General features: G+C 76.7%; 50 protein-coding genes (1 of these 50 cut by a window edge). 26 read left to right on the forward strand and 24 right to left on the reverse strand.

Annotated elements, in window-relative coordinates:
• Positions 1-152 precede the first annotated feature (152 nt).
• Entirely contained in the window at positions 153-1,751 is a 1,599-nt protein-coding gene (locus ACUN9U_RS14275) for a diguanylate cyclase domain-containing protein (RefSeq protein ID WP_445485670.1), read from the forward strand.
• A 22-nt stretch (positions 1,752-1,773) separates the two neighbouring features.
• On the opposite strand, the gene ACUN9U_RS14280 is transcribed toward ACUN9U_RS14275, so the two are convergent.
• Positions 1,774-2,811, reverse strand: coding sequence for an LLM class flavin-dependent oxidoreductase (locus ACUN9U_RS14280; RefSeq protein WP_445485671.1), 1,038 nt, complete (start codon positions 2,809-2,811; stop codon positions 1,774-1,776).
• Between the two features lie 112 nt (positions 2,812-2,923).
• Here ACUN9U_RS14280 and ACUN9U_RS14285 point away from each other — a divergent pair, with 112 nt between their 5' ends.
• Entirely contained in the window at positions 2,924-3,391 is a 468-nt protein-coding gene (locus ACUN9U_RS14285) for a hypothetical protein (protein WP_445485672.1), read from the forward strand.
• Here ACUN9U_RS14285 and ACUN9U_RS14290 read toward each other — a convergent pair.
• Both ACUN9U_RS14290 and ACUN9U_RS14295 read right to left on the reverse strand, forming a co-directional pair.
• A complete protein-coding gene (locus ACUN9U_RS14290; RefSeq protein ID WP_445485743.1) occupies positions 3,342-4,973 on the reverse strand; it encodes a dolichyl-phosphate-mannose--protein mannosyltransferase in 1,632 nt (543 codons plus the stop codon). The two genes, ACUN9U_RS14285 and ACUN9U_RS14290, sit on opposite strands and share 50 nt — an antisense overlap.
• Before the next feature lie 66 nt (positions 4,974-5,039).
• Positions 5,040-6,191, reverse strand: coding sequence for a pyridoxal phosphate-dependent aminotransferase (locus ACUN9U_RS14295; protein ID WP_445485744.1), 1,152 nt, complete (start codon positions 6,189-6,191; stop codon positions 5,040-5,042).
• A gap of 168 nt (positions 6,192-6,359) precedes the next feature.
• Between ACUN9U_RS14295 and rsmI the strand changes: the two genes are divergently transcribed.
• Positions 6,360-7,217 (forward strand): 16S rRNA (cytidine(1402)-2'-O)-methyltransferase, encoded by an 858-nt coding sequence (gene rsmI, locus ACUN9U_RS14300; protein ID WP_445485673.1) that lies wholly within the window; start codon positions 6,360-6,362, stop codon positions 7,215-7,217.
• A 7-nt stretch (positions 7,218-7,224) separates the two neighbouring features.
• Here the strand turns inward: rsmI and ACUN9U_RS14305 are convergent, their stop codons facing one another.
• From ACUN9U_RS14305 to ACUN9U_RS14330, 6 genes are all read right to left on the reverse strand, one after another.
• A complete protein-coding gene (locus tag ACUN9U_RS14305; RefSeq protein WP_445485674.1) occupies positions 7,225-8,352 on the reverse strand; it encodes a hypothetical protein in 1,128 nt (375 codons plus the stop codon).
• On the reverse strand, positions 8,349-9,515 hold the full coding sequence (locus tag ACUN9U_RS14310; RefSeq protein WP_445485675.1) for an ATP-binding protein: 1,167 nt from the start codon (positions 9,513-9,515) through the stop codon (positions 8,349-8,351). The genes ACUN9U_RS14305 and ACUN9U_RS14310 overlap by 4 nt, the downstream gene beginning before the upstream one ends.
• Positions 9,516-9,539: 24 nt before the next feature.
• The gene (locus ACUN9U_RS14315; RefSeq protein ID WP_445485676.1) at positions 9,540-10,220 is read right to left on the reverse strand and encodes a response regulator; all 681 of its coding nucleotides are present in this window, start codon (positions 10,218-10,220) and stop codon (positions 9,540-9,542) included.
• A gap of 43 nt (positions 10,221-10,263) precedes the next feature.
• A complete protein-coding gene (locus ACUN9U_RS14320; protein WP_445485677.1) occupies positions 10,264-11,424 on the reverse strand; it encodes an acyltransferase family protein in 1,161 nt (386 codons plus the stop codon).
• 83 nt (positions 11,425-11,507) lie between these two features.
• Positions 11,508-11,960, reverse strand: a complete 453-nt coding sequence (locus tag ACUN9U_RS14325; RefSeq protein ID WP_445485679.1) for a MerR family transcriptional regulator — start codon at positions 11,958-11,960, stop codon at positions 11,508-11,510.
• An 83-nt stretch (positions 11,961-12,043) separates the two neighbouring features.
• The gene (locus ACUN9U_RS14330; protein WP_445485680.1) at positions 12,044-12,838 is read right to left on the reverse strand and encodes a DUF732 domain-containing protein; all 795 of its coding nucleotides are present in this window, start codon (positions 12,836-12,838) and stop codon (positions 12,044-12,046) included.
• Positions 12,839-13,095: 257 nt separating this feature from the next.
• Here ACUN9U_RS14330 and ACUN9U_RS14335 point away from each other — a divergent pair, with 257 nt between their 5' ends.
• The gene (locus tag ACUN9U_RS14335) at positions 13,096-13,743 is read left to right on the forward strand and encodes a GtrA family protein (RefSeq protein WP_445485681.1); all 648 of its coding nucleotides are present in this window, start codon (positions 13,096-13,098) and stop codon (positions 13,741-13,743) included.
• A gap of 46 nt (positions 13,744-13,789) precedes the next feature.
• On the opposite strand, the gene ACUN9U_RS14340 is transcribed toward ACUN9U_RS14335, so the two are convergent.
• Positions 13,790-14,560 carry a response regulator transcription factor gene (locus tag ACUN9U_RS14340; RefSeq protein ID WP_445485682.1) on the reverse strand — a complete coding sequence of 257 codons (771 nt, stop codon included), beginning with the start codon at positions 14,558-14,560 and terminating at the stop codon, positions 13,790-13,792.
• Between the two features lie 211 nt (positions 14,561-14,771).
• Here ACUN9U_RS14340 and ACUN9U_RS14345 point away from each other — a divergent pair, with 211 nt between their 5' ends.
• A complete protein-coding gene (locus tag ACUN9U_RS14345) occupies positions 14,772-16,511 on the forward strand; it encodes a hypothetical protein (protein ID WP_445485683.1) in 1,740 nt (579 codons plus the stop codon).
• Between the two features lie 23 nt (positions 16,512-16,534).
• Here the strand turns inward: ACUN9U_RS14345 and ACUN9U_RS14350 are convergent, their stop codons facing one another.
• Complete coding sequence (locus ACUN9U_RS14350; protein WP_445485684.1) at positions 16,535-16,756, reverse strand: hypothetical protein; 222 nt, start codon at positions 16,754-16,756, stop codon at positions 16,535-16,537.
• 14 nt (positions 16,757-16,770) lie between these two features.
• Here ACUN9U_RS14350 and ACUN9U_RS14355 point away from each other — a divergent pair, with 14 nt between their 5' ends.
• The 7 genes from ACUN9U_RS14355 (at position 16,771) to ACUN9U_RS14385 (ending at position 24,041) form a co-directional block, all read left to right on the forward strand.
• Entirely contained in the window at positions 16,771-17,406 is a 636-nt protein-coding gene (locus ACUN9U_RS14355) for a hypothetical protein (RefSeq protein ID WP_445485685.1), read from the forward strand.
• 37 nt (positions 17,407-17,443) lie between these two features.
• Positions 17,444-17,809: a hypothetical protein gene (locus ACUN9U_RS14360; RefSeq protein WP_445485686.1), complete on the forward strand. Its 366-nt coding sequence runs from the start codon at positions 17,444-17,446 to the stop codon at positions 17,807-17,809.
• Positions 17,806-19,389, forward strand: a complete 1,584-nt coding sequence (locus ACUN9U_RS14365; protein ID WP_445485687.1) for a hypothetical protein — start codon at positions 17,806-17,808, stop codon at positions 19,387-19,389. Before ACUN9U_RS14360 ends, ACUN9U_RS14365 begins: the two co-directional genes overlap by 4 nt.
• Positions 19,373-20,929, forward strand: coding sequence for a hypothetical protein (locus tag ACUN9U_RS14370; RefSeq protein ID WP_445485688.1), 1,557 nt, complete (start codon positions 19,373-19,375; stop codon positions 20,927-20,929). Before ACUN9U_RS14365 ends, ACUN9U_RS14370 begins: the two co-directional genes overlap by 17 nt.
• Before the next feature lie 70 nt (positions 20,930-20,999).
• Entirely contained in the window at positions 21,000-22,625 is a 1,626-nt protein-coding gene (locus ACUN9U_RS14375; protein ID WP_445485689.1) for a hypothetical protein, read from the forward strand.
• A 24-nt stretch (positions 22,626-22,649) separates the two neighbouring features.
• Positions 22,650-23,714: a lytic transglycosylase domain-containing protein gene (locus ACUN9U_RS14380; RefSeq protein WP_445485690.1), complete on the forward strand. Its 1,065-nt coding sequence runs from the start codon at positions 22,650-22,652 to the stop codon at positions 23,712-23,714.
• Between the two features lie 30 nt (positions 23,715-23,744).
• Entirely contained in the window at positions 23,745-24,041 is a 297-nt protein-coding gene (locus ACUN9U_RS14385) for a hypothetical protein (protein ID WP_445485691.1), read from the forward strand.
• Positions 24,042-24,070: 29 nt separating this feature from the next.
• Here the strand turns inward: ACUN9U_RS14385 and ACUN9U_RS14390 are convergent, their stop codons facing one another.
• Genes ACUN9U_RS14390 through ACUN9U_RS14400 form a run of 3 tightly spaced genes read right to left on the reverse strand, consistent with a single transcriptional unit; the run spans position 24,071 to position 27,248 of the window.
• On the reverse strand, positions 24,071-24,919 hold the full coding sequence (locus ACUN9U_RS14390; protein WP_445485692.1) for a glycosyltransferase: 849 nt from the start codon (positions 24,917-24,919) through the stop codon (positions 24,071-24,073).
• Positions 24,916-25,896, reverse strand: a complete 981-nt coding sequence (locus ACUN9U_RS14395; RefSeq protein ID WP_445485693.1) for a glycosyltransferase family 4 protein — start codon at positions 25,894-25,896, stop codon at positions 24,916-24,918. Before ACUN9U_RS14395 ends, ACUN9U_RS14390 begins: the two co-directional genes overlap by 4 nt.
• Positions 25,893-27,248: a hypothetical protein gene (locus ACUN9U_RS14400; protein ID WP_445485694.1), complete on the reverse strand. Its 1,356-nt coding sequence runs from the start codon at positions 27,246-27,248 to the stop codon at positions 25,893-25,895. The genes ACUN9U_RS14395 and ACUN9U_RS14400 overlap by 4 nt, the downstream gene beginning before the upstream one ends.
• A gap of 108 nt (positions 27,249-27,356) precedes the next feature.
• On the opposite strand from ACUN9U_RS14400, the gene ACUN9U_RS14405 reads away from it, so the two are divergent.
• The 3 genes from ACUN9U_RS14405 (at position 27,357) to ACUN9U_RS14415 (ending at position 31,334) form a co-directional block, all read left to right on the forward strand.
• A complete protein-coding gene (locus ACUN9U_RS14405; protein ID WP_445485695.1) occupies positions 27,357-28,715 on the forward strand; it encodes a hypothetical protein in 1,359 nt (452 codons plus the stop codon).
• Positions 28,712-29,608, forward strand: a complete 897-nt coding sequence (locus ACUN9U_RS14410; RefSeq protein WP_445485696.1) for a glycosyltransferase family 2 protein — start codon at positions 28,712-28,714, stop codon at positions 29,606-29,608. Before ACUN9U_RS14405 ends, ACUN9U_RS14410 begins: the two co-directional genes overlap by 4 nt.
• Positions 29,609-29,750: 142 nt before the next feature.
• A complete protein-coding gene (locus ACUN9U_RS14415; RefSeq protein ID WP_445485697.1) occupies positions 29,751-31,334 on the forward strand; it encodes a right-handed parallel beta-helix repeat-containing protein in 1,584 nt (527 codons plus the stop codon).
• Between the two features lie 21 nt (positions 31,335-31,355).
• Here the strand turns inward: ACUN9U_RS14415 and ACUN9U_RS14420 are convergent, their stop codons facing one another.
• Together ACUN9U_RS14420 and ACUN9U_RS14425 are read right to left on the reverse strand one after the other, a co-directional pair.
• On the reverse strand, positions 31,356-32,711 hold the full coding sequence (locus ACUN9U_RS14420) for a Wzz/FepE/Etk N-terminal domain-containing protein (RefSeq protein WP_445485698.1): 1,356 nt from the start codon (positions 32,709-32,711) through the stop codon (positions 31,356-31,358).
• A 124-nt stretch (positions 32,712-32,835) separates the two neighbouring features.
• Positions 32,836-34,023 (reverse strand): glycosyltransferase, encoded by a 1,188-nt coding sequence (locus tag ACUN9U_RS14425; protein ID WP_445485699.1) that lies wholly within the window; start codon positions 34,021-34,023, stop codon positions 32,836-32,838.
• A 358-nt stretch (positions 34,024-34,381) separates the two neighbouring features.
• Here ACUN9U_RS14425 and ACUN9U_RS14430 point away from each other — a divergent pair, with 358 nt between their 5' ends.
• Positions 34,382-35,575 carry an aminotransferase class I/II-fold pyridoxal phosphate-dependent enzyme gene (locus ACUN9U_RS14430; RefSeq protein WP_445485701.1) on the forward strand — a complete coding sequence of 398 codons (1,194 nt, stop codon included), beginning with the start codon at positions 34,382-34,384 and terminating at the stop codon, positions 35,573-35,575.
• A gap of 305 nt (positions 35,576-35,880) precedes the next feature.
• Positions 35,881-37,122, forward strand: coding sequence for a type IV secretory system conjugative DNA transfer family protein (locus ACUN9U_RS14435; RefSeq protein WP_445485702.1), 1,242 nt, complete (start codon positions 35,881-35,883; stop codon positions 37,120-37,122).
• Positions 37,123-37,258: 136 nt separating this feature from the next.
• On the opposite strand, the gene ACUN9U_RS14440 is transcribed toward ACUN9U_RS14435, so the two are convergent.
• The 3 genes from ACUN9U_RS14440 to ACUN9U_RS14450 form a co-directional block, all read right to left on the reverse strand.
• A complete protein-coding gene (locus tag ACUN9U_RS14440) occupies positions 37,259-39,175 on the reverse strand; it encodes a glycosyltransferase family 2 protein (protein ID WP_445485703.1) in 1,917 nt (638 codons plus the stop codon).
• A 260-nt stretch (positions 39,176-39,435) separates the two neighbouring features.
• Positions 39,436-40,359 (reverse strand): glycoside hydrolase family 16 protein, encoded by a 924-nt coding sequence (locus ACUN9U_RS14445; protein ID WP_445485704.1) that lies wholly within the window; start codon positions 40,357-40,359, stop codon positions 39,436-39,438.
• Between the two features lie 31 nt (positions 40,360-40,390).
• Positions 40,391-42,028, reverse strand: a complete 1,638-nt coding sequence (locus tag ACUN9U_RS14450) for a glycosyltransferase family 39 protein (RefSeq protein ID WP_445485705.1) — start codon at positions 42,026-42,028, stop codon at positions 40,391-40,393.
• Between the two features lie 324 nt (positions 42,029-42,352).
• On the opposite strand from ACUN9U_RS14450, the gene ACUN9U_RS14455 reads away from it, so the two are divergent.
• The 6 genes from ACUN9U_RS14455 to ACUN9U_RS14480 all read left to right on the forward strand — a co-directional run bounded on the left by ACUN9U_RS14455 (position 42,353) and on the right by ACUN9U_RS14480 (position 49,899).
• A complete protein-coding gene (locus tag ACUN9U_RS14455; RefSeq protein WP_445485706.1) occupies positions 42,353-42,814 on the forward strand; it encodes a GtrA family protein in 462 nt (153 codons plus the stop codon).
• 202 nt (positions 42,815-43,016) lie between these two features.
• Entirely contained in the window at positions 43,017-43,814 is a 798-nt protein-coding gene (locus ACUN9U_RS14460; protein ID WP_445485707.1) for a glycosyltransferase, read from the forward strand.
• Entirely contained in the window at positions 43,811-45,241 is a 1,431-nt protein-coding gene (locus ACUN9U_RS14465; RefSeq protein ID WP_445485708.1) for a glycosyltransferase family 4 protein, read from the forward strand. Before ACUN9U_RS14460 ends, ACUN9U_RS14465 begins: the two co-directional genes overlap by 4 nt.
• Complete coding sequence (locus tag ACUN9U_RS14470) at positions 45,231-46,586, forward strand: glycosyl hydrolase family 8 (RefSeq protein ID WP_445485709.1); 1,356 nt, start codon at positions 45,231-45,233, stop codon at positions 46,584-46,586. Before ACUN9U_RS14465 ends, ACUN9U_RS14470 begins: the two co-directional genes overlap by 11 nt.
• Complete coding sequence (locus ACUN9U_RS14475; RefSeq protein WP_445485710.1) at positions 46,583-48,259, forward strand: glycosyltransferase; 1,677 nt, start codon at positions 46,583-46,585, stop codon at positions 48,257-48,259. Before ACUN9U_RS14470 ends, ACUN9U_RS14475 begins: the two co-directional genes overlap by 4 nt.
• On the forward strand, positions 48,256-49,899 hold the full coding sequence (locus tag ACUN9U_RS14480) for a glycosyltransferase family 39 protein (protein ID WP_445485711.1): 1,644 nt from the start codon (positions 48,256-48,258) through the stop codon (positions 49,897-49,899). The genes ACUN9U_RS14475 and ACUN9U_RS14480 overlap by 4 nt, the downstream gene beginning before the upstream one ends.
• Positions 49,900-50,051: 152 nt before the next feature.
• On the opposite strand, the gene ACUN9U_RS14485 is transcribed toward ACUN9U_RS14480, so the two are convergent.
• The 5 genes from ACUN9U_RS14485 to ACUN9U_RS14505 form a co-directional block, all read right to left on the reverse strand.
• A complete protein-coding gene (locus tag ACUN9U_RS14485) occupies positions 50,052-50,732 on the reverse strand; it encodes a DUF4214 domain-containing protein (RefSeq protein ID WP_445485712.1) in 681 nt (226 codons plus the stop codon).
• A 407-nt stretch (positions 50,733-51,139) separates the two neighbouring features.
• Complete coding sequence (locus ACUN9U_RS14490; protein WP_445485713.1) at positions 51,140-52,612, reverse strand: hypothetical protein; 1,473 nt, start codon at positions 52,610-52,612, stop codon at positions 51,140-51,142.
• A 290-nt stretch (positions 52,613-52,902) separates the two neighbouring features.
• On the reverse strand, positions 52,903-54,246 hold the full coding sequence (locus tag ACUN9U_RS14495; RefSeq protein ID WP_445485714.1) for a UDP-glucose dehydrogenase family protein: 1,344 nt from the start codon (positions 54,244-54,246) through the stop codon (positions 52,903-52,905).
• A 149-nt stretch (positions 54,247-54,395) separates the two neighbouring features.
• Positions 54,396-54,812 carry a DUF805 domain-containing protein gene (locus tag ACUN9U_RS14500; protein WP_445485715.1) on the reverse strand — a complete coding sequence of 139 codons (417 nt, stop codon included), beginning with the start codon at positions 54,810-54,812 and terminating at the stop codon, positions 54,396-54,398.
• An 85-nt stretch (positions 54,813-54,897) separates the two neighbouring features.
• Positions 54,898-55,617 (reverse strand): neutral zinc metallopeptidase, encoded by a 720-nt coding sequence (locus ACUN9U_RS14505; protein ID WP_445485716.1) that lies wholly within the window; start codon positions 55,615-55,617, stop codon positions 54,898-54,900.
• Between the two features lie 259 nt (positions 55,618-55,876).
• Between ACUN9U_RS14505 and ACUN9U_RS14510 the strand changes: the two genes are divergently transcribed.
• The 3 genes from ACUN9U_RS14510 to ACUN9U_RS14520 form a co-directional block, all read left to right on the forward strand.
• Positions 55,877-56,089, forward strand: coding sequence for a hypothetical protein (locus tag ACUN9U_RS14510; RefSeq protein WP_445485717.1), 213 nt, complete (start codon positions 55,877-55,879; stop codon positions 56,087-56,089).
• A gap of 86 nt (positions 56,090-56,175) precedes the next feature.
• A complete protein-coding gene (locus tag ACUN9U_RS14515; RefSeq protein WP_445485718.1) occupies positions 56,176-56,691 on the forward strand; it encodes a DUF427 domain-containing protein in 516 nt (171 codons plus the stop codon).
• Between the two features lie 175 nt (positions 56,692-56,866).
• A protein-coding gene (locus ACUN9U_RS14520; RefSeq protein WP_445485719.1) for a LacI family DNA-binding transcriptional regulator crosses the window boundary here: on the forward strand, positions 56,867-57,010 show its start. It continues 921 nt past the right edge of the window; only the first 144 of its 1,065 coding nucleotides appear in the window; the start codon lies at positions 56,867-56,869; its stop codon lies beyond the right edge, outside the window.

Genomic DNA, 57,010 nt, shown 5'->3' on the forward strand with positions numbered 1-57,010 from the left:
GTTAGGGGTTCGCGGCCCCGCCGCTCCACCAGGCGGTGTGGGCCGGCCCCCGGGGGGGGCCGGCCCTCTCGCGCGCCAGGCGCCTGCTGCGCCGGAGGGGTGACGGGCGCTCTGCGCGCTCCACACCGCCGGTGGGGCGTCGATGGAGGGGGGTGACCTCTCGCGCCGCGCACCGGGGACGCCGCTCCGGTGACCGCTGGCGCCGCCGCCCGTGGCTGCTCGCGGCCCTGCCGGTGCTGCTGGTCGCCCTGGCCGAGCCCCTCCAGCGGGCCCTGGACCTGCCCGTCGCCTCGACCACCGCCGCCGTCGGCGTCACCGAGGCGGGCGTCGCCGCGGGGGCCGCCGCTGCCAGCGCGCTGCGCGCGCTGCACGAGCTCCGTCGGAGCCGCTCGGCCCGGGCGACCGCCCGCAGGGCGTCGCGCGGGACCTCCCGCGCGGCCGGGTGGTGGCTGCTCGCCGGCGCCACCGGCTCCTGGGCCGCCGGCCAGGTCGTCTGGGTCTGGTACGAGTCGGTGCTGGGCGTCGAGGTGCCCTCGCCGTCGCTGGCCGACATCGGCTTCCTCGGCTTCGGCGCCCTCGCGCCGCTGGCCGTCGTGGCCCTGAGCCGGGGCGCAGTGCGCGCCAGCTCCCGCGCGCGCAGCGTCCTGGACGGCCTGATCATCGCCGGCGCGCTGTTCCTGCTGAGCTGGACGCTGGTGATGGGCGTCGTGGTCCACCAGCAGGCGCCGTCCACCTTGGCCCTGGTGGTCACCGCCGCCTACCCCGTCTCCGACGCCGTCGTGCTCACCGCCGCCATCTCGGTGCTCTCGCGCACCCGCGGCCACCGCGCGCTGGTCGGCATCACCGCGGGTGCCGCGCTGATGGCCGTCAGCGACTCCCTGTTCGTCTACCTCAGCGCGGCCGGGCAGTTCTCCACCGGAGGCCTGCTCGACGTCCTGTGGACCGCCGCCTTCGCGGTGATGGCCGCCTCCACCACGCTGCCGGCCCGCGACGCCGGCGCCGAGCGCCGCTCCCTGAGCGCGCTGCCGCTGCAGGCGCTGCCCTACTTGCCGTTCGCGACGGCGACCGCCGTGGTGGTCGTCGAGGCCGCGCGCCGGCCGCTGGCGGGCACCACCCTGGCCGTCCTCGTCGTCCTCATGACCATGGTCTTCGTGCGCCAGGCCCTCGTGGTCCTCGACAACGCCCAGCTCACCCGCGAGCTGCAGGAGCGCTCGCAGGCGCTGGCCCGGACGGCCTACACCGACCCGCTCACCGGGGTGGCCAACCGCGCCGCCTTCACCGCAGCGCTGGAGGAGGCCGTCGAGCAGCGCGAGCCGCTGGTCGCGGCCTTCTGCGACCTGGACTCCTTCAAGGCCGTCAACGACGCCTGCGGCCACGCCACGGGGGACGCGCTGCTCGTCGCCGTCGCCGGACGGCTGCGCGACGTGGTGCGCGAGGGCGACGTGGTGGCCCGCCTGGGCGGCGACGAGTTCGCGGTCCTCGTGCGCGACGACGGCGACGCCCGCGGCGAGCGGGCCGCCGCGGCGCTGCGCGAGCGGCTGGCGACGGCGCTGTCGGTGCCGTTCTCCCTCGAGCCCGCGCTGGCCCGCACGGCGGACGACCCGCGGGCGCAGGAGGTGCTGGAGGCGGTCTCGGTGAGCCTGGGCGTGGTCTCCACCGCCGAGCTGGGCCAGCCGACCGCCGAGGAGCTGCTCCACGAGGCCGACCAGCGCATGTACTCCACCAAGCGCTCCCGCCAGACCACCCGCTGACGCGCTGCGGCCGCCGGCCGGGTCAGGCGGCCGCGGCGTGCGCGCGCACGGCGGGCGCCACCTCGGTGCCCAGCAGCTCGATGGCCCGCAGCACCTCCCGGTGCGGCATGGTGCCGGGGGAGACGTGCAGCATGAACCTGTCGATGCCGAGCACCTCGACGTTGAACAGGATCTTCTCGGTCACCTCCGCCGGGCTGCCCACGAACAGCGCGCCGCGCTTGGTGCGGCCGGCCTCGAAGTGGCGGCGGTCCAGCGGGGGCCACCCCCGCTCGCGCCCCAGCTGGTCCATGACCACCTTGTACGGGCCGTAGAAGGTCTCCACGGCGGCCTGCGAGGTCGGCGCGAGGAAGCCGTGGCTGTGCGAGGCCACGGGCAGGGCCATCGGGTCGTGCCCGCCCTGCACCGCGGCGCGGTGGAAGAGGTCGACCAGCGGCGCGAAGCGCTCCGGCTGCCCACCGATGATCGCCAGCGCCAGCGGCAGGCCGCGCACGCCCGCGCGCACCACCGACTCGGGGTTGCCGCCCACGCCCACCCACACCGGCAGCGGCCGCTGCAGGGCCCGCGGCTGCACGACCACGCCCTCCAGCGCGGCGCGGTGCTCGCCGCTCCAGGTCACCGGGCCCTCCTCGCGCAGCGCGAGGAGCAGGTCGAGCTTCTCGGTGAACAGCTCGTCGTAGTCCGCGAGGTCGTAGCCGAACAGGGGGAAGGACTCGATGAAGGACCCGCGCCCCGCCAGCACCTCCGCGCGACCGGAGGAGAGCAGGTCGAGGGTGGCGTACTGCTGGTAGACGCGCACCGGGTCCTCGCTGGACAGCACCGTCACGGCGCTGGTCAGCCGGATCCGCTCGGTGCGGGCCGCGGCCGCCGCCAGCACCACCGCGGGGGCCGAGGACGCGTAGTCGGGCCGGTGGTGCTCCCCGAGGCCGTACACGTCCAGGCCGACCTGGTCGGCCAGCACCACCTCCTCCACCACCTCCAGCAGGCGCTGGTGCGCGCTGGGCGCGGTGCCGGTGGCCGGGTCGGGGGTGGTCTCCGCGAACGAGCTGATGCCGATCTCCACCTGCACGACGCTAGGTCATGCGAGGTCTGCCGGGGCGTACCGGCCAGAACCGCCCCGGCGCCGGCGCGGCGCTCGGCTGAAGCCGCGGCGTCCCCGAGCCGATGCACCGGGGGTGAGCGAGGAGCAGACCGCGACGGCCACCGCCACCGCGGCGCCGGCGCGGCAGCCGGCTCCCCAGCCGGCCCGGCAGGCGGCGGCGCCGCTGACCGCGGCGCCGGACGCCTTCACCTTCACCGCGCCCCCCGCGCCCGGCTCGGTGCGCCCCGGCGCAGCCCGCCCCGCGGGTCCGGCGACCGCGCCGCGGGCGCTGGTGTGGACGGCCACCGCCCTCGCCGTCGTCGTCCTGAGCGCCTTCCTCGTGCTGGTGGTCTCCGGGCGCGTGGTGACCGAGGGCCCGGTGGTCCTCGTGCTGACCGCCACCCACGGCGTGCACGCGGGTGACCTGGCGGCCCTGGCGGCGTGGGGCCTGGCGGTGTCCGCGCTGCTGGCCTCGGCGCTCACGGGCCAGCGCCCCCGGGGGCGCGGACCGCTCAGATCCAGGAGGCGAACCACATCCGCGCGCGCCAGGCGTCGTAGGTGATCAGCTCCGCGGTCCACACCGGCCAGAAGTAGGCCGCGGCCACCAGCGCGAGCACCACCACGCCGCCGCTGACCACCACGCCGGCCAGGCGCCTGCCCGTCAGCGGCCCGCGGCCCGCGGGTGCCGCCGGGCCGACCAGCAGCCCGAAGCAGTAGGCGAGCCCCATCACCACGAACGGCGCGAAGACCACGGCGTAGAACTGGAAGATCGTCCGGTCGCCCACGGTGAACCACGGCAGCCAGCCGGCCGCGACGCCGGCCAGCAGGGCGCCGGCGCGCCAGTCGCGGCGCAGCGCCCAGGAGAAGAGCAGCACGAGCAGCGCCAGGCAGCCGGCCCACCAGACGACCGGGTTGCCCAGGGAGGTGATCGCCTCGGTGCACGACTCCGCACCGCACCCGGTCAGGCCCTGCGCCTGCCCCTGGTAGTAGAACGACGTCGGCCTGCCCTGCACCATCCACGCCCACGGCGAGGACTCGTAGGCGTGCGGGGAGTCCAGGCCGGTGTGGAACTGCCACATGTCCTGGTGGTACTTCCACAGCGAGCGCAGCGCGGGCGGCAGCCACAGCACCCCCTGCCCGGGGTCCTCGGCCGCCCAGCTGCGCAGGTGGCCGGTGGAGGAGGCGAACCAGCCCGCCCACGTCGCGGTGTAGACCACGACGAGCGCGGGCAGCGCGACGGCGGCGGCGGGCGCGCCGTCGCGCAGCAGCCCGGTCCACCACGCCGGCAGGCCCGCGCGGCGGCGCGCGGCGACGTCCCACAGCACGCTCATCAGCAGGAACGCGGCGGTGAAGTACAGGCCCGACCACTTCACCCCGCACGCCAGCGCGAGGGCCACCACCGCCGCCAGCCGCCACGGACGCCACCACAGCCGGGGCCAGCGCGCCGCCGCGCCGCCGGTGACCACGGCCAGCGCCAGGCGCCGGCGCATCCAGTCCCTGTCGAGCAGGAGCAGGGCGAAGGCCACCAGCACCCAGAAGGTCAGGAAGACGTCGAGGATGCCGGTGCGGCTCATCACCAGCGAGAGCCCGTCGACGGCGAGCAGCAGCCCGGCGGCCGTGCCCAGCAGCGTGGAGCCGAGCAGGCGGCGCGCCACCCGCGCGACGAGCAGCACGCACAGGGTGCCCACCAGGGCGGCCGAGAAGCGCCACCCGAAGGAGCTCTGCACGCCGAACAGCTGCTCGCCCACCGCGATCATCCACTTGCCGACCGGCGGGTGGACCACGTAGTCGCCCGTGCCGGTGTAGCTGTCGACGTCGCCGGCGACGAAGGCGACGTCGGTGCCCTCCTCCCAGCGCATCTCGATGCCGGTGGCCAGCATCGTCCAGGCGTTGCGCACGTAGTACGTCTCGTCGAAGACGAGGGCGTGCGGGCGGGCGAGGTCCCAGAAGCGCAGCAGCGCGGCCAGGGCGGTGACGAGCAGCGGGCCCGCCCAGCCCCAGGCCCGCTCGCGGGCGGTGGTCGCCAGCGGCGGGCCGACCAGGCGCTCGACCTCGGCGGCCAGGGCGGCGTCGTCAGGGCGGGACGGCCCGGCGGGCCGCAGCCGCTGGGCGCGCCGCTCGGCGGTGGCGGTCACGGGCACCATCCTCACCCGAGGCCGGCGGGGCGCGGGCCACGACGCCGCGACCTGGTGCGGCGCGGCCCGCGGCGGTCAGGCGCCGGCGGCCAGGCGGGGACCGGCGTCGGCCAGGCGCTCGACGGCGGTGTGCAGCACGTCGTCGCGCTTGCAGAAGGCGAAGCGGAGCAGCGAGGGCGCGGCGTCGGGGTCGTCGCAGAACACCTGCACGGGGATCGCGGCCACGCCGACCTCGGCGGGCATCCGCCACGCCAGCGACGAGGCGTCGGACAGCCCGAGCGGGCGCACGTCGGCGGTGACGAAGTACGTGCCCTCGCAGCGGTTCACCGCGAAGCCCGCCGCCGCGAGGCCCTCCGAGAGCAGGTCGCGCTTGGCCTCCAGCTGCGCGGCGAAGCCGGTGAAGACCTCCTCCGGCAGCTGCAGCGCCGCGGCGACGGCCGGCTGGAAGGGGGCGCCGGAGACGTAGGTGAGGAACTGCTTGACGGCCCGCACCGCCGCCACCAGCTCGGCGGGCCCGTGCACCCAGCCGACCTTCCAGCCCGTCACCGAGAAGGTCTTGCCCGCCGAGGAGACCACCAGCGTCCGCTCGGCCATCCCCGGCAGCGACGCGATGCTCACGTGCTGCGCGCCGGAGAAGACCAGGTGCTCGTAGACCTCGTCGGAGACGACGACGGCGTCGTGCTCCACCGCCAGGCGCGCCACCAGCTCCAGCTCGGCGCGCCCCAGCACCCGGCCGGTGGGGTTGTGCGGGGAGTTCAGGAGCACCAGCCGGGTGCGGTCGGTGAAGGCCGCGCGCAGCGCCGCCTCGTCGAGGGCGAAGTCGGGAGCGCGCAGCGGCACCGTGCGCCGGGCGGCCCCCGACAGGGCGACGGTGGCGGCGTAGGAGTCGAAGTACGGCTCGAGCACCACCACCTCGTCACCCGGGCCCGTGAGGGCCAGCACCGCCGCGGCGATCGCCTCGGTGGCCCCGGTGGTGACCAGGACGTCCTCGGGGGAGACCCGCAGCCCCCAGAACCGCTCCTGGTGCTCGGCGACCGCCTCGCGCAGCTCGGGGACGCCGGGGCCGGGCGGGTACTGGTTGCGCCCGCCGCGCAGCGCCGCCGCGGCGTCCTCCAGCAGCGACGCCGGGCCGTCGGTGTCGGGGAAGCCCTGACCGAGGTTGACGGCGCCGGTGCGCAGCGCCAGGGCGCTCATCTCGGCGAAGACGGTGGTGGTGAAGGGGCGCATGCGCTCCACCAGCCGCGCCGAGGGCGCTGCGGGTGCTCCCGTGCCTGGCGTCACCGTCGCGAGTCTGCCAGCGCTCCCGCCGGGGCCGCTCGCCGCGCGGGGAGGCGGCGCCCGGTACGCGCCCCGGGCGGTGCGCGCCGCCGGCCGGCGGGGCACCACGATGGGGGTGTGAGCGCTCCGGAGCCCGTGCGCGGGCGCGTGGTCCTGGCGGGCACGCCCATCGGCAACGCCGAGGACGCCCCGCCCCGCCTGGTGGCCGCGCTGGCCGGCGCCGACGTCATCGCCGCGGAGGACACCCGGCGCCTGCGCCGGCTCTGCTCGGCCCTCGGCGTGGAGCCGCGCGGGCGGGTGGTGAGCTCCCACGAGCACAACGAGGACGCCCGGGGGGAGGACCTCGTGGCCGAGGCCGCGGCGGGGTCGACCGTGCTGGTGGTCACCGACGCGGGCATGCCCACCGTCTCCGACCCCGGCTACCGGGTGGTCGTGGCCGCGGCCGCCGCGGGCGTGCCCGTGACCACCGTGCCCGGTCCCTCGGCCGTGCTGGCGGCGCTGGCGGTCTCCGGGCTGGCCACCGACAGGTTCTGCTTCGAGGGGTTCCTGCCGCGCAAGGCGGGGGAGCGCGGCGCGGCGCTGGCCGAGCTGGCCCGCGAGCGCCGCACGATGGTCTTCTTCGAGGCCCCGCACCGCCTGGCCGCGTCGCTGGAGGCGATGGCGCAGGCCTTCGGCGCCGACCGCCGCGCGGCGGTGTGCCGCGAGCTCACCAAGACCCACGAGGAGGTCCGCCGCGGCCCGCTGGCGGAGCTGGCCGCCTGGGCGGGGGGCCTGGCCAGGATCGGGGAGGTGACGCTGGTGGTCTCCGGCGCCCCCGCCGCCGCTACCGACCCCGGGGCCGCGCTGGCGGAGGTGCTCTCCCGCGTGGAGGCGGGGGAGCGGCTCAAGGACGCCGCCGCGGGGGTCGCCGAGGCCACCGGGGCCTCCAAGCGCGAGCTGTACCAGGCGGCGCTGGCCGCGCGCCCGCCGCGCTGAGCCCGGGTCAGCGGTCCACCTCGACGACCACGGCGTCCTCGTCGGCGCTCACGTCCACGCTGACCCCCGCTGCCTCACCCATCCGCTCGGCGTGGGAGGCGACGGCCGCGTGCACCGCGCGCATCGAGGCCGGCGAGCCCACGTGCACCAGGGTCAGCACCGGGCCCTGCGGGGGGCGGCGGGCGGTGACCTCCCCGTCGGAGCAGGCGTGCAGGGCCGCGGCCACCAGCGCCCGCAGCGGCGGCAGCACCTGCAGGTCGGCGCCGACCGGGGCGTGGTCGACGACGTCGACGGCCACCCCGCGCGCCCGCGCGGTCGCGGCGCCCAGGCGCACGGCCGGGTCGAGCAGGTCGCGCCCGCGCAGCTCCGCGCGCAGGTCCCGCTCCACCGCGGTGAGCTCGGCGCGCACGTGCTCCTCGAGGGGGGCCCGCGCGGCGGCCACCGCCTGCAGCAGCGGCACGGCGGCCACCTCCAGCAGCGCCCGGCGCCGCTCGTGGGCCTCCGAGCGCTCCCGGCTGCGCCGGCGCCGCTCGCGGGCCAGGGCGTAGGCGCTGCGGCTGCGCAGCAGGTCCACCTGCGTGGTGGCGCGCAGGCGGGCGGTCACGACCCCCCAGGTGCACCACACCAGCACCGGCCCGAGGAGCAGGGCGCTCTCCGGCGCCCACAGCGGCTGCCCGCTGGCGGTCCAGCGCAGCCAGAGCAGCTCGGTCACGAGCGCCGCGGCGCTGGCGGCGGCCCAGCCGGGCCGTCCGCGCACCAGCAGCACAGCCAGGGCAGGGGTCAGCAGGCCCGGAGCGCGCGGGAAGGCGCTGAGCTGGGCCGCGGGGGCCTGGGCCAGCGCGTCGAGCAGCACCGCGGTGGGCAGCAGGACGGCGGCGGCGGCCGCGGGCGGCGCCGGCAGCGGGCCGGACCGCCGGCGGCCGGGCAGCACGACCAGGGCGGCCAGCGCCAGCGCCGCCCCGACCGTGGAGGCCAGCGCGGCCCCGGGGTGGGCGGCGGCGGGCAGCGCCGCCAGGCACAGCAGCGCCTGCACGCCCACCCACAGCGCACCGGCCACCACGAGGGGCTCGCGGCCCACCTCCAGCCCCTCACCGCCAGGAGGGAGCTCGCGCCGCAGCGCCTGGGCGCTGGTCACCGCGGCCACCGCAGCTCCACGGACGTGCCCCGCCGCGGGCCGCTGGTCACCACGGCCTCCCCGCCCACGCTGCGCAGCCGCCCGACCACCGACACGCGGATGCCCAGGCGGCCGGCCGGCAGCCGGTCCGGGTCGAAGCCCGTGCCGTCGTCGCTGACCACCACGTGCGCCCCGCCGGCGTCCAGGTGGCCGCGCACCCGGGCCCTCACGCCGGGAGGGTTGTGGTGGGCGGTGTTGCGCATCAGCTCGGCGGTGGCGTCGGCCAGGGCCTCCACCACCCGCCCGGGCAGCGCGCCGGAGCCGCTGGTGAGCTCGACCTCCACGTCACCGTGGGCGCCGCGGGCGGCCGCGCCCACCTGGGCCGCGGCGAGGGCGGCGACCACGGTCAGGGTGGCGGGCGGCGCCGCGATGCTGGCCAGCGCCGCCGTGGCCGCGGCGGCGGCCCCGCTGACCTCCTCCGGGGTGCGCGCGGCGGCGCCGGCGCGCAGCGCCGAGAGGACGTCGTCGTGCACCGCTGCCTCCCAGCGCCCCCGCTCGGCCTCGGCCAGCGCCATCGCCTCCGCCTCGGCGTCGGCGCGCAGCACGGCGCCACGGGCGCTGCCCAGGCGGCCGGAGACGCGCTCCAGGCCGCGCGCCAGGTACTGGACGGCCGAGGCGACCAGGGCGAGCACCACGGCGTAGAGCACCCGGCCGCCGGTCCCCGGGGGCAGCGCCGGCGGCAGCGGGCCCGCCGCGGCCACCACCGCGCTGACCGCGGCCGTGGCGGCCAGGGCCCAGCCCTGCGGCACCCGGCGCAGCAGGACGGCCGCCGTCTGCACGGCGGCGACGGCGAGGTAGGTGGGCCAGGTGCTGTGACCGCCCGGGAGCAGCTGGCGGGCCACCCCCAGCTGCACGAGCACGGCCTGGCTGAGCAGGGCCGCCAGGCCGAGCAGCACCATCGCGGCGGCGGCCGGGTCCGGCCGGCGTCCCACGACCACGGCCACCAGGGCGGCGGCGTAGGCGCCGGCGAAGCCCACGAGCAGAGGCGCCGCCCACCACGCCGGGCCGGCGGGGCCGTCCACGGCCGCGGCCCCGGCTGCAGCGGCCAGCGGCGTGGCGCTGGTGAGGACCACCACGCCCCCCACGAGCCGCCACGCGGTGGTGCGCGCGGCGGCCGGGCTCACCGGCGGGCTCCCCGGCCCGGGCGCTCAGCGGGCCTGCGCCGCACCGCTCGGGGCGTCGTCGTCGAGCAGGCCCATGGTCTCGGCCACGTTGCGCAGCTCCAGCTTGCTCGAGGCGCGCACGTCGACGGCGGCGAGCTTGCTGCGGATGCGCTTGAGGTACTCCTTCACCGTGCCCTCGCCGATGCCCAAGCGACGCGCCACGGACTTGGCGGGCAGGTCGGCCGCGTACAGCCGCAGCACCTGCCGCTCCTGAGGGGAGAGCAGGTCGTCGAGGTGGGGGGCGGTCTCCAGGGCGCGGGCCATGCGCACCGAGACCACGGCGTCGCCGCGGTGCGCGGCGCGCACCGCCTCGACGAGCACCGGCAGCGGCTCGTCCTTCAGGACGACCCCCAGCGCGCCGCGCGCCACGGCCGAGTAGACCTGCGCGGGCTTGGCGCCGTCGGTGTAGACCACCACCTGCGCGCCGGCGTCCAGCAGCCGGCCGGTGTTGGTACCGGGGGTCGAGGCGTCTCCCAGCCGCAGGTCGAGCAGGACGACGTCGAGGTCGTCGCGCTCGGCGAGCAGCTCCTCCACCGTCGGCGCGCACGCGACCAGGCGCACCTCGGGGGCCGCCTCCTCCAGCACCGTCTTCAGCCCCGCGAGCACCACCGGGTGGTCGTCCACCGCTCCTACCAGCACCACTGCGATCTCCTCCACAGCTGCCACCCCGTCCTCCGGGCGGCCCGGCGTCCGTGCCGGGCCGGAAGGACTATCGCCCCCGATCATCGCAGCCCGTCCACCGGGGTGCGGCGCGCTCGGCCCCGCTGGGCGCCACCGCGTCCCCCCTGGGGGAGGGGCGCGCGTCCTTCAGGCGCAGCGCGGGGGCCTCCACCAGGTGCCAGGAGGCCAGGGCCGCCAGCGCCGTGGCGGCCAGCACCACCGCGAGGACGACAGGGAAGGGCGCCCCCGCCAGGGGGGTGCTGAGCACGAGCAGCGCCACCGGCCAGTGCCAGACGTAGGTCCCGTAGGACAGGTCGCGCCGCAGGCGCGGGCGCCAGGGCAGCCGGGCGGCCACCGCGAGCAGCAGCAGCGCGAGGCCGGGAGCGCCCACGGCCCGGTAGTCCTCCAGCAGCAGGAGCCCGCCGAGCAGGGTGACCCCGGCCACCACCAGGGCGGCCGGGGTCACCGGCACCCGCTCCGCCAGGAGCTGGGCGGCAGCGCCGAGCGCGAACAGCAGCAGGAGGCGGGGCAGGTTCTCCCCCGGGAGCAGGGCGGCGCCGGTGGCCTCCTGCGCCGCGGTGAGCAGCTGGAGCACCGCGACGGCGGCCACCACGAGCACCGGGCGCGAGCGCAGCAGCCCGACCGCGCCCAGCCCGGCGACCGCCGCATAGCACAGCGCCTCGTAGAACAGCGTCCACAGCGAGCCGTTGAGCACCCGGTCCGGCGCCGAGGCCGGCAGCCCGGTGACCTCGAACTGCGCCATGAACAGCCCGGCGTTGTGCAGCACGTAGGTGGCGGCGCTGTCGGGGCCCTGCAGGACGTCGCGCGCGCTCCCGCCGCCGAGCACCGCGACCAGCGGGGCGACCACGAGGGCCGTCAGGAGCAGGCAGGCCCAGAAGCCAGGCAGGATGCGCAGCGCGCGGTGCCAGGCGAAGCGGGGGAGCGAGCCCAGGCGCAGCCAGCTGGCGGTGATGAGGAAGCCGGAGAGCACGAAGAAGCCGTCCACGGCGAGCGCGCTGACGTCCGTCCGGCCGATGCGCGGCTGCCAGCCGAGCGCCAGCTCCATCGCGTGGGTGACGGCGACCGTGCCGGCGAGGACCAGGCGGACCACGTCGAAGGCGTTGCGGCGGGGGTCGTAGGCCTCGGCCAGCACCCGGGGCCCTCGGCGGGCCGACCGGGCGTGCGGGCGCGGGGGCGCGAGGAGGGCCACCCCTCCACCGTCCGCCAACCTTCCCTTTACGTCAAGGTGAGCTTCTACCCTGACGTGAGGGGAAGGTCACACCGGGGTCCACCTCAGGGCAGCAGCGGGCGCAGGGAGGCCAGCAGGTCGTCGGCACCCGCCAGCTGCTCGACCAGCTTGTCGCGGCGGCGCCGCACGTCGGCCTCCAGCGCCACCAGCCGCTGCAGCCGCTCGGGCTGCTCCGGGTCGTCGGCGGCCGAGGGGGCGGACGCGGCGTCGAGCAGCGCCAGCACCTCCCGCATCTCGTCGAGGGTGAAGCCCAGCGGCTTGAGCCGCCGGATGGTCAGCATCTTGGCCAGCGCGTCCTCGCCGTACAGGCGGTAGTTGCCGGGGGAGCGGCGCGCCGGCAGGAGGCCCTCGTCGTCGTAGTAGCGCACCGTGCGGTGGCTCAGGGCCACCCGCTCGGCCATCTCGCCCACGGTCATGAGGCCCGGCGGCGACCCGCCCGCGGGGACCCCGCCGGAAGGGCCGCCGGAAGGGCCGTGGGCGTCGGTGCGCGTGGTCACGGGTGCCTCCTGCCGGGTGCGCTGGTCGGTCGACCATCCTGCCACCGGGGCGCTCGCGGCCCGGCCGGCGGCCCCGCCAGCGGTCAGGCGCGGGCTGTGGCGTCCAGCGCCGCGGTGGTGGTCGTGGCGGGGCCGTCGGGCGCGTCGCCGGCCGCGGGGTCCCACGCCTGGAACTCCTCCGCGTGCTGCTGGCACAGGGTGGCGGTGGCCGACCACTCGACGTCGTAGGCGGTGTCGAGGTCCAGTGACTGCTCGGCCCAGCGCTCCACGAGCGCGGAGTCGGCCTCGGCCGGGGTCGACCCGGCGTCCAGGTCGTCGCAGAAGCCGTGGGCCATCTCCAGGAGCGTCGCGTCGTCGTAGGAGAGGTAGGTGTCCTCGTACAGGTCGTCGATGTAGGCCTGCTCCTGCTCGGTGACGGAGCCGACCGTGTCGTCGTGGCCGCGGCTGCCCGCGGCCCCACCGGCCACCGCGGCGATCCCCGTCACCGCGCCGACCGACAGCGCGACGGTCCCCACGAGCAGCACGACGCCGGACAGCGCCGTCCCCACCACCGCGTGCGCCAGCCCCGCGCCGCCGCGGCGGCGGGCGCGCACCAGCCCGAGCACGCCCAGCACCAGCCCCAGCACCGCGCAGGGCACGGCCACCACCCACGACCACACGGCCACCGGGTTGCTGCGGGGCTCGGCCAGCCAGGGGGCCACGGGCGGCGGGGCCGACGGGGCCGGCGGGGCCGGCGGGGCCGGCGGGGCCGGCTGCCCCCACGTCTGCGGCGGGGCGGGCTGCTGGTGCGGGACGGCCCAGCCGTGCGCGGGCTCCGGCTCGGGCGCGCGCCACGGCCCGGCGCCGCCCGGCGCCGCCTGCCGGTCCACCTCGTCCACGTCGTCCTCCCCGCTGCGCGCGGGGGAGCGGCGCGACCAGCGCAGCGACGGTAGGTGCGGCGGCTGCCGACCGGTACCCGGTGCGCCCGTGCGCCACCCGGGCGGGCGCACGCCGCAGCCCGACCACCCCCTCCGCCGCCCCGGCGGCACCGCCCCGACGCGCGCCCCCCCCCGCCGAGGGACGGCGGACTGCGCCGAACCGCCTGCGCGCCGGGGTCCCGCACCCCACACTCGAGCCATCCGGCTCCGGGAGGACCATGGACGTGCAGCGCGCCGGCGCGCTGGGACCGCGCGCAGCGCTCAGGGCGCTCGCGGCCACCAGCCGGGACCCCCGCGCGCGCTTCCTCGTGGTCGGGGCCTGCTCCACGCTGCTCCACCTGGCGGTCATGACCTCCCTGCTGCCGCTGGTGGTGGCCGAGGCCGCCAACGCGACGGCGTTCGTGGTGGCCACGCAGGCCAACTTCGCGGCCAGCTACTGCTGGACGTGGGCCTCGCGCCGCAGCGGCCGCGACGGCGCGGCGCACCTGCTGCGCCGCCTGGCCCTGTTCAACGCCGCCGCGGTGCTCGGCTTCGCGGTGAACTCGGCGTGCTTCACCGCGGCGCACCGCCTGCTCGAGGCACCCGCCGTGCTGAGCGCGCTCGTGGCCACTGCCGTCAGCGCCGTCGTCTCCTTCGCGGTGACCTCCCGCCTGGTCTTCGCCCAGCGCACGCCCCGCCGCGCACCCGGCCGGGCGTCCGCGCCGGTCCCCCTCCCGCGCGCGGCACAGCCGGCCGGCGCGCTGCGCGCGGCGCCGTCGCCCCTGCCTGACTTCTCGGTGCTCACGCCGCCCGCGGGCACAGCGCCCGTGCCGGCGCCCGTGCCGGCGCCCCTGCCGGCGCCCCTGCCGGTGGCCGCGGCGTCCTGAGCCGCCGGGCGCCGGCGAGCGCACGGCGGCCGCGGTCGCTCGGGCCTCAGCGGGGCGTGCGCGCGGCGTCCTCGGGCAGGAGGAGGACGTCGGCGGCCGGCGCGGGGCCGCAGCGCTGGACGGGGCTGAGCAGGCCCAGCTCCTCGGCCAGCACCCGCAGGTCCACCTTGGTGGCCACGGCGACCCCCCGCGCCGCCAGCTTGGCGCGCAGCCGCTTGAGGTACTCCTTGGCGGTGCCGGCGGTGATGCCCATGCGGCGGGCCACCGTCTTCACGGGCAGGTCGGCCCCGTACAGGCGCAGCACCTCCTGCTCCTGGCGCGAGAGCAGGGCGCGCACCTCGCGCACGCGCGCCCCCGCCGCGAGCACGGCCGGCGTCGTGCACGTCTGCCCGGAGGTCACCGCGCGCACCGCGCGGCGCAGCTCGACCAGCGGCTCCCACGCGCCGACAGCCCCGGCCGCACCGCGCGCCAGGGCCTCCTCAGCCAGGCCGACGCAGCCCGGGCCGACCAGGAGCACCACGTCGTGCTCGCCGGCGAGCCGGGCGAGCTCCTCGGCCGTGGGCGCGCAGCCGGCGCAGCTGAGGTCGGCGAGCACCGCGCCGCGCACGGCCGCGGCGCCCAGCCGGACGACCTGGTGGGTGCCGGCCAGGGCGCCGCACAGGCCCAGCAGGCCCAGCGGGTGGCCGCCGACCACCGCCAGCTGCTGCAGCGCCACGGGCGCCACCGCCCGCCCGGGGCCGGGCCCGGGTCCGGCCTGGCGCACCAGCAGGCGGCGCTCCACCTGCGCCGTGCCCCTGCCACCCCTGTCCTCGTGCACGTGGTCCCCCCTGCTCCTGCGGCCACCGACCTGGCCGCCCCGAGGGTGCGGGAGCGTCGCGGGCCCCGGCCAGGCCCGGGCGGCACTTCCCCGAGCGTTCGAGGAGGTCGGAGCGCCCCCCTGAGCGGCGCAGACGGGCGGTCTGCGCCACGGTGATCCCCCCGGCCGGTCGAGGGCAGCGCCGGGGCGGGGACTGACCGCGGGAGGTGCGGTGTCGGCGCAGGGCGGTGACCGGTCGCAGTCCCTCGCGGGCGTCCTGGCGCGCCTCGCCGACCCGGCGACCTCCACCCGCCGCACCGAGCAGGCCCGTCGCCGCCTCGCCGAGGACCCCGTCACGCTGGCGCTGCTGGAGGCCGGCGTGCTCGTCCTGCAGCGGGAGCTGGGCACCCTCGTGCCCTCGGAGGGCAGCGAGGACGACGACCGGCGCTCGCTGCGCTTCTTCGAGCTGCTCTCCGCCAGCCGCGTCTGCGCGGCCGCCACCGCCGTCGGTCCGCTGCGCGTGACCCCCAGCCACCTGCGCGACCGCTGGGCGCGCCAGCGCGACTACGGCGAGGACCTCCTGGCCTTCCTGCTGTGGCGCCGGCAGTGGGACGACGTCATGCAGCAGCGGCTGGAGCGCCTCGCGCCGCCGGCGTCGCCGGAGCAGGTGCCGGTCGTGGCGCGGGCGCTGGCCGAGGCGCACCTCGTGACGGGCGCCCTGCCGGTGAGCTCGCGCCTGCAGCTGGTGGCCTCGGCCCTCGCCGCGGAGCACCCGGGGCTGCGGCGCGCCCGGGAGGCGAACCACCGGCAGGCGGCCCGTCGCTGGTCGCAGGTCTGGGCGCGCTGCGCCGAGGGCGTGGGGTGCCGCCCGCGCGAGGGCGCTGACCTGCAGGAGGTGGCCTCCGCGCTCGCCGCGCTCACCGAGGGTGCCGACCTGCGGCTGCTCGCCACCGACGGCTCACCGGTCCGCGTGGAGGAGTCGGTGCGCCTGCTCACGGCCGCCCAGCTGGCGCTGGTGCGCCGCTCCTTCGAGCCCGTCCCCCGGGCCGGGGGCGGGCCCTCCGCGCGGGTGCCGCCGGCGGGGACCGGGCCGCTGTGGCCGCGGCCCGGTGAGGTGGACCCCACCGACGTCGCCGACGTCCTGGTGCACCTCACCGACCCCGTCGCCGGCGCCCGTCGCACCTCGGCCGCCCGCCACCGCCTCGCGCACGACGAGATCACCGCCCAGCTGCTGCAGGGCGGCACGGGCGTGCTGGGCCAGGAGCTGGGCGTGGTCGCCGTCGGGCCGGGGAGCCGGGTCGGCCAGGCGGCGACGGCCTCGCCCCCGCGCTTCTTCGGGCTGCTCTCGGCCGCCGCGGTGGAGGCCGCGGGGCGGTCGCTGCCCGCCGGCGCGCCCCGGCCGACGGCCGCGCAGCTGCGCGACCGCTGGCGCACCCAGGACGACTACGTCGAGGACCTGCTCGCCTACGCGGCGCACCGCGTGCGCCGCGTGCGGCAGGGCGTGCTGCAGCGGATCCGCGACGACGCGCTGGCGGCAGCCGCCGCCAGCGGCGCGGGAGGTGGCGCGAGCAGCGGCGCCGGGGGAGTGCCCGCGCCCCTGGAGGCGGCCCTGGCCGCCGCCGCCGCGCGGGTGCTGGCCGAGGTCGACGCCGAGGGCCACGACAGGCTGCGCCTGCTCCTCACCGCCCTCGCCGCCGCGCGCCCGGCGGTCGCGCAGCGCCTGTCGGCCCTGCGCGAGCAGGAGGAGGCGGCGGTCACGGCGCTGGTGGCGGAGCTGCTGGCCGGCACCGGCGCCGTCCTGCGGGACGACGTCACCACCGCCGACCTGGCCCGCGCCCTGGTGGCGCTGCGCGACGGGCTGGTGGTGCGCGCCCTGGCCACCGGTCACCTGGGCGAGCGGGAGGGCGGCAGCGCCCCCTCCCTCGCGCGGATCGCCGTCGAGGTGGTGGCGGGCTGCCTCACCGGCCCCTGACCGACCGGCCGCGGCGCGGCGCGTCAGCGCTCGTGCTCGGCCTCCAGCGCCGCGTGGCGCTCCCGCAGGCGCTCGCGCACCTGCTCGGGGGTCAGCTGCTGGCGCTGGCGGGCGTCGCGCGCGACCACCGCGCCGGTGGCGACCACGCCCGCCAGCCCGGCCACGCCCAGCAGCTTGAACAGCGCCGCGCGCCGGGAGGCGCGGCCGGCTCGTCGTGCTGCTCGCTGCTGGGGGCGGGGTGCCACGGCAGGATCCTGCCGTGGCACGGGTGAGCGGCGCAGGCGGCAGCGGGATCGGCCTGCAGGAGGCCGTCGAGCTGACGCGCACCGGCGACCTGTGGCTGTTCCGCGGGCGCAGCCCCGCCGACCAGGCCATCCGCGCGCTGACCAACGCCCCGGTCAACCACGTCGGCATGGCCGTGGTCCTCGACGACCTCCCCCCGCTCATGTGGCACGCCGAGCTGGGCCGCGGCCTGGTGGACGTGTGGACCGGCACCCAGCACCGCGGCGTGCAGCTGCACGACCTGCGCCAGGCCGTGGACCAGTGGCGCGGGCGCTACGGCCAGCGCGCCTGGCTGCGCCAGCTGGAGGTGCCCGGCGGACTGGGGCGGCCCGCAGAGGACGCGCTGCTGACCGAGGTCGCCCGCAAGGACGGCACCCCCTTCCCGGCGACGGCGGTGCTGGCGAGCCGGTGGCTGCGCGGGCGCGCGCGGGTGCGGGCGAGCGCGGCCACGGCGTACTGCGCGGAGGTCGTCGCGAGCGCCTACCAGGCGATGGGCCTGCTGCCGGCGCGCCGCCCGGTGAACTCCTACGACCCGGGCACCTTCTGGAGCGGTGACCGGCTCGAGCTGCTCCGCGGGGCGCGCCTGGGGGCGGAGGTCGCTGTCGGCGAGTAGCAGCGTGCGGGGTCGCGTGGTGGTACAAATGTGACTCATGGGACTGCTGGGTTGGGTGATGACGGCGTCGGCGCCGTCGCCCTCGCCGAGCCCCGGTGACGACAGCGACTACGGCGGCACCCGGGAGTTCCTCCAGCGGATGCTCTCGGAGGCCTCCCCGACACCGGGGCCGTTCAGCGGCTTCGCCGGGCCCGCGGGCCGGCTGCTCGGCGTCGTCCTCTTCCTCGTCCTCGTCGCCGCCGTGCTCGGGCTCGCGGTCTCCCTGGTCGCCGCCGTCGCGAGCCTGCGCAGGGGCGGGCGGGCCACCGGGCACCTGCTGTCCGCCGTCGGCTGCGCGCTCGTGATCCTCATCGTCGGGGCCTTCTCGACCTTCACCCTCGGCTGGTTCGACCTGCTCTCATGAGCCCGGCCGCCGCGAGCACCACCGGCCCCGTGGCCGGCGGCGCCCCCGAGGGCACCGGCGGCGGCTCGGGCCCGCGCACCCCCGCGGGCGCCGCTGCCTCGCTGCTGGTCGCCGTCCTGCTCGTGGTGGTCCCCACCGGAGCGGCCCTCGCCTCCGCGGCGCTGCCCCTGCCGAGCCCCTCCGCGGGCGCCACGACCACGCCGCCCCCGGCGCCGGGCGACTCCATCCCCGTCCCCCCGGCGTCTCCGTCCGCTCCCGCCGGCCCGGCGGCCCCCGCCGACCCGGCGGCCCCCGGCCCCCCGGCCGCGGGGGCCGGCCCCGCTGACGGTGGCGTCGGCACGGCGACCGCGCTGGCGGCCTGCCCGCGCGGCCTGCTCGGGTGGCTCACCTCGCCGTACGCGGCCGACGACTGCCTGGCCGCCACCCTGGCGGAGTCGGTCGGCTGGCTGTTCTCCTACACCGTCACCGCGGTCACCACCTACGTCGCCTTCAACCCCCTGCGGGGCAGCTACTGGCAGGTCTACCTGTGGCACTGGGCGCTGCTCAGCGCCGTCGCCCTGGTGGTCGCGGTGGTGCGCTGGCTCGTGAGCATGGTGCTGGAGGGCGCCGTGGAGGGGGTGCGCTCGGCGGGCCGCTCCTTCGCGCTGCTCGCCGTCGGGCTGCCCGCCGCCTTCTCCGTGCCCTTCTTCGTGCTCCTGGTCGACGCCGGCGTGCTGGCCGTCACCGGCGCCTTCGCCGGCGTCTTCGCGCTGCGCGTCACTGAGCTGACCACCCAGCTCTCGGCCGGCCTGCTCCTGGGCGACTCCCCGGGCGCGCTGCTCGCCGCGGTGCTGCTGTCGGCCTTCCTCTTCCCGCTCCTGCTCGTGGTGCTGTTCGCCTTCGTGCTGCGCCAGATCGCCGTCTACGCCATCCCCGTCTTCGGCCAGTTCGGGCTGCTGCCCGCCATCGCCGGCGACGGCGGCCAGGCCCTGCGCTCCTACGTGCGGGTCATGGCCGGCACGCTGCTGTTCCCGCTGCAGGTGGTCGACCTGCTCGTCATCGGCGTGTCCTTCCTCGACTTCTCCACGCTCGGCGAGGGCTTCGTGACGCTGCTCTACCTCATCGGGGTGGTGCTGTTCGCGCTCATCGGCGGCTCGCTGCTGTCCCTGCTGTTCGGCACCGCTGCCGGCAGCGCCGCCTACGCCGGGGCCCGCGCCCGGGGCCGCCGGGGCCGCTGGCGCGCGTGGCGCCCCCTGCGCGCCGAGCGGCGCGAGCGGCCCTCGCGCCTGGAGGGCACCCGCCTGGGCGCGCTCGCCGGCGCCCGCTGGGACCAGCGCCGCGAGGACCGCGAGCGCCAGCGCGAGCAGGCCGCCGCCCGCCGCTCGCGCGCCAACCCCCTGTACTGGGTGGGCCGCGCCCCCAGCGCCGGCTCCGGCGCTCCCACCGGCCCGGGCCCGCGGGACGGCGGCGGCCGACCCTCGGCCGCCCGCACCCACGGCGACCGCGCCCGCGAGCGCCGCGGGCGCCGCGTGGCCGGCTCGGGCGCCGCCACCCCCGCCAGCCCGGTGACCAGGAGGAGGACCCGTGGCCCAGGCGCCTGACCACGTCATCGGCGAGCGCTCGGTGACCTACGCCGCCTTCGCGCGCGGCAGGACCGCCGCCGAGGCGCTGCTGCCGTGGTTCTTCGCCGGCGTGGGGGTGCTCAGCGTGCCGGTGGGCGTGCTCGCGCGCAGCCCCGGGCTCATGCTCACCGGCCTGGTGGTCGCGGTGCTCGGCGCGGCGCTGTTCGCGGGCCCGTTCGGGGTGCGCCCGCTGTCGGCGCGCCTGCTCGACGTGCTGCGCTGGCGCGCCCTGGCCCGCACCGGGGAGCTGCGCTACGCCTCGGCCAGCGGCTTCGCGGGGCTGGAGGCCGGCCGGCACGCCCCGGGCCGCCTGCCCGCCGCCTTCGGCACCATCACCTGGCGCGACGTGCCCTTCGACGACGACGACGGCGACGTGTGCGTCTTCTTCCAGCCCTCCGCCGCCTCCGGCGCCTCGGCGCTGTCCGGGGCGGCCGGCGGGCACTACGGCGTGTGCGTGCAGGTCGACGCCGCCTGGGGCGGCCTGCCCGACGTGCTGCGCCACCACCGCCTGCGCGGTGAGCTGGGGCGGGCGCTGGGGCAGCTGTCGGACTCCTTCGACAGGGTCGCCATGTACTCGGTGTGCTCCTACAGCGACGACGCCGCCCCGGGTGCCGCCGGTGCCGCCGGCGGCCCGGCCGCCGGCGCGCCGCGGTCCTTCCGCGAGGCGCTGGCCGCCGCCCGCGAGGACGCCGCGGCCCACCCCCGCTACGACCACTTCCTCACCCTGTGGGCCACCACCGGCCCGCAGCTGCGCGCCGCCGCCCGCGCCGGCCGCGCGCGCGGGGAGAGCGACCCGCACCTGGCCGCCGCCCGCGTCGTGGCCGAGCGGCTGCGCGCCGCGGTGCCGCTGCTGGAGGCCGCCGAGGTCACCGTGCGCCGCCCCCTGGACGCCCAGCTGCTGGCGGGGGTGAACCGCGGGCTGCTCGACAGGTCGGTCTCCCTGTGGGACCCCTCGCCCACCGACCCCTCCCGGATGGTGCCCTCCCTGGACGTGCGCCCCACCCACGTGGGGGTGCTGGGGCGCCACGGGGACGGCTTCGTGCGCGGCTACGAGGTCACCGGCTTCAGCGACGAGGCCAGGAGCGCCGTCGACCTCGTCCCGCTGCACACCCTGGGCGCCGCCGTGCGCGGACGGACGCTGGAGCACGTCGTCGCCGTCGTCGTCGACCTGCGCGACAGGGTCTCCACCCTGGCCGAGGCCCACCGCCACGACCAGGGCGAGGAGCTGCGCCGCCAGGTCCGCGAGTCCACCTCCCACCTGCGCGCCACCCTGGAGCGCCCCGCCGACGAGCGCCGCCACAACGTCTCGGCCGCCGGCGGCGGGTGGCACGGCGGGTACGGCGCGGCGTTCTTCGTCCTCAACGCCGCCACCCTGGAGGACCTCGACGACGACGGCGACGCCCTGGTCGCGGCCGCGCGCGCCTGCGGCGTGCACGTGGCGCCCGTCGCGCCGCTGCGCCAGGACCAGGCACTCGTGGCCGGCACGCTGCTCGGGCGGGGGCTGGCCCGTGTCCTCTGAGGCGCCCGCCCGCACCCCCGGGGCCGCGGCAGGCCGCGGCGCCGCACCTCGGCCGATCGGCCCTGTGGCGGTGACCGCCTCGTCACCCGCGAGGGGCCGGTCCTGCGAGCACGGCCCGGACCGGGTCTGGGAGGAGGTCCTGCACGGGCCCGGCGGCGCGCCGGGGCAGCGGCGCCCGGTGCTGCCCCGCCACGCGCGGCGCCGCCCGTCCCCGGGGTCCTCGGCGCTGGGGGCCGTCGCCCGGGGCCTGGACGCGACCTGGGGCGCCCTGGCCGGCGCGCTCGCCGCGGCGGCCTACCGGCTGCGCGAGCCCGGTGACGGCACCCCGCCGCGCCCGCCGCTGCCCGCGGGCGCCTCGCTGCGGCCCACGCTGGAGGAGGACCGCCGCGCCCGCCGCCTCAGCACGGCCGCGGGCCTGGGCGACTACGCCGCCCCACCGATCCGCAGCGACCTGTACGGCCTGCAGCCGCTGTTCCCCTACGCCCACGCTCGGGCGTGGGACTCCCCGAGCGGGGTGCTGGTCGGCCAGGACGTCCACACCGGCGAGCCGGTCCGCCACAGCGGGCGCGCGTGGTTCGAGCAGGGCACCTCGGGCTCGGCCACCCTGGTGCTGGGCTCGAAGTACGCCGGCAAGAGCGCGCTGCTCAAGAGCTACCTCGTGCGCGCCGTGGCCGAGCAGGGGTTCCGCGCGTGGGTCTACGACACCCGGGCGGTCAACCACGTCGAGGGCGGCCGGGAGGTCTCCGAGGGGGAGTTCTGCGCCCTGGGGCGCGAGGCCGGCGGGGCCGTGCACCGCTTCACCGCCGGCGGCCCGCTGCGCCTGAACCTCCTCGACGCCAGGCTGACCGGTGGTGACGCGTCCGGGCGCGAGGGGCTGGTGCGCTCGGTGCTGCAGTTCCTCGCCGGGCGCGCCCTGACCCCCGCCGAGGGCTTCGCCCTGCGCGTGCAGCTGGAGCGGGTGCTGGCCTCTCCGTCCCTCGGCGGGCGGGCGGCGACGGTGGTCGACCTGCGCGAGGCGCTGCTGGCGGCGCCGGCGGACCCCGACGAGCCCGTCCCCGGCTCTTCCTGCACCGAGGAGGAGCTGCACGCCTGGGGCCGCGACCTGGGCCTGCTGCTGGACAGGCTCGTCTTCGGCGACCTCGCCGGCTTCGTCGACGGGCCCACCTCCCCCGAGCTCGACCTCGCCGCCGACGTCGTCGTCTGGGACCTGTCCGGCGTGCAGGCCACCCACCCCGACGTCGTCCCCGTCCTCATGGCCGCCTCCGCGGCCCTGGTGCTCACCACGTGGACGGCGCCCGGGCGCGGCTGGGGGGTGGTGGTGGTCGACGAGCTGTGGAACGCCGTGCGCGTCCCCGAGCTCGGCGCGGTGGTGCAGGAGGTGGTCAAGAAGGCCCGCACGCTGGGCGTGGAGGTGCTCGCCGCCACCCAGCACCTCACCGACGTGCTCGCCGCCGCCGAGGCCGGGCGGGCCTTCGTGCACGACGCCGACGTCGTCGTCTCCTTCCGCCAGGAGCCCGTCAACGCGCGCGCGTTCGGGGAGGAGCTGGGGTTCTCGCCGGTGGAGGTGGCGGCCCTCGGCGCGCTCGGCGCCCACCAGGCGCTGTGGAAGGTGCCCGGACAGCCCGCCCGCGCGGTGCAGCACGTGCTGCACGGCTGCGAGCGGCGCCTGACCGACACCGCCCAGCGGCTGCGCTGATGGCCGACCGGTCAGCGGGCTGAGGTGGTCAGCCGCCGGGCGCTGTGGTGGTTCACCGGCGCCGTGGCCGCCGTGCTGGGCGCCGTCGTCGTCGTGGCGGTGGTGCTCGTGGCGGCGGTCGTGGTCGTCGCGGTGACCGCCGGGCGCGAGGGCGGGCGCCTGCAGGCTCCGGCGTCGTCCTCGGTGGCGGTCGCCGACGGGGCCGTGCCCGCCCGCTACCGCCAGGCCTTCGACTACGCCCTCACGCGGTGCCCGCAGCTGCCCGCGCCGGTGCTCGCGGCGCAGATCACCCAGGAGTCGGGCTGGCGCCCCGACGCGGTCAGCCCCGCCGGCGCCCGGGGCCTGGGCCAGTTCATGCCCGCCACCTGGGCCGAGCACGGGGTGGACGCCGACGGCGGCGGCGCGGTCATCACCGACCCCGCCGACTCCCTGGCCTCCGCGGCCGCCTACGACTGCTGGCTGCTGGACCAGGTCAGCGGTCGCGGGTACGACGGCGACCCGGTCTCCCTCATGCTCGCCGCGTACAACGCCGGGCCCGGGGCGGTCGCGCGCCACCGCGGGGTGCCGCCGCCGTCCTTCGCCCGCGGGGAGACCCACGGGTACGTGCGCGCGATCACCGCGATGGCCGCGCGCTACACCGTGCCGGCCGCACCGGGCCTGGTGGTGGCGGGCTCGGTGCCCGACCGGCCGCTGCCGGCGTGGCCGCTGGGCGCCGACGGCCTGGCGCCCAACGCGGAGTTCGGCCGCCGCTGGGTGGACGCCACCTTCGGCACCCGCACCCCGGTCTCCGCGTGCGCGGCCACCACCGGGCACGTGGAGGGCAGCTACCACCACACCGGCCACGCCTGCGACGTCACCATCGGGGAGCTGGGGCGCGTGCCCGACGCCGCCGAGGTCCAGCTGGGGTGGGCCGTGGCCCAGGCGCTGGTGGACAACCACGAGGGGCTGGGGGTCGAGGAGGTCATCTGGCAGCGGCAGGTCTGGACGGCGGCGCGGCCGACCTGGCGGCCCTACACCCACCCCGACGGGTCCTCGGTGACGCTGGACCACCTCGACCACGTGCACGTCTCCTTCGACCGCGACCGCTGAGCAGGTGGGCGCAGTGGGCACCATGCGCTGGTGCCTGAGTCACGCCTGTCGCTGCTGGTGGCCCTCGTCGTGGTGGTCGCCCTGGCGGTGCTGACCGCCCAGTGCGCCGTGCTGCTGCTCCAGCAGCAGGCCCTGCCGCACGCCGCCTGGCGGGTCGGGCTGGGCGCGCTGGCCCTCACGGGCGTGTGGTGGCTCCTCAACGGTCCGCTCGAGGGACCGACGCTGGTGCGGGTGAGCTGGTCGCACGGCCTGACCGCCGCTGACGTGCTGGGCCTGCCGGCGCTGGTGCTCGGCGCCGCGGTCCTGGCCCAGTCGGTCCGGGCCTGAGCGCGCCGGTCCGCCCGGCGGGCGGGCCGTCAGGCGGGCGGCGGCAGGCGCGAGGGGTCACCGCGCCGGTGGGCCCGGCCCTGCAGGGCGCCGCTGACGAAGCCGTGGACCTCCACCAGCCGCGGCACGTGCACGAGGTACAGCGGCAGCGCCCAGCGCCGGTGGGCAGGCACCTCCGACAGCACCCGGGACAGGTAGGGGAGGCGCTCGGCCGGCTCCAGCCCGAGCGCCCCGGCCGCCCAGCCCTCGCGCAGCGCGCGGCGGTGGAGGGCGGTCAGCCCCTGCGCGCGCCGGTGCCCGTTGGGCACGTGCAGGCGGGGGTCGATGACGACGGCGTGGCCCGCGGCGGTGACCCGCCCCACCCAGTCGAGCTCCTCGGAGGCGGGCAGCTCCTCGGTGAAGGGGAACTGCCGCCACACGGCCGTGCGCACCGCCGAGGAGTGGTTGGAGAAGCCGTAGCCGGGCGCCAGGACCAGCCGCTCCTGCCGGTGGGGCCCGGTCAGCAGCTCCCCGGTGGGGGCTCGCAGCCCGCCGCCGAGGCCGGCGACGGTCGGGTCGCCGAAGAGCTCCTCGACCACCTCGACGTGCCGGGGGTCGCGCAGCCAGCAGTGGGAGCTGAGGATGGCCGCGTAGGGCGTGCGCACCTGCTCCATGCCGCGGTTGATGGCCCGCCCGTAGTTGAAGGGCAGCGGTCCGCGGTCGACCACGAGGGCCCCGTGGGCCCGCGCGATCGCCACGGTCGCGTCGGTGGAGCGGTTGTCGACCACCACCACCCGGGCCGGGCGGGTCTGCTCCTGCACCGAGCGCAGGCAGCGCTCGAGGGTCGCCTCGGCGTTGCGGGCCCTCACCACGAAGGTCACCAGCGGCTCGGCGCTCACGGGGCCACCTCGCGCAGCACGCCCTCGACCCGGCGGGCGACCTCGTCCCAGCTGAAGGTGGCGGCGCGCTCGCGCAGCGCCGTGGAGGAGACCTCCCCGGCCTGCGCCCGCAGCACCGCGTCGCACCAGCCCGCCACGCCGTCCTCCTCGGCGACGCGCAGGCCCAGCGGGCCCACGACCTCCCCGACGGCCTCGCAGCGGTACGCCGTCGGGGTGCCCTGGGCCATCGCCTCCAGGGCCGGCAGCCCGAAGCCCTCGTGCTCGGAGGGGAACAGCAGGCAGGTGGCGCCTGCGTACAGGGCCGCCACCTCGGCCTCGGCCAGCCCCGAGCGCCACTGCACCGAGGGCGGTGCGGCGGCGAGCAGCTCCGCGTCCAGCGCGCGGCGGTCCACGCCCACCACGACCAGGTCGTGCGTCGCGGCCAGCTCCCGGGCCACCGCCAGGGCGGTGTCGAGCCGCTTGTAGGGCTTGGCGTTGCCCACGAAGAGCAGGTGGGGGCGCTCACCGGCGCGCGCGGGGGCCGGCGCGGGCGCGGCCAGGCCGGGGGAGAGCCCGTTGCCCACCACCACCACCTCCTCCTCGGGCAGGCGCAGCCTCTCGAGCAGGCGCCGGCGGGAGTGCTCCGAGACCGTCAGCACCCGGCCCGCCCGGCGCACCGCCGGGAACACCAGGGCCTCGTAGTACGCCCGGCGGGCCGGGCTCGCCTGCCGGGGGTCCTCCAGGTGGATGAGGTCGTGCACGGTCAGCACCTGCGGGCAGGGCGTGCGCAGCGCGGCGTAGGGCCCGGGGCTGAACAGCAGCCCCGGGCGGCGCCGGGCCGCCTGCCAGGACAGCCACGCCGGGTCCAGCGGGGACAGCGGTGCCACCCGGGTGCTCGTGAGCACCTCCACGGGGCCGGTCAGGCGGCTGACCACCTCCCGGGAGAAGCGCGCGATGCCGTGGTGCCCGGTCGCGCGGCCGTCGACGAGCCAGCTCACCTGGCCTCCTCCCTCGGTGGTCCCTCGGCCAGGCGGTCGCCCAGGCCGTCGTCGTCGGCGTCGTCCACGAGCTCGCCGCCGGGGGTCTGCGCGCTGCCGAGCGCGACGCCGGCCCGGTGGCGCCGGGCGACCGCGGCGCTGAGCCAGAGCGCCCACAGCAGCGCCGCCACGAGCATCCCGACGCCCACGCCCAGCGGGCCGGCCACCACGGCGCCCACCAGCGGGGCGCCGAGGGTGAACGGGGCCGTGACGGCCGAGGCCAGCAGCACGGTGCGGGCGGCCAGCGCGGCGCGCAGCAGCGTGACCACCGCGATGCCCCAGCCGATGAGCGCCACCTGCGCCGACAGCACCACGGTCACCGGGCGCGCCTCCTCGGCCGCCTCCCCGAAGGCCCACTGCAGCAGCGCCGAGGGCGCCAGCGCGTAGGCGAGGCCGACCACCACGCCCAGGCCCACCAGCACCAGCGCCTGGCGCCGCCCCGCGCGCCAGTAGCGGCGCCGGTCACCGGCGCCGGCAGCGGCCGCTGCCGCGGGCAGGGCGAGCAGCGTGGACGCGGCGATGACGGTGTTGACCGGGCTCAGCATGGTCTGGGCGGTGCGCACGACGCCGGCGGCGGTGGTGCCGGCGAGCAGGGTCACCCCGAGCGGGAGCAGCTGCTGCACCCCCGAGCCGAGCAGGGAGTCGGCCAGCCCCGGCAGCCCCAGGCCCTTCAGCGAGCGCCAGCCCGGCGCCACGGCCCGGGGCCGCACGAGCAGCCCCCGCAGGGCGCGGGCACCGGTGAGCACGGCCACCGCGGCCCCGGCGATCCACGCCAGGAGGTACCCCTCGGCGTCGCCGCTGGTGACCACCAGCGCGGCGAACAGCACGGCCTGAGACCCCGTCCACACCGCGTCGACGGCGAGCGCGCCCTGCGGCCTGCCGTCGGCGAAGCGGGCGTAGCGCAGCCCGTCGGCCAGCACCAGCACGGGCATGCCCGCCGCGTAGGTGAGCAGCGTGAGCCGGTACTCCGCCGGGAGCAGGAGCGCGGTCAGGGCCATCACGACGCCGAGGGCGACCGAGGCGGCCAGCGCGGTGGTGACGGCGGACCGCTGCACCTGCAGGCGCCGCGCGGGCTCGCGGGAGCACACCACGAGCGCCGGCTCGAAGAGCAGCGCGCGCAGGCTGCTCGTCAGCAGCACGTAGGCCCCGAAGCCGACGGCGAAGACGCCGACCAGGGCCAGGTCGCCGGTGCGGGCCACGAAGAGCTGCAGCGCGAAGTTGGAGACGCTGCTGATGGCCTGGTCCAGCGCCGTCGCCGCGCGCGGCGACGGCGCGGTCCGCAGACGGCGCAGCGCAACCCCCCAGGCGCTCACGCCGATGGCCTCCACTGGTCCCCGCGGCGGCTGCCGCGAACGGGTGGTCGTCCCAGAACGCCCTGCTCACAGGCCTGTCGGCGGTTCCGGGCCGTCGTACTATGGCACGTGATCTCTGCCGGACCGGAGCTGCGTCACCCGGTCGACGGGCCCGGCGGGCAGCACCCGGCGCAGCCGGTGACGCGCAGCGACCGGCTCGCGACGCGGGCCGTGGTGGTGGTGCTCCTCATCGGCTTCTACTACCTCTCCTACCGCTACCCCCTGCAGATCAACTCCTCCGACACCAGCCCGGTGTACTCCGACACCCCCGCGGTGCTGCAGGTCGGCAAGTACCTCCTGCTCGCCGCCGCGGCGGCCGTGGTGGTGCTGCTCGCCTGGCCGGCCGCCCGCTCCCGGCCCGCCTCGGGGCGCGGTGCGTCACCGGTGGTGTGCCTGCTGCTGGTGCTCCTGTGCGCCTTCGCCCTGGGCAAGGGCGTGCTGGTGGGCGACCAGGACCTGCAGACCGTGGGGCTGGTGCTGGCCGTCGGCGCGGTGCTGGCCCCGCTGGCGCTCCGCTGGAGCCTCGACGTCGAGGCCGTCACCCGCGTCGTCGTCGTCTTCGCCGTGGTCGTGGTGGTGGTCGAGGCGGTCCAGGTGCTGCTGTTCGCCACCACCGGCCGCCTGCCGGCGCTGGCGTACGCCAACAGCATCTCGGTGCGCTTCGGCTCCCTGCTGGACGACCCCAACGGCCTGGCGCTGCTGGTCGCCCTGCTGCTGCCGGTGGTGTGGGTGCGCTGGCGCGGCAGGCCCGCCGCGCGGGCGCTGGTCGGCGGCGGCCTGGTGGCCAGCCTGCTGCTCACCCAGTCCCTCACCGGTGTGGCCACCGTCGCCGGCACCCTCGTGCTCGTCAGCGCGGTGGCCCTGCGCCGCTCGCCGGCCCGCCTGGTGGCGCTGGTGTGGGGCGCGGCAGCGGCCGCGGTCGCCGTCGCGGCGGTGCTGCTGTCGTCCCCGTTGTTCAGCGAGCTGCTCGAGACCAAGTCCGGCAGCGTGGAGGACCACGCGCAGTCCTTCGAGGCGCTGACGGACCTGCGCCTGGCCGACCTGCTCGGTGTCAGCGCAGACACCAGCTTCTACGAGGCCGCCTACGTCTCCCTGCTCCACAAGGGAGGGGTGCTCCTGGCGCTGGCCTGGGTCGCGCTCGGCGTCTTCTCGGCCCGCCGCCTGCTGGGCGCCGCCCTGCGGACCCCGGGTCCCGGCTCGGCGCTGTTCTGGGGGTGGGGCACCTACCAGGCCGCCTTCCTCGTCGCGGCCGCCAACATGCAGTTCTTCGCGGTCTACCCCAACAACCTCGTCTTCGTGCTCGGCGTGGTCGTGGCGCTGTTCTGCGAGCCCGGCCGCGCCCCCGGCCGGGTCGAGGACACCGCCGGGGACACCGCCGACGGCACCGCCGGTGGCACCGCCCGCCTCGCGGTGGGGGCCGGCGCGTGAGCGGGCTGCGCGTCGGCGTCTGCCTGACCACCATCGGGCGGCCCTCGGTCGAGGCCCTGCTGCGGTCCGCGGCCGCCTCCGACCACCCGGTCGTCGCCGTCGCCGTGGCCGACCAGAGCGCCGCCGGGCTGCCGCCGCTGCACGTGCCGGGCCTGGACGTGCGCGTGGTGCGCAGCAGCGGCGGCGGCAGCGCCGGGCGCAACGCGGCCCTCGCGCTGCTCGGCGAGGAGGTCGACGTCGTCGCCTTCCCCAACGACCACTCCACCTACCCCGCGCAGGCCCTCGGGGGCGTCGCCGCCGCCTTCGCCGCCGACCCCTCGCTCGCGGCCCTCGCCGTGCCCCTGGTCGAGCACGGCGTCCCCCGCTCGCCGTCCCCGCCGCGCCCCGAGCTCGACGACTGGACGGTCTGGCGGGCCATCGAGCCGGCCACCTTCTTCCGCCGCACCGCCGTCGAGGCCGTCGGCGGGTGGGACGAGAGCATCGGGACCGGGTCGGCCGGGCCCTACCAGGCCGGTGAGGTCACCGACCTGCTCCTGCGCCTGGTGCGCGCGGGCAACGCGGTGCGCTGGTCCGACGCCGTGCACGTGGTCGGGGAGGGGGAGAACCGCCAGCTGGCCGCCGCGGAGGTGGTGCGCAAGCACCGCGGCTACGGCCGGGGCACCGGCTACGTGGCCAGGCGCCACGGCTACCCGCTGCGCTGGAGGGTCCGCCACGTCCTCGCGCCGCTGGCCAGACCCCTGGCCCACCACGAGCGGCCCCTGGTCTCGGTCGCCGTCGGCGCAGCCCGCAGCCTCGGACGGCTGGAGGGCCTGACCGGGGTGGTGCTGCCGGGCGGCTCCCGGGGCGGCTGGGTGCACCGCGAGCGCGACGTGCTCGCCAGCGGCGGTGGATGAGCCCGGGGCCGCGCGCCCGGACCCCGGCGGTCCGGTGCCGTCCGGTTCGTCCGAAGTGCCGCGGGCGCCGCAGCCACCGACCTACCCTCCCCGTGGACCCGAGGGCGCCCAGCGCCCACCGGCACCACGGAGGAGGACCAGGATGGCGCTGCCGTCTCGGCGCACCGTCCTGCGGGCGGGCGTCGCGGCCGTGGGCACCGCCCTGGCCGCGGGCCCGGTCGGCGAGGCGCTGGTGCGCCAGCGGGCCGAGCAGGCAGCGGTGACGCCGTCCGCGACGGCCACGCCGGGCCCGTCCGTGAGCGCCGACGACTTCCGCGCGCCCGCCGACGGCACCACCGACGCGACCGCCGCGCTGCAGCGGGCCCTGGACGCCGGCCGCGGCGGGCAGGTGCACCTGCGCGAGGGCGCCCGGTACCGCGTGAGGTCGCTGACGGTCCCGCCGTCCACGGCGCTGGTCGGCCACGGCGCCTCGCTGCTGGCCACGCCCGGCGCCGACGTGGGCGCCGTGCTGGTCCTGGGCAGCTCCTGCTCGGCCAGCGACCTCACCGTCGACGGCGGCGCGCCGGCGCGCGGGCCCCGCCCGGGCGGGGACTGGGGCGCCAGCGCGGTGGGGCCCTCCTGCGTCGCGGGCAGCGGCACCCGGGTGCGCCTGCGGCGCCTGCAGCTGCGCAACGCCGGCGGCCACGGCGTGGTGCTCAGCGGCTGCCGCGCCTTCTCCGTGCGCGAGGTCACCGTCACCAACGCCACCCAGCAGGGCGTCGCGGTGGTCTTCAGCAGCCACGGGGTGGTCTCGGGGTGCACCGTGGAGGGCGCCGACCACGGCATCCAGTTCTGGGGCGGTGACGCCGCGAAGGAGCCGCTGGGCACCGGTGGCGACCCCGCCCACGCCGTGGTCGGCCTCACCATCAGCGGCAACACGGTCCGCGACGTCACCGGCGGCGGCATCTGGGGCTCCCGCGGGCGCGCGGTGGTGGTGCGCGACAACACCGTCGAGCGGTGCGGCGACGTCGGCGTCGACTTCGAGGGGTGCACCGCCAGCCGGGCCACGGGCAACCGGGTCACCGACGCGGGCAACGCCGGGCTCGCCGTCTTCTACGGCAGCACGGCGTGCACCTTCGCCCGCAACCGGGTCGTGCAGAGCGGCGCCGGCGCCGGCTTCCGGGCCTTCGGCGGCGGGACGAGCACCGGGGTGGTGGTGCGGGAGAACACCTTCGACGTCGCCCAGGCGGCGGCCCTGCACCTCGACGAGGGCGCCTGCACCGGCTCCACCTTCTCCGGCAACACCGCGACGGTGCGCGCACCGGGGGTCTACGCCCTGCGCAGCGTCCGCAACGACGACAACGCGGTGACCGGCAACACCTTCTCCAACGCCGCGCCCACGTGCATCGCCAACGAGGGCGGCTCGGGCGTGACCATCGCCGACAACCGGCTCACCTGCACCCGGCCGGTCACCGCGACCTCCCCGGGCTGGGGCGGCGGCGTCCTGGCCCTGTACTCCAGCGCGGAGCACCCCGGCCAGCGGTGCACCATCCGAGGCAACACCGCGGTGGGCTACCCCGTGGGCGTCTGCGACGGGAACTGGTCGCAGGACCGGCGCTCCTTCAACGTCATCGAGGACAACGCGGTGGACGTGGTGGTGCACTTCGCGGGCCGCGACTACAGCGGCCGGATCAGCGGCAACACCTCACCGCGCGACCAGCGCCCCGCGACGGTCACCTCCCTGTAGGCGCCCGCCGACGGCCGCCCGTCAGCGGCGTCGGCGGCGGCCGTCGGCGCTGAACACCGGCACGGCGTCGGGCCCCCGGACGGGCATCCGGGTGAGCACCACGCCCAGCACGCGCGCGTCCGCGGCGCGCAGCGCGCGCTCGGCGCGGGCGAGGCGCCCGCGGGTGGTGCCCCGGGCGGCGACCAGGACCACGGCGTCGACCACCTCGGCCACGGCGGTGGCGTCGGCGAAGGGCTCCAGCGGGGTCGTGTCGACCACCACCAGGTCTGCCTTGGCGCCCAGCTCCTCCAGCGCCTTGCGCAGGCCCGGGGAGCGCAGCGCGTCGCTGGGCACGCGCGGCGGTGGACCGGCGACCACCACGCCGGGCAGGTCCCCGCGCGAGCGGCGCAGGGCCTGGGACACGTCCGCGCTGCCGTCCAGGACGTCGGTCAGCCCGTAGGGCACCCTCGCCTCGAGGCGCTCGGCGACGGCGGGGTGGCGCAGGTCGGCGTCCACGAGCGTCACCGCGGCGCCGCTGCCCGCCGCCGACAGCGCCAGCTGCAGGGCGACGGTGGTGGCGCCGTCGCCCGCCTGAGTCCCCACGACGAGCACCGTCCTGACGCTGCCCGCCGCCGCGGCGCGCTGGACGCGCAGCCGCACCTCGTGGAGCGCCTGGGAGCTGCGCGCGGAGGCGTCGTGCGCGAAGGCCACGGGGTGCCCGCGCAGAGCCGGGTCGCGGGGGACCTCGCCGAGGACCTCCAGCCCGCTCGCGCGGACGTCGGCGGCGCGCCGCAGCCTCGGGTCGGCGACGTCGAGGAGCACGGCGGCGCCCAGGCCGAGCAGCAGGCCCACCAGCAGGCCGAGCGCGGCGCCCAGGGTCGTGCCGGGGGTGGTGGCGGTGGTCGGGACGGGAGCCGGCTGCACCTGCGCGAGCCGCACCGGGGAGACGCCACCGCCGACGGGGGTCTCCAGGTCGTCCACCACCGCGCTGAGCGCGGCCGCTGTGGCGTCGGCGATGGCCGCGGCCTGCTGGGGGTCGCTGGCGACGACGCTGATGTCCACCAGGACGCTGTCGTCGGGAGCCGAGGCGGTGACCTGCTCCGCGAGGTCGTCGGGGGTCTCCTGCAGGCCCAGGTCGGCGATGACCCGCTCGAGCACCGCGCCGCTGGTCGCCAGCTCCGCGTAGGAGGCGACCCGCGACTGCGCGAAGGTGCTGGCCTGCACGAGGTCACCGCCCGTCGCGCCGGTCTGCGCGGTGACGAACAGGCGCGTGGAGGTCTCGTACTCCGGCGTCGCGGTGCTGGTCACCAGCCACCCCGCCGCGGCGCCGAGGACGGCGACGGCCAGGGACACCAGCCACCACCGGCGCAGGGCGCGCACGTAGTCCGCCAGCTCCACACGACCCCCTCGGCCTCGCACGCGGTCACCCCATGCTGGCACGGGAGGTCATCGCGGCCCCGCCGCTGCCGGGGCCGCTCCCTCGATCGGCCGACCGCCCCGGAGGCTCGCCGGAGCGGGCTCCTCAGGCCTGGCCGGCCGTCGCGGCGCCGGCGTCGCGGTCGGTGCCGCGCTCGAGGTCGCGGTCGACGTCGAAGGGGGAGGCCAGCGCCTGGCGCGGCAGCGAGGGCCCCTCCGCCACCCGCCGCACGAGCGAGGCCATGGACGCGGTGAAGCGCGGCTGGGAGAACGTCGCGGCGTGCTCGCGCACGGCCGCAGGGTCGTACGCGCGCGCGTCGAAGCGCCGCAGCGCCTCCGCCCAGGCCTCGACCTCCTCGTCGGCGCCGACCTGCGGCACCAGGTGGCCGGTCCGGCCGGGCAGGACGGTGTCGAGGTTGCCGCCGGCGCCGACGCCGACCACGGGCGCCCCGCACGCCTGGGCCTCCACCGGCACGATGCCGAAGTCCTCCACCCCGGGCGCCAGCAGGGCGCGGCAGCGGCGGAAGAGGTCGCGCAGCCCGTCGTCGTCGACGCGGCCCACGAAGGTGGTACCGGGGCCGGCCAGCGCCCGGACCTGGTCCAGGGCCCGGCCCTCCCCGGCCACGACGAGCTTGACACCGGCCCGGGCGGCCGCGCGCACGGCGAGGTCGGGGCGCTTGTAGGGCACCACGCGCCCGGCCAGGAGGTAGAAGTCCTCCCGCGGCACGGAGGGGTCGGAGGTGTAGAAGCCGGTGTCGACGGGCGGCGCGACGACCAGGGCGTCCCGGCCCCACCACCGCCGGATGCGCTCGGCGACGCAGGAGGAGTTGGCCACGAGGGTGTGCACCTGCTGGGCGGCCGCGACGTCGAAGGGCTTGAACGCGGCGGAGAAGGCGGCCAGGCCGGCTGCGGCCGCGCGGCCGCCCTCCCCGGCGCGCATGGCCGGCTCCCACACCCAGCGGGCGGGGGAGTGCACGTAGGCCACGACGGGTGCGGCCGAGGAGGCGGCGACCTGGGTGGCGAAGGCGTGGTGGGAGGCGACCACCACGTCGGACTCGGGCAGGCGCAGCCGGCGCATGGCGACCGGCAGCAGCGGCAGCAGGTGGGCGTAGGAGGAGCCGCGCAGCAGGCGGCTCAGCGCCGTGCTGCTGACCCGCGCCTCCAGGTCAGCCGGCACGACCCCGGCGCGGGCGACGGGTGCGCGCAGCGGCGCGTCCGGCCACAGGCGCGCCAGGTGCGCCACGACGGCCTCGGACCCTGCGAACTCCGTGAAGCGCTCGTGGACGAGCGTCACGCGCAGATCACGCACTTCTCACACCTCCCGCACACGAGGGGCCGTCCGAGGTGGAGCGCCCGGGAGGCGGCGGGCGCTCGCGCACGCCGGGGCTGGTCGCCAGCCGGTGCTCCGGGGCGCTGCCCGCCCCCCGGCCGGGCGCGCCCGGACGATCGTGCGCGAGGCGCGGGAGCGCAGGGAACTGCGAGCGGGGAATCCGCTGAGAATGAGCCGTTCCCGCTGCTCCCTACGGGTGAACCTTGACGCAGGGTGATGAGCCGTGACGATCTTCGGCGGCACACTGCACTCCCGCACCGCTCCGCCTCGTCCCGGCGCGAGCGCGGCCGCGAGGAGGGCCACCGCCCGTACCCTGACCGCCATGGAGTTCCGGCGGATCCAGGGGCTGCCCCCGTACGTCTTCACGATCATCGACGGGCTCAAGCAGCAGGCGCGCCGGGCCGGGCGCGACGTCGTCGACCTGGGGTTCGGCAACCCCGACCTGCCCTCCCCGGCCACCGCGGTGGAGAAGCTGGCCGAGGCCGCCCACAACTCCCGCAACCACCGGTACTCCTCCTCCCGCGGGCTGCCCAAGCTCCGCGAGGCCGTGGCCGGGCTCTACCAGCGGCGCTTCGGGGTGCACCTCGACCCCGAGACCGAGGTCATCAGCACCATCGGCGCCAAGGAGGGCTTCTCCCACCTCATGTGGGTGCTGCTGCAGGCGGGTGACGCCGCGCTCGTGCCCTCGCCGAGCTACCCCATCCACATCTGGGGGCCGTACTTCGCCGGCGCCGACGTGCGGCAGGTGCCGATCGGCCCGAAGGACGCCGACGGCGTCGCGCACGACTACGTCGAGAACGTCATGGAGGCGTGGGAGTACGGCTGGCCCAAGCCCCGCGTCGTCGTCCTCAGCTTCCCCCACAACCCGACGACGGCGGTCGCCTCCAAGGCGGACCTGCAGCGCCTGGTCGACTGGGCGCGCGAGCGCGACGTGGTGCTCGTGCACGACTTCGCCTACGCCGACACCACCTTCGACGGCTGGAAGCCGCCGTCGATCCTGGAGTGCGAGGGCGCCAAGGAGGTGGCCGTCGAGCTGTACTCGATGACCAAGTCCTACTCCATGGCCGGCTGGCGGGTGGCCTTCCTCGTGGGCAACCGCGAGGTCGTCGCGGCGCTGGCCAAGCTCAAGAGCTACCTGGACTACGGCACGTTCCAGCCGATCCAGATCGCGGCGACGGTGACGCTCAACGAGGAGCTGGAGTACCCGACGTGGACCTCCTCGGTCTACGAGTCGCGGCGCAACGCGCTGGTGGAGGGGCTGGAGCGGGCGGGCTGGCCGCTGGAGAAGCCGAAGGGGACGATGTTCGCCTGGGCGCGCATCCCCGAGCCCTACGCCGAGCTGCGCTCCATCGAGTTCGCCAAGCTGGTCGTCAACGAGTGCGACGTGGCGCTCTCGCCGGGGGTCGGCTTCGGCCCGCAGGGCGACGACTACGTGAGGTTCGCCCTCATCGAGAACGAGCAGCGCATCGCCCAGGCCGCCCGCCAGCTCAAGCGGGGCCTGGTCAAGCTCGGCTGAGCCGCCTGCGCCGACCGGCTGCGCGGGGCGGCGCGGTGGGTCGGGTCCGGCATCGTCTGTGGGCCGCGGTCGTCGTCGTGCTCGGAGGACCGGCCCCTTCGGCGTGACGGCGCGGTCACGCCCATGGGGCCGATCCGCCGACGTCCCGGCCCGTCGTCACGTCCACCGGCGGCGCCCGGTCCCAGCGGCTCGTGCGCGACGGTCCGATCCTTGAGCCGAGCCGGTACGGCTGCGACCCTGGAGGCCCAGCGGCCGGCGGGGCCGCCGCCACGGAGGGCGGTCGCGATGTCGTGGAGCCAGGGCTCGTGAGCACGCCGGACGAGGGCGCAGGCGCCGTGGGCAGCCACCGGCTGCCGCTGGGCCGCCTCGCCCGCACCGGTGAGCTGGTGTGGTCCGAGGAGCACCCGGTGGTCGTGACCGCGGGGCTCGCGGGGCGCCGTGGTGCGCCGTCCGACGCGGTGCTGGCCGCGCTGGCCGCCTGGCCCGGCCCGGTGCTGTGCATCGGGGCCGGCGCGGGCCTGGTCGAGGCCGGGCGGGCGACCCGCTCGCTGCGCGGACCCGTCTGGGACGTCGACCTGTCAGGTGCCCGTCGCGGGGACCGGCTGGACCTCTTCCCCGCTGACCTCACCTACGCGGCCGCGCAGGACTTCGCCGCGGCGATGACGGTGCCCTTCGCTCGCGGTGACGTCAGGGAGGGCGCCTTCTGGGCGACGAAGGCCGGCCAGCAGCTGGCCCCGCTCCTGCTCGCCGCCTCGCGCGAGAGCCACGGCGAGCAGGCCCGCCGGCTGGTGCAGATGCTCCACGAGAGCCTCGAGTACGAGGTGCTCGACCTGCTGCTCGACGTGGGCGGCAGCGACGGGGAGGACGCCCTGTCCGACCACCGGCACATCCAGGACATGACCGAGGTCACCCGCGCCAACATCGGTGCGGTCACGACGGCCGCCGTCGCGGCCTTCCGCCGTGAGGCGGCGGTGCACGCCCTCGGGCACGGCGGTGTCCGGCCCCAGCAGCTGGTGGCTGACGGCGGCACGCTGTTCCTCACGGTGCCCGTCTCCGACCAGGACGTGGTCGCCCCGTTGGCCACCGCGGTGATCACGCACGTGGTTCGCGCCGCGGAGCTGGCCGCCCAGCGCACCGGTCAGCCCTCGGGGTTGCTGGTGGTGGTGGACGGCGCCGGGGTGGCCGCCAAGCTGCCGGCCCTGCCGACCTGGGCGACCTCGCTGGCCAGCAGCGGGACGTCGCTGCTGGCGTCCTTCGCCCTGCTCGAGCACCTCCACCTCGCCTACGGGGAGGACGGCACCGCCGCGGTGGTGGCGCCCGCCTCGGCCGTGCTGGTCGGCGGCACCGCCAGCCCGCGTGCTGCGGACCTGCTGGACGACTGGGCGGGCGCCGACGTGGACGGGATGCCGCTGGGCACCGGGCGCCTGCGGCTGCGCAGCGTCGGACGGGGTCACGCCGTGCTGCTGCGCCCCCACGACGAGCCGGCGCTGGTGCGCCTGCTCAGCCCCGGGGTCGACCCCGCCCTCGGCTGGTCGCTGGGGATGTGACGGAGCGCTGCCGGGGCTCGGACCGGTCGTCGAGGGGGAGTGCGGGGTGGCGGGGGACCGGGACAGCCGGCGCACGGCCGAGGACGAGCGGCGACCCCGCCGGTGTCGCCTGGCATCTCGTCGGCGGGTGAACAGGTCAGCGGCCAGCACCTGCGGGCTCGCGGGTCCGCTCGTCCTCCAGCTCCAGCAGGCGCTCGGCCTCGGCCAGCGCCCGCACGGCCTTGACAGAGCTGTGCAGCGCGGGCCGCACGGAGTCGCGCAGGTCGATGATGACCGCCTCGCGGGCCGCGGCGCCTGCGGTGCCGGCGAGGACCCGCTGCGGCACCAGCACGGACGCGGCCGTGACGGCCGCGCGCAGCGCCGTGCTCCAGTGCCGCACCGCGACGCGCAGCGCCAGGCGGGTGCGGGCGGGGGCCTCGGCCACGAGGATCGCGGTCATCGCCAGCACGGTGAAGGCCGCCCAGGCGACCATGGCCCACGCCGTGCGGCCGTGCAGCAGGCCGACCGTCGTCGCCGCCACCATCGCCATGGCGATGTACAGGTGGGTGCGGTAGACCCCGACCGGGGTGATGCTGGCGGCCTGGTCGCCCTTGGGGGTGACGCTGAAGGTGAGGTGGCGGCCCAGCAGCGAGCCGATCATGGCCACCGCGTACAGGGGCTGCACCACGACGCCCACGACGCGCCCGGGCCACATCCAGCCGCTCTCCACCCGTGGGCGCACGTGGAAGCGCTGCATGGCGAACCAGTGCAGCTGGCGCCAGACGAGGTAGGGCGCGTAGGCCGCGGCCAGCGGCAGCAGCGGCAGCTGGCCCGGGGCCCGGCCGGTGGCGAAGTAGGCGGCGATGAGGGCGGCGCCCGCGACGAAGGCGACGCCGCTGAAGTAGTTCAGCTGCAGCCACAGGTACATCCCGCCGCGCTCCCACCCCAGCCGGGTGAGCAGGCGGGGGGTGACGCGGAACAGGATGGCGTAGCAGCCGTAGGCCCAGCGGAACTGCTGCTTGAAGTAGGCCTGCCACGTGGTGGGGCCCTCGCCGATGGCGAGGGGCTCGGGCACGTATCGGCTGCGCCACCCGGCGGCGTGCAGCTTGATGCCGGTGGCCAGGTCCTCGGTGAGGTGGCCCTCGTACCAGCCGACCGACTCCAGCGCCGAGACCCTCACGACGTGGTTGGCGCCGAGCATGAGCGCCGAACCGCGTCCCGACAGGCCGCGCAGCACGGGCCCGTAGAAGGAGAACTGCTGCTGCGCCGCGCCGGCGGTGACCAGGCCCGCGTGGTCGTTGCCGTAGATCTGCGGGGTGATGACCCAGGCGACCTGCGGGTCGCGGAAGTGCCCCAGGGTGGCCGTGAGGAAGTCGCGGCGCACGACGAAGTCGGTGTCGATCTGGGCGACGACGTCGTAGGCGTGGCCGTGCGCGACGTACCAGGCGTTGTGGTTGCCGCCCTTGGTCTTCGCGGCGAAGGTCCCGTGAGCGGTGTTCCACTCCGCCACGCCCTTGCGGCTGAAGTGGCGCACGCCGAGCCGGGCGCACAGGGCGCGCGCGCCGTCGTCGTCGCCCTCGTCGAGCACCCAGGTCTCGTGCGGGTAGTCCGCGGCGAGCATGGCGCGCAGGGTCCTCTCGAGCATGTCGAGGGGCTCGCTGCTGGGCACGTACGTGGTGATGAAGGCGACGGCGAGGCCGGGCTCGGGGGCCGGGGGCGGGGCGTCCCGGCCGATGGAGGCGCTGAGCACGTGGGCGAGGGCGTCCATGACGATGCGGTGCCAGACGACCGCCGTGAGGACGGCGAACATCACCAGGCCCAGCCAGGAGCCGGTTCCGCCGACCACGCGGGCGCCGTCGAACCAGAAGGTGGCGAAGACCGCCAGCAGGGCGGCCCCCAGGGTCACCGACAGCGCCCAGGCGACGCGGTGGCGCGGCAGCATCGGACGCGAGGAGGGCAGCAGCCGCAGCGACTGGCCGGCGGTCGGGTCAGCGGCGTGGCGGCTGGTGCCGACGGCGGCGTGGCGGCCGGTGGTGGTGGGACGCTGGCGGTCGAGGACGTCGTGGGGCGACAAGCCGGGGGAGCCTCTCAGGTTCGAGAAGGGGGCCCGGTTTCGCCTCTGGCTCCACCCCGGCTGCGGCGACCAGCTGATCACCGGGGTGTCGAACGCCTGCCCCGGCTCACCGTCGAGCCACCGGTCCTCTGTGCCGGCAGGCCGACCGTAGTCACGCAGAGTGGGCGATGACAAGTCCCGCGCGCGACGATCCGGACACGGAGGGGCGAATGACGCCATGCGCCGGTCCAGTCTGTGACTGTGTGTCACGGCCGGCAGCGCTACGCAACGGGTGGGCGGTACAGGCGGACGCTGTCGACGAGCATCGTGGCCACTGGCGGTGTGCTCGCGTCCGTTGGGCCCGGAAGCTGTCCGCCCACGGCGACGTTGAGCAGCAGGTACTGGGGGCTGTCGAAGGGCCAACGGCGTCCCGCGGCGAGCGCCCGGCGCTCCACGGTCCCGGTGATGGTCCCGTCGAGGGCGAAGACGACGCGGTCGGCGTCCCAGTCGGCGGCGTAGGTGTGGAAGTCCTGCGACAGCGGCACGGGCTGGGGGGTGTTGATGGTCTCGTACCAGCGCTGGCCGGCCTCGTCGGGCCCGTGCACGGTCTGCAGGCAGCTGCCCGCGTCGTTGACGGCTTCGATCACGTCGATCTCACCGCACGCGGGCCAGCCGACCTCGGTGATGTCCTGGCCGAGGGTCCACGCCGCGGGCCACAGCCCCGCGCCCGCGGGGACCTTGGCCCGCACCTCGACCCGCCCCGCGGTGAGGGTGTGCAGGCCGAAGGTGGTCACGCGGGCGGAGGTCCACCGCTGGTCGGACGACCCGGCAGCGCCGGTGACGAGGCGGGCCGTGATGGCCAGGTGCCCCTCGCCGTCCAGGGCGGCGTTGGCGACCTCGTCGGTGTAGGTCTGCAGCTCCTGGTTGCCCCAGCCGCCACCGCCGACGTCGTAGGCCCAGTCGGCGCGGTCGAGCGGGCTGCCGGCCGGGCCGTCGAAGTCGTCGCCCCAGACCAGCTCCCCGGGCTCGGGCAGCGCCGGCGGCGCCGAGCTGGTGGGAGGGCCCAGGGGCGACGACGCCGAGCGGCCGCCGCCCCCGGGCGCCGCGGTGCACGCGGCGGCGGTCGCCAGGAGCGGCAGGGCCGCGGCAGCGCGGACGGCCGAGCCGAGCACGGCCCTGCGGGGAGGGCCCGGTGGCGTCCTCACGGCCGGTCCGCGCGCCGGCCCGGCTCTGGTGTCACCCCCCGATCATGCCGGTCGGCAGCGCCCACACGGTCCAGGTCCGCCCGCCGTCGGGCGAGCTCACCTGCGCCGCCTGCTCGAAGCCGTAGGACGGCATGAGCGGCTCCAGCTCGCGGCCCACCGAGGAGGTGCCGTCGGTGAAGACGACGCCGAACTCCCGCTGGCCGAAGGCCGCCTCGAAGGCGGCGGCGTCGACGAGCCCGTCGCGCTGGAAGGCGCCCGGGTAGAAGGCGCCCCACTGCTGCGACGACGTCTGCTCCCACAGGGCGTACTGCATGGTCTCGGGGTTGTCCCCGGCCACCCCGGCACCGGGGCGCGCCTCGACCAGCGGCACCAGCACCGCGCGCAGCGGGTCGGTGTCCGGCCAGCTGGAGAACAGGCGCCCGGCGACACCCAGGCCGAGGACCACCGCCACCACCAGCGCCGTCGCGGTGAGCGCCTGGGCCCACCACGCGCGCGCGCTGGCCACCAGCGCTCCGGCGGCGACCGCCCCGAACACCACGCCCAGCGCCGAGGTCTTGTACAGCGAGACCTCCTCGCCCAGCAGCACCTGCGCCGCGGCGGGCGCCAGGGCGCCGAGCCCGAGCGCCGCGCCGAGCAGGGGGCTGCGCCGGGCGACCACCGCGGACCCCGCGACGGCGAGCAGCAGCGGCAGCCCGGCGTCCTGCACCACCTGGCCCACCAGCTGGGAGGCGGGGGCGGGGGCGAGCGGCTGCCGCACGAGCGTGCTCGTGACGAAGCCCCCCACCAGGCCCCGTCCCCACGTGGCCAGGCACACCAGGAGCACCGCGGCGCCCGCCCCCGCGACGACGGCGACGCGCGCGCCGGCCGCCCTCCACGACCCGCCGGGTGAGCGGCGACCGGGCGCAGCGACGGCGAGGACGGCGAGCAGCACGCAGGGCACGACCAGCCCCGACGTGTACTTGAGCAGCACGGCGAGCGCCAGCAGCGCCCCCGCGGCGGCAGAAGCGGCCCGCCACCGCGCGCTGCTGGTGCCGGGGCGCGCGGCCCGCGTGCCGAGCGCCAGCGCCCCGGCGACGCAGGCGATGGACAGGGCGTCGGGCGTGGCGAAGTGGCCCAGGGCCAGCAGCGGGCCCGTGCAGGCCGCCACCAGGGCGGCCGCGGCGGCGGCGGCGGCAGCGGTGCGCGCCCGGCCCGCGTCGTCGTCGCCCTCGTCGTCGGGGTGGGCCGGCGGGGCCAGGGAGAGGGATGCCGTGTGGGCCGCCCACGCCACCGACACGGTGGTGAGCAGCAGGAACGCCGTGGACGCCGCGCGGACCAGGCCGAGGCCGCCCGCGCTGTCGAGCAGGGCCGCGAGCACCGGGTAGAGCTGCGGAGCCCCGGTGAACCAGCCCTCCGGGGCGGACGTCAGGGGCGCGCCGCCGGACCACTCGCGCAGCAGCCAGTGGCCGGTGGCCAGGTAGAGCGCTTCGTCCTGGAAGGCGGCGTTGCGCAGGCGCCCGGCGGCCACCGCCTCGAAGGCCAGCACCAGCACCACGAGCGGGTGGCGGCGCGCCAGGGACGCGAGCCCGCCGAGCAGGCGCGCGGAGGCCCTCGCGGGGCCGGCGGCAGGACGTGGCGCGCCGGCGCGGCTCCGGCCGGCGCTCGGGGGGCTGGCCTGGTCGACGGTCATGGGCGGTTCTCCTCGGGTGGGGGAGCGCTGCACCACCGCGACGTCGAGCCGGTGCGGGGAGCCCGGAGCGGGCGACCACCGAGCGACGGTACGGCCTCGCCGGGCCGCGCGGGAGGCCCGGGTCGCGATCGATCCAGAGGAGGGGACGCTCGCCGATCGCGCAGCGTCATCGGACCTGAGCGCAGAGTCAAAGTGGGGCAGATCCCCAGGAATTCACGCAGCCGTAACCACCACCACCGGCCGAACGCCCCTACGTTCGGCGGCGGCTGCACAGCAGCTGTGCGACGACGCACCGTGAGGACGCGTCATCGCCGAGGGGGACCCGTGATCCACCGCATCACTGACGACCACAGGACCAGGTTCGCCGTCACCGGCGTGCTCATGACGCTGCTGCACCTGGCGGTCTTCCAAGCGCTCTCCCCGCTGGTGCTGGCCGAGGTGGCCAACGCCACGGCCTTCGTGGTGGTGACGCAGGCGAACTTCCTGGTCAGCTACCACTGGACCTGGGCGAGCCGCCGCACGGCAGGCCGGGAGCCGCTGCGGAAGGTCCTGCGGCGCGCGGTGCTCTTCAACGCCTCGGTGGCCGTGGCCTTCGCGTCCAACGCCGCAGCCTTCTGGGCGGTGCACCGGCTGGCGGGACTGCACCCCACCGCCAGCGTCCTGGCGGCGACGGTGGTCAGCGCCGCCGTCTCCTACCTCGTCAGCTCGCGCGTGGTGTTCGCCCGCGCGAGCGCCGCGGCCCGCAGCGCCCTCGTCGAGCCCGCCCAGCCGGCGCCCGCCCGCTAGGCGCCACCCCGCCACCCGCCGCGACCAGGCGGCACCCGCCCTCACAGCCCCACCTGCTGCAACCAGCCGGCACCAGCGCACCGGGTCACCGACCACCGCGCGCGAGCTCGCGCGCCCTGGCGGCGCCCACCCGCGCGTCCGCACGCCACCGAGCCAGACGGACCCGCCGAACCGGGCGGGCCGAGACCCCCTGGGGGAGACCATGGACCAGCAGCCAGGCAGCACGGGACACGGCGGTCAGCGCGGCCGGGACAGCCGCCCCGACCTCGACGTCGTCGTGCCGGTGTGGAACGAGGAGCTGCGGCTCGGCCCGACGCTGCGGGCCCTGCTCGAGGTGAGCGCCGCCCTGCCGGTGTCGACCACGCTCACCGTGGTCGACAACGGCAGCGTCGACAGGACGGCCGAGACCGTCGACGCCGCGGCGGCCCTCGCCGCCACCACCTCCCCGTCCACGCGGCTGCGGCTCATCGGCTGCTCGCGGCAGGGCAAGGGCGCCGCCGTGCGCCGCGGGATGCTCGCCAGCCGGGCGCGCTGGCGCGGCTTCGTGGACGCCGACCTGTCCACGCCCCCCGCGACGCTCGTCCCGGTGCTCGACAGGCTGGTCGCCGGGGACCCGGTGGTGATCGGCTCGCGCCGCGTGCCGGGCGCCGGCTACGTGGTGCGCCAGCCGCTGGTGCGCCGCCTGGGGTCGCAGGCCTTCCACGCCATGACCCGGTCGCTGACGGGCGGGGTCGCCGACACCCAGTGCGGCTTCAAGTTCTTCTCCGGGGACGCCGCCGACGCGGTCTTCCACCGCGTCTCGGCCAGCGGCTTCGCCTTCGACGTGGAGGTGCTCGCCGTCGCCCGCCGCCTGGCGCTGCCCGTGACGGAGCTCCCGGTGCAGTGGACCGACGACGCCCGCGGCTCCTCCCTCAGCCTGTGGACGCACGGCCCCCGCGTGCTCTCGGAGGTCCGCCAGCTGCGCACCTCGCTGCGCTCCACCCCCGCGCGGCTCGCATGAGCGCCCTGCGCGTGGCGGTCCTCAACTGGCGCGACCGCCGCCACCCCGGGGCCGGTGGGGCGGAGCTGTACTGCGAGCGCGTGGCCCGCGAGCTGGTCGCCGCGGGGCACCAGGTGGTGCTCGTGACCAGCCGGCCGGCGGGCACCGCGGCCCGCGAGGCGGTGGACGGGTACACCGTGCGCCGCCTGGGCGGCTGGATGAGCGTCTACCCGCTGGCGCTCGCCTGGTTGGCCCGCCACCGCCGCGGCGTGGACGCCGTGGTCGACTCCGCCAACGGGGTGCCCTTCTTCTCCCCGCTCGTGGCGGGTGGGACGCCCGTGGTGCTGCTGGTCCACCACGTCCACCAGGACCTGTTCACCCGCGCGCTGCCGCCCCTCCTCGCGCGCTTCGCCGCGTGGCTCGAGGGCCCGGCCACGCGCGCCGTCTACGGGCGGCGCACGGTGGTGGTGCTCTCCCCGTCCACGCGCACGGCCGTGCGCCGCCGCCTGCACCTGCGCGGCCCGGTGCGCGTGGTGCCCGGCGGGGTCGACACCCTCGCCGTCGAGACCTCCCGCAGCGCGGACCCGCGCGTGGTGGTGGTCGGCCGGCTCTCGCCCCACCAGCGCCTCGACTCCCTCGTGGTCGCCGTGGCGCGCGCCGCCGCCCGGGTGCCCGGTCTCGAGCTGCACCTCGTCGGGGACGGCGCCGAGCGGGCGCGCCTGGAGGAGCTCGCGGCCGCCCTCGCCGCGCCGGTGGTCTTCCACGGGCGCCTCTCCGACGCCGACCGCGACGCCGTCCTGGCCACCGCCTGGCTCACCGTGAGCGCCTCGGACAGCGGCGACTGGTCGCTGCGCCTGCTCGAGGCCAACGCCGCGGGCGTCCCGGCCCTGGCTCGCCGCGTCAGCGGGCTGCGCGACACCGTCCGCCACGGCGAGAGCGGCTGGCTGGTGGACGAGGAGGGCGCCGCCGACGTGGTCGCCCGCCTCACCGACGCGCTGGTCACCGCGCTGCAGCAGCTGGCCGACCCCCAGCGCGCGGTCGCCGCCAGCGACGGCGCCCGCGCGTGGGCGCAGCGGTTCTCCTGGTCGCGCACCGCCGAGGGGCTGCTGTCGGCGGTGGCCACGGAGCGGGCGCGCCAGCAGCGCGCCCGCGCCCGCGGCGAGCGGCGCAGCGGCAACGACGTCTCCGTGGTGGTCGAGCTGCCCCGCGAGGCGCTGCCCGCCGCGTGGGACCCGCGCGCCGCGACCTCGCGCGCGGAGGACCGCTGGAGCGTGGACGGTCCGCTGGTGCGCGCACTGCTGACCGCCGCCGACGAGGAGGACGCGCGCGGCCTGCTGCGCCGCCTGCACGTCGACCCCGACCAGCCGGGCGTCCGCCTGCTCGTCGCCCGCCACGCCGACGTCGTCGACGCGGCCCGTGCGAACCCCGGAGGCCGCGTTGTCGCTTGACCAGCTGGACAGCGGGGCACCCGCCGCCCCCACGGCCGCCGGGGCGGAGCGCGCCGGCACGCCGACGCGCCGCGCCCGGCGCCGCCGGACGGCGCTGCGCCGCCGGTCCCTCCTCGCCGGTGCCGCCCTCGTGGTCGCCGCGCTCGTGGTGGTGCTCACGACCCTGCCGACGGGCGGGCCCCGCGCCGCCGTGCAGCGGATCGCCGCGGACCCGGCCGTGGTGCCGGCGCAGCCGGCGATGCTCGCCGAGCTGTGGACGGCCTACAAGGCGCGGTACCTGGAGCAGGGCACCGGCCGCACCCTCGACCCGTCGCAGGGAGACATCACCACCTCCGAGGGCCAGAGCTACACGATGATGCGCGCCGTCTGGAGCGACGACCGCGCCACCTTCGACACCGCCTGGCAGTGGACCAAGGACAACCTGGGCCGCGAGGACCACCTCAACGCGTGGCGCTTCGGCCAGCTGCCCGACGGCACGTGGGGGGTGCTGACCGAGTCCGGTGGCGGCAACGCCGCCAGCGACGCCGACGTCGACATGGCGTTCGCGCTGCTCATGGCGTACTCGCGCTGGCAGCACGACGGCTACCTCTACGACGCGCGCTCGCTCATCGACGCGGTGTGGCGCTACGAGGTGGTCGACGTGGCGGGCCAGCCCGTCCTGGTCGCCAACGACCTGGAGCGCAACGACCCGGCGTCGGTGCTGGTCAACCCCAGCTACCTGGCGCCCTACGCCTTCCGCGCCTTCGCCCGGGTGGACCCGGCGCACGACTGGGAGGCGCTGGTGGACAGCTCCTACGCCCTGCTCGACCGCGTGACCACCGAGCCGCTCGGCGGGCAGCAGGCGTCGGGGCTCGCCCCCGACTGGGTGCGCGTCGACAGGGCCACCGGCGCCGTCAGCGCCGCCACCGACGTGCAGCCCGCCGGTGGTGACAGCACCGACTCCGGCTACGAGGCGCTGCGCCTGCCGTGGCGCCTGGCGCTGGACGCCCGCTGGAACGACGAGCCGCGGGCCACCGCGCTGCTGCAGCGCCAGGGCGAGGTGCTCGCCGCCTCCTGGGAGAGCACCGGGTCCCTGGCCGCGATCCACCACCTCGACGGCTCCCCGGCGGTCGACTACGCCAGCGCCGCCATGTACGGCGGGGTGGTCGGGGCCCTGGAGGTCGCCAGCCCCGAGGCGGCCGAGCAGGTCTACCGGCAGGAGCTGGAACCGCTGTACGACGCCGACTCCCGCGCCCCCTCCCGCGACGTCGGCTACTACGAGGCCAACTGGAGCTGGTTCGGCGCGGCGCTCCACCTGCACGCGCTGCCCGACCTCCTCGACCCGCAGGGGAGCGACCTGCCGTGAGCACGACCACCGACACCACCACAGCCCCGGCGCCGCTGCGCCGGCCGGCGCTCACCGAGGCCGACGTCGCCTTCCTCGACCACGTGCCCAGCAAGGCCTGGCTCGCCGTCAACGCCCTCGTGGCGCTCGGCTACTTCGCCCTGGTGGTCTTCGCCTTCCAGCACGGCAACCCGTGGATGTTCTGGGGCCTGGTGGTCACCGAGGTGTTCCACCTGCTGCAGATCGCCGGGTACGTCCACACGGTGTGGGCCCGCGACGGGCAGCGCCCCTTCGACCCGGCCTTCGACGGCGGGGTCGACGTGTACATCACCGTCTGCGGGGAGCCCCGGGAGGTGGTCCGGCAGACCGCGCTCGCCGCGCTGGCGATGCAGCACGAGGGCCCGGTGGTGGTGACGCTGCTCAACGACGGCCTCGTGGCGCGCCGCGAGAACTGGCGCGAGGCGGAGGAGCTGGCGGACGAGCTGGGCGTCGCCTGCCTCACCCGCACGACGCCCGGCGGCGCCAAGGCCGGCAACATCAACCACGCGCTGCGCCACACGCAGCAGCCGTTCGTCGTCGTCTTCGACGCCGACCACGTCCCGCACCCGACGTTCCTGCGCGAGGTGATGGGCTACTTCACCGACGAGCGCATGGGCTTCGTGCAGACGCCGCAGTACTACGGCAACCACCGCGACAACCGGGTCACGCGCACCGCGTGGGAGCAGCAGACGCTGTTCTTCGGACCGATCATGACCGGGAAGTCGCGCGTCGACTCCGCCTTCATGTGCGGCACCAACATGGCGGTGCGGCGCACAGCCCTGGAGGAGGCGGGCGGCATGTGCGAGACGAGCATCGCCGAGGACTTCCTGACCTCCCTGCTCGTGCACGAGCGCGGCTGGCGCAGCACGTACGTGCCCAAGGTGCTGGCCGAGGGACTGGCCCCCGACGACTTCCTCAACTACTACAAGCAGCAGTTCCGCTGGACCCGCGGGAGCCTGGAGATGGTCGTCTCCTACAACCCGCTGCTGCGCCGCGGGCTCACCTGGGGCCAGCGGCTGCAGTACCTGACCTCGGCGGGGTACTACCTGTCCGGCGCGGTGGTGCTGCTGTCCACGCTCCTGCCGGTCATCTACCTGTTCACCGGCGCCACGCCCATCGTCACGTCGACGATGACGCTCGCGCTGGTCTTCATCCCCTACATGTGGACGAACCTCTACGTGCTGCAGCGCACCAGCGGCTTCTCCTACAGCTTCCAGGCCATCTCGTTCTCCCTCTCGGCGTGGTGGCTGCAGCTCTCAGCCCTGCACGCGGTGCTCACCCGGCAGCAGACGAGCTTCTCGGTGACCAGCAAGGACGTCGGCACCGGCGGCCAGGCGAACTTCCTGGCGCTGGTGGTGCCGAACATCGTCTACGCGCTGGTGGGCGTGGCCGCGATGGTCGTCGGCGTGCTGCGCGAGGGAGTCTCGCCGTCCCTGGTGGCCAACGCCGCCTGGCTGCTCGTGCACGTGGGCGTCTCGGTGCCGTTCGTGCTGGCCGCCGCCCCCCGGCGCGGCGCCCCCGCCGCCGAGCCCGCCGCCGAGGCGACCGGGCCGGCGACGGTCGAGGCGGGCGTCATCGACGTCCGCGACACCGCCCCCGCCGGCGTCCCCGCCGCCGCCCCGTCCGGTGAGCCCGAGCTGGAGGAGGTGCGATGAGCACCACCCTGCCCACCGCGCCGGTGCTCGCGCCGGCACCCGTCCTCGCGCCGCTGCCCGCGGAGGACCGCCCGCCCGGCCCCTGGCGCCGGCTCGAGCACCGGCTCTCCCGCCACCGCCGCGCGGTGGTCGGTGCGGTGCACGCGCTGTGCGTGGCCGCCGTGCTGGCCACCTCCCGGTTCGGCCTGCTGCACGAGAGCCTGCGCCTGGACGAGTCGCAGAGCCTGGGGCAGACCGACCGCAGCTACGGCTCGATGCTCGAGGCGGTCTCGCGCGACGTCCACGTCCCCGGCTACCACGTGCTGCTGCGGACGTGGCGGCTCGTCTTCGGGATGGACGTCGCCACCGCCCGCTCGCTGAGCCTGCTGTTCTTCGTCGCGAGCATCCCGGTGCTCTACCTCGTGGCCCGCCGCCTGCTGCGCACCCGGTGGGCGCTGCTGGCGGTGGCGCTGTACAGCCTGTCGCCGTTCATGAACTGGTACGGCAACGAGACCCGCATGTACTCGATGCTCGTGCTGGTCACCCTGGGCAGCCAGTACTTCTTCCTCAGGCTCCTGCGCGAGTCCGACGGCGTGGCGTGGGCCGGGTACGCGGCGGTCGGCGTCGTCGGGGCCTACACGCACTACTTCTTCCTCTTCGTGCTCGCGGCGCAGGGCGCCTACTACCTGCTCACCGTGCTCCCGCACCTGCGGCGGCGGTGGCGGGACGTCGTCCGCTACGGCGGCGTCGCGGCGCTGGTGGGTGCGGCGCTGGTGCCCTGGTACCTGTACTTCACGGCCAACGGCTCCGCCTCGAGCACCCGCCCGCACCTGCCGGTGCCGAGCTCGGTGGACTTCACCAACGTCTACTCGCAGTTCCTCGTGGGCTTCCAGAGCGACGCGGTCAACTCGGTGTTCGTGGCCACGTGGCCGGTGCTGGTCATCGTGGCGTTCCTGGCGGTGCGCGTGGGCGGGCGGCCCAACAGCGAGGGCGGGTACCTGCTGGCCGCGGCCTTCGGGCCGGTGCTGCTGGCCTTCGTGGTCAGCCACACGCTCTCGCCGATGTTCCTCTCGCGGTACATGGTGGCCGCCCTGCCGGCGGTGCTGCTGCTCGTCGTGGCGTTCATCAGCAGGCTGCGGCCCCGGGCCGCGGTGACCGCCGCGGTGCTGGCGCTGGCCGCGACGGCGGGGGTGTCCGTGCAGCAGGTGGTCAGCCCCGACGTGTCGGTGAAGGAGGACTACCGCGGCGCCGCCCGGCTCGCGGAGGCCAAGGCCACCTCGCGGGACGTGGTGGTGCTCTCCGCGCCGTTCACGATCATGCCGTTCGAGCAGTACTACCGCGGTGACGCGGCGGTCCGCACCCTGCCGGCGTGGGACCGCGCCGCCAACGGCGGCCTCGCCCCCTTCGACGAGGCGACCCTCCCGCAGCAGGTGGACGCGCTCGCGGCGGGCCACCAGCGGGTGTTCCTGCTGCTCAGCTACGACCAGGGCTACCAGCCGCAGGTCGAGCGGTACTTCCACGACCACTACCCGCGCATCTACGAGCAGGAGCTCACGCCCGGCATGGTGCTCGTGGGCTACCGGGTGGACTTCGACGCGCTGATGCCGGTGGCCGGGCTGCAGCTGGACGCGACCCCGGTGGAGCAGCCCGCCGCCGGCTAGCCCCGGTGGTCGGGGTCCAGCGTCGGAGGACGGAGCGGCCCCACCAGCGTGCGCTCACGCTGGTGGGGCCGCTCCGGCCGCACCTCGGGATGCCGGGCCAGAGCCTCATGCCGCCCTCCGGCGCCGCGTGAGGGCGGTGCCCGCCGATCGGGTCAGAAGTACTCGCGGGTGGTGCGGTACTCCGGCGTGGCGGCGAGGAGGACCTGAACGTTGATGTCGGACTCGACCTCCTTGCCGTACCAGTAGTTCAAGCCGGGGATGTCGGCGTCGCGGCGCAGGAGGTCCTTGTAGTGCTGGTTGACCCGGTAGCGGACTGCCTCACCCGAGTACCAGAGCTCGCGCAGTGCGGCCAGTCGCCCGACCCGGTCGATGCGGCCGGCCCAGTAGGCCACCTCACCGTCGTTGGGCGTGCGGCTGAGGACGTAGAGGTACCAGGCGCGGGCCACGAACTCACGGCCGTACGACGACGACCACGTGTTGGCGAACTCCTGGCTCGCAAGGATGTTCTGCTGTGCCCACTCCACGGGGAAGCGCCCAGCGATCGCCCCGTCGATCCAGTAGGAGGCTCCCGGGTCGGGCGCCCGGTTGAGGTAGTCGTTGTAGTAGCTGGTGATCTGCTTTTCGGTGTACTCGCGGCTGTGCGTGATGGCCCACAGCGCGTCGGCCGGGTTGGAGCGGCCGATGGTGTCGACCCAGTACTGCGAGCCGGGGTCGGCGGTGGCGTCCCGCTCGAGGAAGTCGCGGTACCAGGCGTTGACCTGCGTCCTGTCCGTCGGCGCCGCCACAGCGGGCGCCGCTGCCGTCGTCCCCGCCACCAGCGCCGCGGCCGCCACAGCGACCGCCCTCCACGTCCACCGCACCGTGGTCCCCCCGTCGTCATCGCCGGCCCAGGGCGTCCCCGGGTGCTCGCACAGTAGTTGCCTCGGATGAGTGCGCGCGTTCGCGTCCTCGCTGGACGGCCGCGCTGAGGTTCTGGTCTGAGCGCCGTTGAGGTGCTCATGACACCAGCACCGCTTGCGGGTCGCGGACGTTGACGAGCTCGGAGAGTCGGCCCCAGCGTGACGAAGTGGTCACGCTCATCGGGCCGATCCTCCGAGGCCCCGGCCCGTCGGGGCGTCCAGTGCAGGCACCTGGTCCTCACCGGCCCGCGAGCGCCCTCGCACAGCCTGGACCATCAGGGCTGGAGGGGAACCACATCGACCAGCGCCAGCCCCCGCACCGCGGCCCCGCGCTCCGGGCCTCAGGCCAGGCCGTCCCCGCGGACGGTCCTGCCGTCGCTGGGGGAGGAGGCCCACCGGCTGGTGTCCCACCCGGAGTACCAGACCGCCCGGCCGTTGTCGCCGCGGTAGACGACGACGTTGCCGTCGTCCTGCACCACGAGGCGCGACGGGCCCGCGCGCCAGGTGTCGGTGCTCCACAGGGCGCGCGGGTAGGAGCCGCGGTAGGCGACGAGGTTGCCGTCGGGCTGGAAGGTCAGCCGCTCGGTGCCGTACCTGCCGTTGAACCACACCGGCCTGCCGCCGGCGGTGTAGACGACGGCGTTGCCGTCGGCCTGCAGCGTGAGGAAGTAGCGCCCGTTCGCTGAGGTGACGCGCTGCCCGGGCAGCAGCGCCTCACCGCCGCGCAGGCCGGTGCGGTCCCAGCCGGAGTACCAGGCGGCGCTGCCGTCGAGCCGGTAGAGCACGGCGTTGCCGTCGTCCTGCAGGCGCAGGGTCTCGGCGCCGTTCCCGCCCCCGCCCGAGCGCCACAGGACGCGCCCGTCGCGGGAGGTGATCAGCATCTCGCGGTCGTCGGCGAGCCTGAACGTCGCGCCGGGGTTGCCGTAGGTGTCCGAGGCCCACAGCGCGCGGCGGCCGGGCCCGTAGACCACGAGGTTGCCGTCGCCCTGGAGGGTCATCCCGTACTGGCGGTTCGGGCTCATCAGCCACTCACCGGCGGCGAGGGACTGGCCGTGCGTCATGCGGTCGGTGCCGGCGGGGGAGCCGTCGCCGGGCGGGTCGACGTGGTCGTAGATCCCGACGCCGACCACCACGGGCACCTGCACCGCAGCGCCGCGGCAGGTGGCCAGCCAGCGCTGCAGCCTGTCGTGCTCGGCCCTGTCGACGCTGAGGCTCCAGCGGTACTTCACCTGGGTCCACTCCACCGCGTAGCGGCAGGCGCTGCCGGTGCCGGGCGGCGGGCCCCAGGCGTCGGGGTCGGTGGCGAGCTTGGAGCGGACCTGGTCCAGCGGCGCCACCTGCAGGGAGGGCGTGAAGTTCAGGACGTTGGCGAAGGCGATCCGCCGGGCAGGGCTCCAGCCCTGCGCGCCCGAGCGCCACGCCTCGGCGGGCAGCACGGTCTGGACGACGCCGAGCTCGCGCGGGTCGGTGTACGTCCTCACGGCGCCGCCGGTGTAGAAGGGCGTCCACCGGCCCTTGGCGAGCAGGCAGCCGAAGTTCTCGTCCCGGGTGGGGAGCACCTCGGACTGCGCGTACAGGGCCATGTAGGCGGAGGGGCAGGTGCTGCCGCCGGCGTCGTCGGGGAAGGGGAACTGCCCCGGTTCGTAGGGCGCAGGCGCTGACTGCTCGCGCACGGGCAGCTGCGCGAGCAGCTCGAGCGCGGGCGTGGTCGCGGCCGACGCTGCGGGGGCGACGACGACGCCCGCCAGCAGCGTCCCGGCGGCGAGTGCGGCGGCCACCGCCGCGGAGAGCAGGTGGCGACCGCGGCGGAGCATCCCGCGACCGTAGCTCCGCGTCCGTGCACCGCGTCGGCTCTTGAGGCGACCCGCAGCGCCTCACGGTGACGGGCGCGCGGGTGCGGTCACCACCCGATGAGGACGTCCTCTTGGCCGCATCTCGCCCTGTGCGGTGCAGGCCTGACCTCCAGCGCGACCACGTGCGCAGTCGCCAGCCCACGCAGCTGACCGGGCCGAAGACCCCTGACGGCACGCGCCTGCACTTCGGCCTCGCTGCGCTGCACGGCGTGCGGCCCCTCCCCCGCGCTCGCCGCCGCCCGTCGTCGTCCTCAGGCGCTGGGGCGCCCGAGGGCGCGGTAGGTGAAGCCGGCCGCGCGCCAGCGGGTGGGGTCCAGCACGTTGCGCCCGTCGATGACCTGGCGCCCGCGCGTCAGGGTGGCCACGTGGGTGGGGTCGAGGCCCACGTACTGGGGCCACTCGGTCAGGAGCAGGACGACGTCGGCGCCGCGCAGGGCCTCGTCGGTGTCGTGGGCGTAGGTCAGGTCGCCCCACAGGCGCTGGGCGTTGGCCACGGCCTCGGGGTCGGTGACCACGACGTCGGCGCCCTGCAGGCGGGCCATGGCGGCGATGGCGATGGCGGGGGAGTCGCGCACGTCGTCGCTGTGGGGCTTGAACGCCGCGCCCAGCACAGCGATCTTGCGGCCGATGAAGGAGCCGCCGCAGGCCTCGCGGGCCAGGTCGACGACCTTGGCGCGCCGGCGCATGTTGATGGAGTCGACCTCGCGGAGGAACGTCAGGGCCTGGTCGGCGCCGAGCTCACCGGCGCGGGCCATGAAGGCGCGGATGTCCTTGGGCAGGCAGCCGCCGCCGAAGCCGACGCCGGCGGAGAGGAACTTGCGCCCGATGCGGTCGTCGTGGCCGATGGCGTCGGCCAGGACCTTCACGTCGCCGCCGGCGGCCTCGCAGACCTCGGCCATGGCGTTGATGAAGGAGATCTTGGTGGCGAGGAAGGCGTTGGCGGCGGTCTTGACCAGCTCGGCGGTGGCGTAGTCGGCCACGATGACGGGGGTGCCGGTGGCGATGGGACGGGCGTAGACGCGACGCAGGACCTGCTCGGCGCGCTCGCTCGTCACGCCCAGCACGAAGCGGTCCGGAGCCAGGGTGTCGGTCACGGCGTGGCCCTCGCGCAGGAACTCGGGGTTCCACGCCAGCTCCAGGTGGGGAGCGCGCTCGGTGAGCAGGTCTGCCAAGCGGGCGGCGGTGCCGACCGGGACGGTGGACTTGCCCACCAGCAGCGCGGGTCCCTCCAGGACGTCCGCGAGGGCCTCGAACGCGCGCTGGACGTAGGTGGTGTCGGCAGCGAGCTCGCCCTTGCGCTGGGGGGTGCCCACGCAGACGAAGACGACGTCGCAGGCCTTGAGGTCGGACACCTCGGTGGTGAAGGTGATGGACCCGTCGGCCTCGCCGCCGCAGACGCGGGTGAGCAGCTCGGGCAGGCCGGGCTCGAAGAAGGGGGCGCGGCCTGCGGCCAGGGCGTCCAGCTTGGTCTGGTCGATGTCGTAGCCGATGACCTCGTGGCCGAGCTCGGCCATGCAGGCGGCGTGCACCGCACCGAGGTAGCCCAGGCCCACCACACCCACCCGCAGCGCGGCGCCCGTCGCAGAGCTCGTCATGGGCAGCATTGTGGGGGCACGTCACTCTGCGTGGGCTTCAGTGGCCGTGAGGCCCCCGTTCGGAGCAGGGCGCAGCAGCGCCGCCGGTCCCGGAGCGGGACCGGCGGCGCTGCTCGCTGATGCCTTGATCCGCGGGTCAGACGTGCGCGTCAGACCTGCTGGTAGCCGTAGCCGGGCACGAAGCCGGCAGCGGCACCGCCGCGCGGGGCGCCGTAGGCGTTGGGCAGCGGGTCGGACGGCGCCAGCAGTGCGATGAGCAGCAGGACCGGCCCGGCGAGCGGGATCAGGCCCATGAAGTAGTACGTGCCCGGGCGCCCGGAGTCGTGCAGGCGACGCACCGCCAGCGCGGTCATCGGCACCACCGACGCGGCGATGACGAGCAGCATGAACGGCGCGACGCCGTACCAGCCGAGCGCCACGTTGAACACGAGGGTGTCGACGGTCGCGGCGGCGAAGGTCGCGACCAAGTAGGCGCCGGTGAACCACAGCAGCTCGGGCCGGGTGGCCCGCCCGCGGAAGGTGGCGTACTGGCGGAAGGCGGAGGTGACGGCCTGGACGGGGGACATGGCTGCTCCTGAGGGGTCTGGTGGGAGTACTGCGGTGCTCAGCTGGCGTGGTGAGAAGGCGTGGCGAGCGGGCGTGGTCAGCGCCTCACGGCTCCATGCCGTCGTAGAGGCAGCCCTCCACGCCGTTGTCGATGCCGTGCTGGAAGAAGGCGGTGCGCTCCTCGGCGCTGCCGTGGGAGGTGGTGTCGGTCCAGCCGGTCTCGTCGGCGGCGGCCTCCAGGCCCGCCGCGAGCTCGGCCTCGTCGCCCTCGTCCCACGAGAGCAGGCCCTGGTCGGTGGCCTCCGCGAGGGTGGCGCCGGCCAGGCAGTCGGCCTGCAGCTCCGCCCACGGCGCGGTCCAGCCCGGCTGGCGCTGCTGGATGGCGTGGCCCCACTCGTGGGCGACGACCATGTAGACGAAGGCGTCGCCGATCTCGTAGGTGCCCTGGTAGAGCAGGTCGTCGCTCATGGCGATCCAGTCCTCGCCCACGGGCTCGGCGCAGTGGAGCGCGTTGGAGGGGGTCAGCCCCTCCTCCCCGCCGCATGCGTAGCTGTCGACCCCGGAGGTGTACATGCCCTGCACGCCCTCGGAGCCGGTGTAGACCAGCGGCGCGACGTAGTCCTCGCCGAAGTACCAGGCGTAGTTGTCGGCCCAGTACTGGTCGACCACCACGATGGCGTCGGTGAGCTCCTGCTCGGGGGAGACGTCGTCGTAGGTGTCGCTCGCGGCGGCGGGCACCGCGGCGGCGATGACGGCGCCGCCCGCGGCGAGGGCTGCGGCCAGGCCCCGGCGGGCGCAGCGGCGGGCGGTGCGGGTGGTGGTCATGGCGGGAGGTCCTTCCTGGGTGCGCCCTGGGCTCTTCCGCAGGGCTGCCTGGGTGATGAGGAGAACCTGCCGGTGTCCGCTTGCGCCCGGGTTGCAGGCGCCTTGCGGGCGCGAGAACGGGCTTGCAGGCGGCGCGACACGCCGCGCTGAGCAGCGCAGATCACGGGCAGGACACGACGGGTCACGGTGTGGCAACGACACGCTCGCGACACGCCGCAGCCCGTTCCGCCGCCGGCGCCGCGCCGCCGACCATCACTGCGTGGTCCTCCTCGCCGTCGCGCTGCTCGCCCTCGTCGTCGTCGGCGTCCTCGGGGTCGTCGCGATGGGCGTGTGGGAGTCGCGCACCTCCGCCGCCGCCCCCGCCCGCCCCGCCCTGCTGGCGGTGCTCGACGAGGTGCGCCAGGCCCAGCCCGACGACGCCGAGGCGCCCCGGCCCGTGCGCGCGCTGCGCGCGGTGCTGACCGCCGCCTGACCTCCCCCCGGACCGACGACCCGTCGGCCGCGGGCAGACAGCGTCGTCTGCTCGCGGTCTGCGGGTCGTCGTCGCACCATGCGGGGGTGAGCCCGCGCCCCGTGCCCCTGCCCGCCCGGCCCGGCCAGGAGTCGGTCTGGGACTACCCCCGCCCACCAGCCGTCTCGCCGTCCGCGAAGCGCGTGGTGGTGGCCTTCTCCGCCGACGACGGCGGGGGAGTGCTCGCCGACACCACCGGCGCGGTGCGCGTGCTGGAGACCAGCCACCCGCCCACGTGGTACCTGCCGCGCGCCGACGTCGACGTCGCCCGCCTGCGCCCCAGCGCCGCCGCGCAGACGTCGTGCGAGTTCAAGGGCCGCGCCACCTACTGGGACGTGCTGACGCCTGCCGGCCACCTGCTCGAGGCGGCCGCGTGGAGCTACGAGGAGCCGCTGCGCGGCTTCGAGGCGATCACGGGGATGCTCTCGCTGCGCCCGGGCCGGCTGGTGTGCTCGGTGGACGGCGAGGTGGCGCGCCCGCAGGAGGGCGGCTTCTACGCCGGCTGGATCACCGACGACGTGGTCGGCCCCTTCAAGGGGGGCCCCGGCACCTGGGGCTGGTGACCCGCCGGGGGTGGCGGACGCCCACGATCACCATGACCCTGGGCGTCCGCCACCCCCGCTCCAGGTCACGACTGCATCACGGGGTCTTGCCAACCGCGGGCGACGGCGCCTACGTTCCTCCGCATCGATCCGTATCGACGACGACGCGGACGCGAGCAGCGAGGGAGGTGCTCCGATGCCCACCAGCCGTGACGTGGCCAAGCTGGCCGGGGTCTCCCAGAGCACCGTCTCCTACGTCCTGTCCGGCAAGCGCCCGATCTCGGAGGAGACGCGCCGGCGCGTCGAGGGCGCCATCGCCGAGCTGACGTTCCAGCCCAAC

It is taken from the genome of Quadrisphaera sp. KR29, from assembly GCF_052644995.1.

Excerpts from the sequence above, each read along its gene's own strand:
- ACUN9U_RS14290 (WP_445485743.1), bottom strand. The coding sequence starts at position 4,973 with ATGGTGCCCGTGACCGCCACCGCCGAGCGGCGCGCCCAGCGGCTGCGG.
- ACUN9U_RS14295 (WP_445485744.1), bottom strand. The coding sequence starts at position 6,191 with ATGCGCCCCTTCACCACCACCGTCTTCGCCGAGATGAGCGCCCTGGCG.
- ACUN9U_RS14335 (WP_445485681.1), top strand. The coding sequence starts at position 13,096 with ATGGACGTGCAGCGCGCCGGCGCGCTGGGACCGCGCGCAGCGCTCAGG.
- ACUN9U_RS14360 (WP_445485686.1), top strand. The coding sequence starts at position 17,444 with ATGGGACTGCTGGGTTGGGTGATGACGGCGTCGGCGCCGTCGCCCTCG.
- ACUN9U_RS14365 (WP_445485687.1), top strand. The coding sequence starts at position 17,806 with ATGAGCCCGGCCGCCGCGAGCACCACCGGCCCCGTGGCCGGCGGCGCC.
- ACUN9U_RS14415 (WP_445485697.1), top strand. The coding sequence starts at position 29,751 with ATGGCGCTGCCGTCTCGGCGCACCGTCCTGCGGGCGGGCGTCGCGGCC.
- ACUN9U_RS14430 (WP_445485701.1), top strand. The coding sequence starts at position 34,382 with ATGGAGTTCCGGCGGATCCAGGGGCTGCCCCCGTACGTCTTCACGATC.
- ACUN9U_RS14450 (WP_445485705.1), bottom strand. The coding sequence starts at position 42,028 with ATGACCGTCGACCAGGCCAGCCCCCCGAGCGCCGGCCGGAGCCGCGCC.
- ACUN9U_RS14460 (WP_445485707.1), top strand. The coding sequence starts at position 43,017 with ATGGACCAGCAGCCAGGCAGCACGGGACACGGCGGTCAGCGCGGCCGG.
- ACUN9U_RS14465 (WP_445485708.1), top strand. The coding sequence starts at position 43,811 with ATGAGCGCCCTGCGCGTGGCGGTCCTCAACTGGCGCGACCGCCGCCAC.
- ACUN9U_RS14480 (WP_445485711.1), top strand. The coding sequence starts at position 48,256 with ATGAGCACCACCCTGCCCACCGCGCCGGTGCTCGCGCCGGCACCCGTC.
- ACUN9U_RS14490 (WP_445485713.1), bottom strand. The coding sequence starts at position 52,612 with ATGCTCCGCCGCGGTCGCCACCTGCTCTCCGCGGCGGTGGCCGCCGCA.
- ACUN9U_RS14495 (WP_445485714.1), bottom strand. The coding sequence starts at position 54,246 with ATGACGAGCTCTGCGACGGGCGCCGCGCTGCGGGTGGGTGTGGTGGGC.
- ACUN9U_RS14500 (WP_445485715.1), bottom strand. The coding sequence starts at position 54,812 with ATGTCCCCCGTCCAGGCCGTCACCTCCGCCTTCCGCCAGTACGCCACC.
- ACUN9U_RS14505 (WP_445485716.1), bottom strand. The coding sequence starts at position 55,617 with ATGACCACCACCCGCACCGCCCGCCGCTGCGCCCGCCGGGGCCTGGCC.